Here is a 56,232-nt window from a genome sequence, read left to right on the forward strand (position 1 = left end):
AGTATGCCATCGCTTTCTAACCTGCCAAGCGGCTGCGCGTTTCACCCACGCTGCGATTTTATCAATCGCGTCGATGGTCAGCCCCGCCCCGCCTGCACCCAGCAAGTGCCCGAATTTGTCGAGTCCGGCAATTGCCGCGTGGCGTGCCATATGGTGGCTGAAATGCTTGAAGATCGCCGTTTGAAGGAGGAAACCTCATGAATGCGCACGCTGAGGCCATGACGGAAAACCCTATGCCCACTCCTCGTCAGAACGAAGAGAGTGCTGATTCGTTGCTGCAGATCCGCGATTTGAAAAAGCGCTTCTCCCTCTCGGGTGATTTCCTTGATCAACTGCGCTTCAAGGGCGGCAAGCTGGTACGGCATCAAGAGTATGTCCATGCTATTAACGGCGTGAATCTGGATATCAAACGCGGTGAAGCACTGTGTGTGGTGGGCGAATCCGGCTGCGGTAAGTCCACCGTGGCGCGTACGGTGATGGGGCTTTTGACACCCTCTGAAGGCGAGATTCGCTACGATGGCCAACGTATCGATAATTTAAGCTCGCGTCAGTTGCTGCCGTATCGCAAGCGTATGCAGATGATTTTCCAGAACCCTTATGCATCGCTTAACCCGCGCATGACTATTCAGCAAACCTTGGAAGAGCCGCTGCGCCTGCACCACCCTGACTGGAAGCGGCCAAAAATTCTCGAAAAAGTTGAAGAAGTGATGCACTCAGTGGGTATTGATCCCGACTGGGGCAAGCGTTTTGGCCACGAGTTCTCGGGTGGTCAACGTCAGCGTATCGCGATTGCCCGTGCCCTGGCCGTGGACCCTGAATTCATCGTCGCCGATGAGCCTATTTCTGCCCTCGACGTTTCGATTCAAGCCCAGGTGCTCAACCTGCTGATGGAAGCCCAGCAAGAGCGCAACCTGACCTATCTGTTCATCACTCACGATTTAGCCGTGGTCGAGCATTTTGGCACCCGTGTGGCGGTGATGTACTTGGGTACAGTGTGTGAAATTGCCACGACGGCCACGCTGTTTGAAAAGCCGCGCCACCCTTACACCCAGGCGCTGCTCTCGGCGATCCCGCGCTTAAAGGATGACCGCCCTCAGCATATTCGCTTATCCGGTGAAGTGCCGACCCCGGTTAATTTGCCCAGCGGCTGCGTGTTTCATGGTCGCTGCCCGCATGCAAATGCACGCTGTAAGCAAGAGATCCCCCTTTTGCAAACACAGGATGACGGAACCCGTGTCGCATGCCACGCTGTTGAAGAGGGGCGCCTATGAGTAGGCTCCCCGTTAATATACAGCGAGCCAAGGCGCTGAGAGGTAGAGCATGGAAATTCGCTGGCTAGAAGATTTTATTGCCCTGGCCAGAACGCGGCACTTCTCCCGCGCAGCAGATGATCAACACGTTACCCAGCCCACCTTCTCCCGGCGGATTAAGTTGCTTGAAGAGGAGATGGGCGTAACGCTGATTAATCGTCAAACGCTACCCCTCTCGCTCACGCCCGCTGGTGAGGAGTTTTTAACCCTGTGTGAACAGGTGACCGAACGAGTGCGGCTTACGCGAGACCGGGTGCGTGAAATCAATGCTGGCCAGCAGCGGCGTATTATGGTGGCGGCGCCGCAGAGCCTATTACCGCATTTTTTGCCTGAATGGCTTGCCTCTACAGGCTGGCAAGACCGCGTACAGCCCTATTTGCGGGCTACCGGCTGGGTAGCTAACGACTATTTTCAAGCGTTAGCGCGGGCCGAGTGCGACCTTGCCATCTGCTACTGGCCAATTGGGCGCTGCGATCTGGATATTGATACCAGTGCCTGCACCTACCGGGTAATCGGTCATGAAAGGCTGATTCCGGTGACTGGGTTAAATGCAGAGGGAGAGCCTTGTGCGTTGCTACCAGGGTCGCGCCATCAACCTGCACCTTGGCTTGCTTACCCAAAGCGCGGCTTGCTTGGCTCAGCGGTTAAAGCCCATTTGGCTAGGTTGCCACAGAGCACTTACTTAACGGCGCAGAGTGAAAATCTCTACGCGGCGGGCATTAAAGAGCTGGTGCTGCTTGGCTACGGCATGAGCTGGTTGCCTGAGCGCAACGTGGCCGCAGAGCTTGCTCAAGGTACGCTGGTAAGAGCAGGCGATAGCCGTTGGGATGTGCCGATGGAGCTACGGCTCTATCGCCATCAAAGCCACCACCACGCTGAACTCGACGGTTTCTGGAGTGAACTCGTCACTCCACGCACTTGAAGCCGTCTTTGAGAAAGCTTAATTGAGAAAGGACACGGTTTGCATGTCGAGCACTCTTTTTAACTTGCAACTCGATCACATAGCCCACCTTCAGCGCGCCTATGCGTCGATGTTGACCGAACATGGATTTGATAGCCTAGCGATTTACAGTGGTCATGCCAGCATGCATTTTGCTGATGATCATACGCCCCCCTTTCAGACTTACGGCCATTTCATGCACTGGGTGGGCTTAGCCGATGTACAGCATAGCTGGCTGATTATTCAGCCAGAAAAGCGCCCACAGCTATACTTGTATGCGCCCGCCGATTTTTGGCATTTACCCACTCATCTTCCCGAAGAACCTTGGGTGGCCGCCTTCGATGTTCACTTTTGCAACGACAAAATCACGCCACCCTTGATCGGTAATGCTGCCATTATCGGCGATACTGACCAACTCGAAGCCAGTCATCAGCAGACGATGCAAGCCGAACGTCAGCCTGAGCAGCTGGTGAATTCACTGGATGAATTACGGCTATTTAAAACGCCCTATGAGATCGCCTGTATCCGTGAAGCCAACCGCCTAGCGATAGCGGGCCATCAAGCAGCGCAAGCAGCGTTTATTGGCGCCTCCGGTGAATTGGATATTCAATTGGCTTACTTAGGTGCCAGTCGTCAGCGCGAATCGAACGTACCTTACCAAAATATCATCGGTTTGAATGAGCACGCGGGTGTATTGCACTACCAGCATTACGACCTGAACGCGCCTAAACGGCGTTACAGCCTGCTAGTAGATGCTGGTCGACGGTTTCGTGGTTACTGCGCTGATATTACTCGCGCCTACGCTGGCCCCGATGCCCCCGTTGCGTTTGGCGAACTGATCACAGCCATGCATGATTTAAAAGATGAGCTTGTGAAAGGCGTTGCACCAGGCGTTAGCTTTATTGCCCTACATGAGCAAATGCATCAACAGCTAGCTGAGATATTGGTGGCCCACGGTTTATTCAAAGGCACCGCAGAGCAAGCGGTTGCTGAAGGCGTAACACGAGCCTTCTGCCCTCATGGGTTAGGTCATTCGCTGGGGCTACAAGTACACGATGTAGCTGGATTGCGTCACCCAGACGGCACGCCAGCACCAGCCCCAGAAAAGCACCCAGCGCTGCGGCTAACGCGTACGCTGCGTCCAGGTATGGTCGTGACCATAGAGCCAGGTCTCTATTTTATCACTATGCTGCTTGCCCCTCTGCGTAGCACATCACTGCCCATCAACTGGCTACTAATTGATCAGCTCTCACCCTGTGGCGGCATCCGCATTGAAGATAACATCGCGGTCACAGAAAGCGGTTTTGATAATCTAACGTAATGCGTTATTTTTCCGCTCCCTAAACGAACAACACCCGGCACAAGGCCGGGCGTTGGATAACCACAAAATGTTTCAGCACTCGATTAGAAGCGGTAAGTAACACCGCCGCCAATGGTGACGGGTTCCATATCAACTTCACCACCGCCGCTAATATCAGCGCTCACGTCAGCGTAGCTTGCGTAACCATTGAGCATGACATTTTCAGTCACGGCCAGATCAACACCCACTTGACCAATTGCACCGTAGCTTTCATCAATGTCTAGGCCGCTCGGTTCACCGGAGAAACGCGTGTAGTTAAGACCAGCGCCGACATAAGGCTGTACGCGAGAGTCCAGTCCGCCCATCGGGTAATAGTTCACTAACAGATTAACCGGGAGACGGTCGACGCTGCCCACATCGCCTCTGCTAGCGGTGCTAATGCCGTGCTCAAACTTTTCTGAACTGTTGAGCTCAACACCAACCTTGTCGGTAAACAGGTAGCCAGCGCCAAAGGTGAATCCGCGCGCTTCATCAATACTTAATGAGTCACCGTCTACATTGCCGTTATCTGACCCTGTATCCGTCTGGGCAACGCCGCCACGGACAAATACATCGCCAGCGTTATAAGCGAGAGCCGCAGAGCTTGCCAGTGCGAAACCAGCAGTGATTACAGCGGCAGAAATCAGTTTCATATTACTCATCAGGGTCATCCTCTTTATGCAGCGCGCCGTTCCTTGCGCTTAGGGATTGCGATTCTTGCTATCCAACATCCTATACAGTATATAGTATAAAAACAGTGTTTCCAAACATCTTGTGAAATATTAATATAAGTAAATTAGTCCTGATGGTTTTTCAGGCATAAAAAAAGTCCCCCGAAGGGGACCCAGGTGGAGCACGCCAGCTCACTCGATGTATCGCGCGGCTAAACCGCAACGATGTAGCAAAGAAGGGAAAGCACCCGCGAAATCATTGGTCGCTCTATTCATTTGCTGCTTACTCTTTATATTGCGAACGGCGTGCCACTATATTTTTAAATTATAAAAAACAATAACTTATAAAACAAAAAGGCAATTTAATATCTAAATAGCACTTTCGCACACTGCAAAACGCACCAACAGTGCGCATTTTGCTGACTGATTGCTTCAAAACGAGTCAGGGTTACTGGCACACTTGGTTCCGACCACCACGTTTAGCGCGGTAAAGTGCTTCGTCTGCAATCACAAGCAGCCTCTCTCGCTCCTCTACTAGCACATCGACACTACATACCATCCCCGCTGAAAGCGTACAGGCAAACTCAATGTCGCCTTGTCTAAAGCGCAAACGTGAAAAATATTCCCGTATATTTTCCAGTTTTTTCCACCCATCCTCTGCTTCACAATATGGAAGAACGACCAAAAATTCCTCGCCCCCATAGCGACCTATGATGTCCGTTTGACGCAAACGCTGGCGCAGGAGTGTGGCAACAGAAGCAATTACGACATCGCCTACCGCATGACCGTACGTATCGTTAACTTTTTTGAAATGGTCAATATCTATCATCGCTACCACTACTGGGTACTGCTGCCGGTAGGCACGAGCAATTTCGTTGATGGTGGCGCTTTTAATACTGGCGTGCTTAAGCAATCCCGTCAGACTGTCCTTATTGAGTAACGCTGACAAGGTACGCGCCCGCGCTACGCGTGTACGCACAGAAGCGACTAACTGGGCGGCGAGAATAGGTTTAGTCAAAAAGTCGTCTGCACCATGACTAAGCGCATCAACCTGTTTGCTTAACTCTTTTTCGGCGGAAAGAAATACAATCGGCAGGCTGCTCCATTCATCATACTGCCTGACCACTGAGGCTAAATCTGGGCCGTCACATTCCGGCATGTGTACGTCCATCAGCAACAGTTCCGGCCTAAACGATCCTAATTGCTCAATGATATGTCGAGGAGTATCCAGTATACGTGCTTCCATGCCCGCCGCTTCCAGCACCAACTGGTAATACGCGGCGAGCTGATGATCGTCATCGACCACTAAAATTCGCGCAGGCTGCGCATGACGCTCCTGCAGTAATTGTTCAAGACGATTGATCAATTGAGGGATGTTGAGGGGCTTTAAAAAATAACTGTAAGCATTTAGCTGAGCCGCACGCAGTCGGTCATCAAAGGTATCGTAATCGCTGATAAACAACAGTGGGCAAGAAAGGGCCTGCAGTGGCGACTGGTGAGGAAAACCCGACATAGCATCGACAATCAAGACGTCCGGCGTTTCCATGCCGATTTCCTGACATGCTTCTGGCACTGAGGAGAATAGCCTAACGTCATAACTAAAATTCGTTAACTGCTCCAGAATACGCTTACCAAGTTCAGCATCCTCTTCAATAAGCCATACCCTGGCGGTAAAAACGCAGCCATCCGGTTTTGCTTCAGCCTTGCGCGCTTGTGGTTGCTGGCTAGGAAGCAGCTCCGCTTGCATAGCCTGAAGCTGGCTGTTGATCACGGCTATTAGTTGTAAATCTATGCCTCGATCGCTCTCTTCCAACCAACCCTTAAGGCTCGCTTCCAACGAGTGTGCCTGGTTGCCAATGGCGTCAAATCCAAAGGTACCTGCCGAGCCTGCCAATTTGTGAAGGCGCCTGTAAACATCCTCCAATACGTCCACCGGAGAAGACCCTAGCAACCCGTGATCGCTATCAGCCGGTGTTGTTAATAGATCACTAACATGCTGTTGCAAGGTGGCTAATACGTGGCATAAAGACGTCAGCTCCACCTGTAAATTCTGCTGATAGTTCTGCTTTAATAGCGCCAGCTTATGCTCAAGCGACGACTGTTCACTGTTTACCACACGCTTGCTCCCAAATACGGCGGACTTGATTTGCCAACGTCATCGGGTCAAACGGCTTGGCAATTACGCTTTCGGCACCTAGTGCAATTAATTGATCAACCTCGTGCGGCTGGACTTTAGCGGTCATAAACACTGCTGGTACCGTCTTAAGGCTTGGTAGATTACGCAATGCTGCTAATGTTGTTGGCCCATCCATACTAGGCATCATGACATCAAGCAGTAGTATATCGGGGGAAAATGCCTCTGCCTCTTTTAGCGCCTGCTCTCCAGAAGAGCACACCTTTACTTTGAGCCCGCCCACCACCTCAAGTGCAAGTGTTGCCACCGTTTGAATATCAGGATCGTCTTCGACATACAAAATGCGTTCTAAACTACTCATTCGTTATCCACCATCTGTACGCGTTCAGTTCGTTGTTGAATAGCCGTTAATAGTTGCGCCGGGCTAATACGTGACTTAAGGAACACCGCTTCAACGCGATGTTGATCGGTTTGGCTAACTGACTGTTCAGAAAGAATAATAAGGCGAGCGTTAGGCTGACTGCTTCGAATTTGCGCTAACAACTCCCAGCCTTCTCCATCCGGTAACCCTATATCTAAAATAATAGCATCGTACTGCTGCTGTGATAGCAAACGACGCGCCATGGCCACGCTTAGAGCCTGCTCGCAGTTAGCTTGCTCGCTTAACATCATGCGAATGACCGCATGCAAATCTTGGTCATCTTCAATGTGTAATAGCGTCAAGCGGTCTTGATTCGCTTTCATTTGCTGACTTAACAGCGCAAGCAATTGCTGGGTTTGAATCGGCTTAGCTAGCCAAGGGACATCTTCTAAATATCCTTCTAATGCTACTTGGGCGCCATCAACATTGCCGCTAACCACCAGCACTGGAGTATGTTTAATAGCTGGCTGTTCGCGAAACGAATGAATAACATCAAAACCACTCATATCGGGCAAGCCAATATCTACCGTAATGGCATCGTAATGGTGGCGGGCTAGCTTCTCTAGCGCCATCGCGCCATTGACAGCCGTGTCTACTCGGTAACCTGCCTGAATAAGCGTTTCCTGCAAAACACGTACAACCCCAGGGTCGTCTTCTATGATGAGCACATGGCCTTTACTCCATTGATGATCAACAAGTGCGTTAACCACTTCTGAAGGATGGACAGGCAATGCAAACCAGAAACAGCTTCCCAGCCCCTCTTCGGAGATGAACCCCATCTCGCCGCCCATATGCTCCACCAGCTCTTTGGTAATCGCCAACCCTAGGCCTGTCCCTCCCCTAGCACGGGAGTCAGAGGCGTCTACCTGCGCAAACTTGTTGAAAATATGAGATTTAAACGTATCAGGAATGCCTGGCCCATCGTCTTTTATATTAACGATAATTTTGTGCGCCTGCTTTTCGACTACGATATCAACATTGCCGCCTTCAGGCGAAAACTTCACTGCGTTGGATAATAAATTGGCCATTACCTGCTGAAGGCGTTGACCATCGATCCTGACTTGGCTTTCTGGAAAAGGGTTATGAAGCTTAAGACTGACACGACGCTCATGCTGGTAGTGACGATTTTCTTCAATTGAGCTTTCAAGCAAGCGCTGCAATGGCTGCCACTGCATATCAAAAGCTAATTTCCCTGCAGCTATTTTCTCAATATCCAGTAGGTCATTGATCAAATGCGTTAAGCGCTGACTATTTTTATGGGCGATGCTTACCATCTGCATAACTTTATCAGGCACGCTGCCCAGCGCTCCCGCAGACACCATTCCCAATGCTCCTGAAATGGAGGTTAAGGGCGTACGTAACTCATGACTTACCGTGGCGATAAATTCATTCTTCATCTGCTCGATGCGCTTGGATTCTGAAATATCTTCAGCAACGCCCAGGTAACCGGTGATGTTTCCTTGCTGATCCTGGATCGTAGTGATAACAAGCTTTATGGGTAGACGTTTTCCTGAACGTGTGACATATACCCACTCCTTTGCTTCGCGCTTATCCATCAAAGCTAAATGCTTGAAGAGCTCAAACGGTGAGGATGAGCGACCTGCGCCAAGGTTTAATTCATTCAGACGCTGCTCAATTTCATCTGCATCGTGAAAGAGCATCGGTGTATGTTGGCCAACCACATCCTTCGCCGCGAAACCCAGCATATTCTCAGCGCCTTTATTGAACAGCATCACTGTTCCCTGGGTATCGGTCGCAATAATGGCAAAATCTTCTGCGGCATTGAGTACTGAGCTAAGCAAATCGTTGCTACTGGCAAGCGCTCTCGTGCGCTGTTCCACTTCTTGTTCTAGGTTGCTTTGGGTATGGCGCAGGCGCTTAAACGCCCCAGCCAACTCAACGGACATATCCCCAAGTAAATCAGAAAGCTGCTGAAACTCAACGATACGACTACGGGGTAACTGGGGCGTTTCGCCGTTTCCAATCGTATGGCTTAAGGTTTGACCGCTTTTGCCAAGGCGTGTCAGGGGCTTGGTAATCATACGGCTTAACAGCTCCGCCACTAAAATCCCCAAGCCTATAACCCCAGATAACATCAAGAACAGTACCGTGCGGTACGCCTCCATCGCTCGTACGGTCGGCAATGCAGAGGTTTCCAATATAATTTGGTCGACACCGTCAACCCCTTGTGCGGGCATGCGCAAAGTGTACTGGCCTTGCGCAAAACGAACCGCCGGGTTTTCCAAGCCGCCGGGTAGCCACATCATGATTCGCTGGTTAACCGGCAGTAACTCATCGCCAGGCTCAAGTGTTAAAGAGTTAAGGTTACCTACTTGGCTAATTAGCTCATCACTCGCACTTAATAAGCCAATACTGACGTCACTCCCACCTCGAACCCGGCCAATGTGATACATATAGCGTTGTTCGGCACCTGGTTCAGTTAAGCGCTCAATCAGCTCATTACCAAGTGCAACCATGGTTTGATCGACAAAACTCTCCTGGCCCTGCCGCATAGAATGGCCTTCGTAGAGAATCAGCGGAGTGCCTGTCATTAGCGTGACGGAAAGCAGTGCACAGAAGAGTAGATGACGTAGCTTCACCAATGCACCGGCAGTAGGCAGCCAAGTCCACTTTGATAAACCACAGGCAATAATAATCGCACTGGCGATTACGGCATTTAGCACGCCATTCACCGCCTGCTTTAAAAACACCAGTAGCGTTAGTTCTTGACTCCACCCCAGCAAGTACGGAAAAAAAATAAAATCGATTGGCGCCGCAATTGCTATCCAAAAAATAAGGCTAGCGATAATAAGGTTTTTAATTTTGTAGTGATAAAGCCAAGAGACGACGACGGCCTCAAGCACGAACACCGCCACAGTGACTGGGTTTTCCCAAAAAACATAAGTGTAAACCCCAGATACCAACGCTACTAAAATCGCGGGGCCGGAGCCTAACCAAGCTATAGCCAGCATCACCGCCACTGACCCAAACAAGAAATAAACATTAAACAAAACGGACAGTTGCAGCATATTACCAACCACGCCCAGTACTAAAAGCGCTGCTAGCAACCACATACCCGCAGAAAAACTAGAACCACCAGGCCAGACTAGCGAGTTAAAATATTTCACGATTTTCTTCCTTCACCCAAGGAAACGTGACATGAAATGTACTGCCTTCACCTTCACGAGAAGTAAAACCAATGTCACCGCCCATTTTTTCAGTTAATGCTTTACTGATCGAAAGACCCAAACCTGTTCCCCCTTTAACTCGGCAATCACTAGCATCTGCTTGAGAGAATTTTTGAAATATGCGGCTTCTAAACTCATTGGGAACACCACAGCCAACGTCTTTCACATTAATGCGGGTACTTTCATCACACACATCACAGTAAATAACGATCTCGTCTCCCGGCATGGAAAATTTTGCTGCATTTGAAAGTAAGTTAGTCATGATTTGCTGAAAACGTAGCGCATCAATCTTGATTAACCGATCCGCCGGTAGTGGTAGCAATTTGAGGGAGACCCCGTACTGAATCGCGTAAGGCTGATTCTCCTGAAGTGAGGTAGTTAATAACGCACTCAATAAATGCGGTTGAAAAACAAACGAAAACTGGCCAGCAAGCAGCTTTTCCATATCAAGCAGATCATTAATGAGCATACCCAGCCGCTCACTACTCTTGAGTGCCATAGCAAGCATCTGTTGGGTTTTATCTGTTAACTCACCAGTCGCACCGCCGAGCACTAGCTTAATCCCACCGGAAACGGCAGTGAGTGGCGTACGCAGCTCATGGCTGATGGTAGATACAAACTCATTTTTTAACGTATCAACGCGCTGACGCTCTAATGAGGCACCTATCCACCGACTAAGCAGTTTTAAAAATAGCTTGTCGGTTTCTGCAAAAGCAGCCCCACGCGGGATTAATGAAGAGAAACTAACGGTACCGAACAGCTGTTGATCCACATAAACAACATTACCGATATAGGCTTCTAATCCAAACGTGGTATAGCAAGGATGATGTTGTGCAGGCTCTTGGCCTGCATTGTGTATGGCCAAAAAGCCGCCAGCGGTTAGCGCCATATCACAATAGGTATTGGCCAAAGGTAAACACTGGCCAGCATTTAGCGTTACATCCTGTGGCGCCAGGATTGAAACAACCTTAAACAGGTCATTCTCGATACGGCTGACAATACCGATTTGCATTTGTAAATATCGACACCCTAGGGCCAACAATGCTTGTAGCTGCTCGGCAAAGCTTAAATCACTTGAGGTACTAATCTCGTTCAGCGAAGAGAGTGCAGCCACCAATAAGCGCTGGTGTTTTTCATCCTCCGCTAAGCGACTGCGTGTTTCACGCATTCTCGAAAGCTCACTTTCGAGCCCGCTTCGATTCATCTCTTCTTCGGCACAAGCAGCAAGATCGATCAGCGCTTGGCGCTGTGCGTCATCCAGCCGTCGGGGGCTGGTATCAATAATACACAGTGTCCCCACCCTAAAACCTGATGAAGTGTTCAAGGGTACACCGGCGTAAAACCGGATGCCTCGGCTGACCGTCACAAGCGGGTTGTCGGTGAAACGAGAGTCTTTGCTGGCATCCTCTATTTCAAAAATACCTTCCCCTTGAATAGCATGGGCACAAAATGACTCCTGACGGCAGGTCTGGGTTAACGCAAGGCCTTGGCGAGATTTGAACCACTGGCGCTGTTCGTCCACCAACGAGACCAGTGCGATATCAACCCCAAACAGGTACGTTGCGAGCCGGGTAATCCGATCAAAACGCTCTTCTGGCGGGGTGTCCAAAATGGCTAGGCTGTGCAGCGCCTCTAGCCGAGCCTGTTCACTTTCCACTATTTTCAAACCTCGCGGGTTAGATAACAGCATATCTAATAATCCATCGGGAATTGTGCAGCTAAGCTGATTTAATTAGTCTAAATGTATGCATTAATTCATCGGCTGTCGCTAGTTGTATCAATATTTCACATTCATACGGCTGCCACTTGTAGCCGCTCCCCCCACTATGGAAAACAGTGATGACCACACCTCAAACCATCTATATCACTGGCGGTGCCCAGGGAATTGGCCTCGGTATCGCCCACACGCTGCTCACCGGCGGCTACCGCGTTGCCATTACCGATATTGATGAAGAAGCCCTAAGTGCGGCCGCTGAGCGGCTGCCCCGCCGTGAGAACCTGCTAACACTTATGGCGGATGCCAGCAATGAGGCGCAGGTAGCTAGCAGCCTCGAAAAAGCCACCAGCCATTTTGGCCAGTTAAACGGCATCGTGCATAACGCAGGCATCGCAGACCCCTTCCATGGCCCGGTAGAGCAGCTTTCACTGAATACGTGGCAAGCCTACTTAAACACCAACCTCACCGGCGCCTTTTTGTGTGCAAAACATGGGGCGCAGTATTTACGCCCTCACGGCGGCAGCATCGTGCTGATGGCTTCTTCACGAGCGATTCAATCCGAGCCGGATACCGAAGCCTACGCCGCCAGCAAAGGCGGTATCGTCGCCCTTACTCACGCCTTGGCAGTCAGCCTCGGCCCTGATATTCGCGTCAACGCCATCAGCCCAGGCTGGATTGAAGTTGGCGACTGGCAAAAGCCCAGCCACCAGCAACCGGTGGAGCACCGTGCCGTTGACCACGAGCAGCACCCGGTGGGGCGCGTTGGCACCCCCAAGGATATTGCCGCACTTACCCGTTTTCTGCTCGCCAAAGAGGCAGGCTTTATCACCGGCCAAAATTTTGTGGCCGATGGCGGTATGACGCGCAAAATGATCTATGCCGAGTAGCGACAAAGCCGCATCAAAAAAGGCCATCCGAAGATGGCCTTACGCTATGCCGGAAGGTAACCCTAGGGAGTGACGATAATTTTCACCTGGGCCTTATCGTTTAGCAGCGCCTCGAAGCCCTCCTCCACAATGTCTGCCAATGGAATACGTTGGGTAACCATATCCTCAGCGCGAAAGTAGCCCCGCTGCATCAGTGCCATCACCGCCGGATACACATGGCGATAGGCAATAATGCCCTTCATGGTGCGCTCCTTAATCACCAAGTCGTTGGGGTGAAAGCTGGCCTCGCCTTCCCAAATACTCACTACCACTACTTCGCCACCTTCGTGGGTGCTGTGCAGCGCTTGGTTGAGCACGGCAGGAATGCCGGTGACTTCAAACGCCACGTCCACCCCGCCACCGCTCAAAGCTTGCAGTTTCTCCACCACATCGTCCTGCTGCGGGTCAACCACAATGGCCCCTAACGCTTCGGCTTTGGCTTTCCGTGAAGGCGCCACTTCTACCGCATAAATCTGCGCAGCCCCTGCTGCTTTTAGCGCTTCGATGGTCATCAAGCCAATCGGCCCGGCACCAAACACCGCCGCACTATCACCAGCTTTCAGGCAGCTTTGGCGCACCGCATGCAGCGCCACAGCAGCTGGCTCTACCAGCGCACCCTGCTCGAAGCTGAGATCATCCGGCAGCTTGTGCACCATATGCTCGCCCATCACGGTGAGCTCGGAAAAGCCGCCGCCACCGCCCGAGAGGCCGTGAAAGCCCAGCAAGGGCGTGAGGTTGTAGCGCTCCATCTGGTAAGCGCCATCCTTATTGGGGGAGAGAATCGGCTCAATCGCCACGCGGTCGCCTACCTTCACCCGCGTTACTTTCTCGCCAATTTCTACCACTTCCCCAGCGAACTCATGGCCCATGATGATCGGCGCCTGTTCGCCGCTAATAGGGTGCGGCTTGCCCACCGGGATAAAAATCGGCCCGGCGGCATACTCATGCAAGTCGCTGCCACAAATACCACAAGCAGCCACTTTCACCTTCACTTCATGGGGGTCGCTGATAGTGGGAACCGAGACTTGCTCAACGCGTAAATCTTTGGCGGCATACCAAACCGCTGCCTGCATGCTTGTCTGACTCATGGCTTACGCTTCCTGTTACGACGTATGGTGAACTGGCTGCAGTCCATAGACGGGCGTTTCCAGCCCCTCCATACGAGCCTTTAACTGCAGTGCCAAATAGTGCGAGTAATGCCGGGACTGGTGCAGATTGCCGCCATGAAACCAAAGCGCTTCCTGCTGGGTGGGCTTCCACATATTGCGTAGCTCGCCTTCCCAGGGGCCGGGGTCTTTGGTGGTGTCGGAGCCCAGGCCCCAGCACTTGCCCACTTTATCCGCCACTTCCTGAGAGATAAGCCGCGCCGCCCAGCCATTCATGGAACCGTAGCCGGTGGCATAAACGATTAAATCTGCCTCTAACTCACTGCCATCGGTCAGCGTGATGGAGTGTGGGTTGATTCGTTCGATCCCTACGCCGCTGCGCAGCTTGATATCTCCATTAGCCACCAAGTCACAGGCGCCGACATCGATGTAGTAACCCGAACCACGGCGCAGGTACTTCAAAAACAGGCCGGATTCATCGTCGCCAAAATCGAGCATAAAGCCCGCGTCTTCCAGCTTTTGATAGAACTCAGCGTCGCGCTGTTTAATGGCATCAAACGCTGGGCGCTGGAAGTCCGGTAGTACTTTGTAAGGAATCGAGGCAAAAATCAGATCGGCTTTGTCATGGGTCAGTCCACTGGCCACCGCCTCCTCCGAGTAGAGTGGCCCCAGCACTTCTTCCATCAATGAATCCGACTTGACGATATGGGTCGAGGAACGCTGCAGCATGGTCACATCGGCATCGTGCTCCCATAGTGCCGCGGCAATATCGTGGGCAGAATTATTCGAGCCTACGATCACGCACTTTTTACCCGCGTAAGCATCCGGCCCTGGGTGCTGACTGGAGTGCTGCTGCTCGCCTTTAAAGCTTTCGGCTCCTGGAAATTTGGGCAAGTTAGGCACCCCGGACATACCGGTGGCCATCACCAGCTGTTTCGGGCGTAGCGTGATCTCCTCGCCGTTACGCTTCACGTTCACGATCCACTCGCCTGCGGCTTCATCGAAGCGTGCATTCTGACACTCGGTGGCACCCCAATAATTGAGTTCCATCACGTTTGTGTACATTTCCAGCCAATCGCCCACCTTGTCTTTCGGGGCAAACACCGGCCAGTTCTCGGGGAAGGGGATATAGGGCAGGTGGTCGTACCACACTGGATCGTGCAGGCAGAGCGATTTATAGCGGTTGCGCCAGGAGTCCCCCGCGCGCTCGTTGCGCTCGATGATAATGGTCGGCACGCCCATCTGTTTCAGCCGCGCCCCAAGGCCAATCCCGCCCTGGCCACCGCCGATAATTACGCAGTAGGGTTGCTGTGTGTAGCCCAGTTCGGCTTCCTCGCGCTTCCGCGCCTCCAGCCAGGTTTCCCGCTGTTTGTTGGCACCGTGCTCTGCCCCTTTGGGGCGGTGATGATTGCGCGGCTCTGGAAAATCATCCAGCGCCTGCATGGTGGTGAGCAGTGTCCAGCACTTGCCGTTCTTCAGGCGCAAGTAACCCTTGCCGCTAGCCACGGCTGTTTTAAAGGTGAACCACGCCTCAACGATATCGCCGTTTTCGCTGGCCTCGCCCTCAATCTGCCACTGCGTGGGTAGGGTATTGGCTAGCGTGGCGTTCAGCATCGCCTGGATATCATCTTTGCTTTCGCAGGTTTTTAAATTCCAGGTAAAGGTAAGAAAGTCGCGCCAATAGCACTCGTCGTTAAATAGCGATAGCACACGCTGAATATCCTGCGCTTGCAGCGCCTCATCAAAGTCATGCAGCCATGCGTTGACGGTGCTGGTAGCGTTTTGCGGTGTGCGTACTTGTGTGTCAGTCATCGCGGGTACTCCAGGGTCGTTGTTATTGTTGAACTGTCGATAAGACACCCAACCCCAAGCACCCGCCGTGCCAAATACACCAAACCATCAATAAGCGATTGAAAAATAAATACAATGTAATTTAATCTGCTTTCGCTAAGGCGTTGCAAAACACGTACACCTGTCACGCCGTTTACAGTCAAACGTTACAGGTGTAACGCACGACTAACGACGTAATACACTCACGTTGACACCGCCCCCAGAGCGCATAGGCTTGAAGAACAACAACAAGCCCCAGAGCGTAAAACGCCATGCCAACTCAGTCGCCACCTGCACGGCTTCAATCCGTTCAGCGCCAGCATATCGAGCATATTTTCCAGCTCGGCGAAGGCTTGGAAATACCACAACTACCGGCTCAACCCATGATTCGGCGATCTTGGCTGCGCTGCCTGAACGAGTACCAGCTCGACCCCACGAAGCCACGTCCTGCCCGCGTGGTGCCTCAGCAAACACTCATAGAACATCGTGAATCTGTCGATGAACTGCTGCACGTTGCCCGCGCCGGGGTCGAGCAGCTTTACGGGCAAATCGCCCAACTGGGCTATGTGCTGCTGCTTACCGACCATCGCGGCATTACCGTCGAGTTTCGCGGCAACCCAAACCAAGACCAGCAGCTGCGCAAAGCGGGCCTCTATTTAGGTGCGGATTGGGACGAGCGTTTCGCGGGCACCTGCGCCGTAGGTACCTGCCTGCACGACCGCCAAGCCATTATTTGCCACCGCCAGGAACACTTCGACGCCACGCATATTTCGCTCACCTGCACCGCTGCCCCCATCGCCGACCCGCAAGGCAACGTGATGGCCGTGTTGGATATCTCGGCGCTGCAATCGCCTGCCCAGCATGAAAGCCAGAATTTCAGCCTATCGCTGGTCACGCTTTACGCCCGCATGATCGAAGACGCCTACTTTCTACAGCGTTACCGCGACTGTTTGATGGTGCGGCTGGATACCTCCCGAGAGTTTGTCCATGTGAACGGGCGTGGTCTCATCGCCATTGAGGAGAACGGCCAAGTGATCGCCGCCAATGCCGTCGGTCGCGAACTGATCGCCGACCACCAGCGCCGCTGGCCACCGTGGTCCGCTCAGCACGCGCCGATGCTCAGCGAGTTGTTTGAATGCGAGATTGCCGATGTGCTAAGCATTAACAGCGCCACCGATGACCAGCTTCGCGCGTTCCGTGCCCGTGCGAGCAACGCCATTTATTTTATTAGCCTGCTGGAACCGCGTAGGCCGCGCACTGCGCCACTGAATAAGACAACTTCCACGCTGCCCAAGCCGCTAGCACGGCTGGGTGCTGACGACCCCGCCATACGTAAGCTGCAAAAACTGGCAGAAAGGCTGCGTAACGAAGCCAGTGTCAACGTGCTGATCAGCGGTGAAACCGGTACCGGCAAAGAGGTCGTCGCCCGTGCCCTGCACGACAGCGGCAACCGCGCAAAAGGGCCTTTTATTGCGGTGAATTGTGCCGCCATTCCCGAAGCGCTGATCGAAAGTGAGCTGTTTGGTTACGAGCCCGGCGCGTTTACCGGCGGGCGGGCAAAAGGCATGCGCGGGCTCATCCCCCAGGCCCATGGCGGCACGCTGTTTTTAGATGAGATTGGCGATATGCCGCTGGCCCTGCAAACCCGCCTGCTGCGTGTACTCGCCGAGCGTGAAGTGATGCCGCTGGGGGCGAACAAACCCGTCAAGGTCGACCTCCGCGTGATCACCGCCACCCACCGCCATATCGACAAGTTGATTGAGGAGGGAGCCTTCCGCGAAGACCTCTACTACCGCTTAAACGGCGCCCAGCTGCGCCTGCCTCCGCTGCGTGAACGCGCCGACAAGCTCTACGTGATTCGTCAGGTGTTTAACGATGTGGTGAGCGAGCGCGGCGGCAGCCAATCGACCCGTCTACGGGCCGATGCCATCAGCGCCCTGCTCGCCTACGCCTGGCCCGGCAATATTCGTCAGCTTAAAAACGCCCTGGCGTTTGCCTTAGTGACTGCCGAGAGCGATGAAATCACCGTTTACGACTTGCCCGAACAGTGCCTGAGCCAACGCATTACCCACGCGCCTTCGCTAACCACCCCTGCAAGGGAAACCGCCGATAGTCACCTCGTCACACGACTTCAGCAACATCAGTGGAATATCAGCGCCGTTGCCCGTGAACTGGGCGTTTCAAGGCCAACGGTGTATCGGCAAATGCAGCGCCAGGGCATCGTGCCACCGAATAAGGCCTGACGGCTGACGGCCCTACCGCTTGGCCTGGGAGGCCAGCCTCACGTACACTTGTTTGAATCCGTTTATCCTTTTATAAACCCGCTTTCGGCAAGCTGAGGCTCTCACATGGCGTTTGATTCCACTTCTTCCTATATCGCAACCGATGCGCTCAAGCAGGCGGTAAATGCCGCCGTAGTACTTGAGCGGCCGCTTCTCATCAAAGGCGAGCCAGGCACCGGCAAAACACTGCTGGCTGAAGAGTTGGCTGAATCTCTCGATACTCAGTTGATCACCTGGCACATCAAATCCAGCACCAAGGCGGCCCAGGGGCTGTACGAGTACGATGCGGTAAGCCGCCTGCGGGATTCACAGCTGGGCGTGGAAGGTGTCGAGAACGTCGGTAACTACATCAAGCCTGGCAAACTGTGGGAAGCCTTTACCGCTGGCGAGCGCGTGGTGCTGCTGATCGATGAAATCGATAAAGCCGATATCGAATTTCCCAACGACCTGCTCCAGGAACTGGATCGTATGGAATTCCACGTTTACGAAACCGGCGAAACCATCCGTGCCGAGCAGCGCCCGATCATTGTTATCACCTCCAACAACGAAAAAGAGCTGCCGGATGCCTTTCTGCGCCGCTGCTTTTTTCACTACATCGAATTCCCCGACCGCGAGACCATGCAGGCGATTGTCGATGTTCACTTTCCAGATATCGCCCCTAAGCTGGTCAGCGAAGCGTTAGAAGTGTTTTTCGAGCTTCGCAAGGCGCCCGGACTCAAGAAAAAACCCTCCACCTCCGAGCTGGTCGACTGGCTCAAACTGCTGATGGCCGACGAGCTGGCGCAAGAAGCACTCTATAACCGCGACCCAGCAAAGGCCTTGCCGCCCATGGCTGGCGCCTTGGTCAAGAATGAGCAGGACACCCAGTTGCTCGAGCGCTTGGCATTCATGATGCGTCGCCAGAAGAACACAGGGCGCTAAGCCATGTTTATTGGCCTATTTGAAACGTTAAAGCGCGCGGGCGTGCCCGTCTCACTGCGCGAGCTTTTAGACCTTCATGCCGTAGTGGAGCGCGGCGTGGTGTTCGCCGATATGGAGGCGTTTTATCAGGTAGCGCGCACGGTGATGGTCAAAGATGAGCGCCACTTCGACCGTTTTGATCGCGCCTTCGCCGCCTGGTTTAAAGGCCTTGAGGACATGGACGCCGCCATTGAGTCGCTGATCCCCGATGACTGGCTGCGCCGCGAGTTTGAAAAACAGCTCACCGATGAAGAAAAAGCCAAGATCGAATCCCTGGGCGGCCTCGAAGAGCTCATTGAGACATTTAAAAAACGCCTGGAAGAGCAGAAAGAGCGCCACGCAGGCGGCAACAAGTGGATCGGTACCGGCGGCACTAGCCCGTTTGGCGCCTATGGCTACAACCCGGAAGGCATCCGGATCGGCCAGGATGGCTCGCGCCACCGCCGCGCCACCAAGGTGTGGGATGAGCGACGCTTTCGGGATTACGATGACTCGCTGGAGCTAGGCACCCGCAATATCAAGATGGCGCTGCGGCGGCTGCGCAAGTTTGCCCGCCAGGGCGCGCAGGACGAGTTCGATGTGGATAGCACCATCCGCGAAACCGCCAAAGATGCCGGGCTACTTAATGTGCAGATGCGCCCCGAGCGCCACAACGCCGTTAAAGTGCTGCTGTTTTTGGACGTGGGCGGATCGATGGATGACCATATTCGCGTATGTGAAGAGCTATTCTCGGCGGCCCGCTCCGAGTTTAAACACCTGGAGCACTACTACTTTCATAACTGCCTATATGAAGGTGTCTGGAAAAATAACCTGCGCCGTGGCAATGAGCGCATTCCAACGATGGATGTGCTGCATACTTACGGTGCAGATTACCAAGTGGTGATCGTAGGCGACGCCGCGATGTCACCCTACGAAGTTTCCCATCCAGGTGGCAGCGTTGAGCACTTTAACGACGAACCGGGCGGCGTTTGGCTGAAGCGCCTATGTGACACGTTTCCGCGTTTGGCATGGCTTAACCCTTTGCCGCCTCGCGCCTGGGAGTACACCTATTCGACAAAGCTCATTCGCGAGATTATCGAAGACCGTATGTATCCCATGACGCTTGAAGGGTTAGAAACCGCCATGCGCGAACTGGCGAAAAAGTAAAAAGTAGCCAGCTTTTACGCAACACAGCGCCCTATAAGGCGGTAGGAAAGTTGTCAAGACCGGTTAAAAATGCCTGCTTCGCCTGCTCAAATGCTTTTGGGTCGTGTTTAAAACGACGCAGAATCAGCGCTTCATCCAAGCTAAGGGTAGGTGCCAGCTCATTGACGCTTTTAGCGGGGTGGCGCGCGCCTAAACCAATGCGTTTACCCCCTGCCCCGCCGAACCAACGCTTGATACCACTCTTCTGGTAGAACGCTTCCTGCTCGGCGCTATCCACATCGACGCGCAAAGGGGCTTTCAAGGTAAGTTCACTAATCAAGCGCTGCTGGGCGTCTGCTTGGTCAAGCGAGCAGGCGTGGGTAACCGTCATGCCCACGCCTTCTTCGTCCAGCACTAGTAGTGCCAACGCTTGAGGCTTACCCTGGGCATCAACGGCAGCAAATAATCGTGCAGCTTCTTGAGGAAAGAGCACACTGCAAGTGCCGGTAAACACGACAAGCGGCGTTAGACCGGCATCTTGTCCGTAAACTTCAGCGCATAAACGCGCCAGAAAGGCATTGCGCTGGGCCTCTGCGTTAACGTGTACGACCTTCATTGGAATCAACCTCGCCGACTGAAAAGCCGCAAGCCTAGAGCAATCACCGCCGTTTGGACAGTGCCTTGTGCCACGCGATAGACCATTCATTTATACTGATACTGAACACGACTGCCAACAGGCTGTCGTCAGTCACTGTAAATGTGAACATTGACTTAGAAGGAGCTAACATGACCACCTTTACGAATGACCCCACCATGCCCACCCCGAGTTTCCCCGGCAGCCACATGGTCATAGATGATCACTATGTGTTTATTTCAGGGCTAACCGTCGCCGACCTCTCCAACGGCCACGCCGCACGGGGAAATATTAAAGAAGAGACGCGCCTTGTGATGCGCGCACTTTTGCGCATGCTTGAAATGGAAGGTGGTAGCTTTGCCGATGTAGTGCGCGTGGATATCCATATTACTGACTTACACGCTATTCAAGACATGGATGGTGTTTACGCCGAGTATTTTGAACCCGGCCGCTACCCGGCGCGCACCTGTACCGAATCCCCCCATATATGCGGCGGTAGCAATGTTGAAATCACCGTGATGGCGAAGCGCCAGCATCAATCAGAGCAATAACCGCCTCAATATCGACCTGGGCTTCCAGCATATCGGCCAAGCGATCAAGCTCACGCTCTCGGTGGGCTTGATAATCGCTTTGTTCACCGTTAACCAAACCTAACTGTTTCAGCAGTGCCTGGCAGCCGTCGGGATGGTCAAACAAGCCATGCAGGTAGGTTCCTAGAATCTGTCCATCACCGCTAACGGCACCTTCCGGGCGACCATCCACAGTAAATAAGGGGGAATTCAAGGCAGCCCCTTCGCTCACGCCATTATGGATTTCATAGCCGGTGACTGTCGCGCCTTCAGTAACCGTTATGCCGCTCACATTTCGCAGCTGTTTGCCCGCCATCATACGCGTTGTTAGCGGCAGCAGTCCCAATCCTGCTTCTTTCCCCGGCTGGCCCTCCAGCCCATCAGGGTCATCCACCCACTCGCCCAGCATTTGAAAGCCACCGCAAATACCTAACACCTTACCGCCGTAACGCAGGTGGCGCAGAATGGCTTTATCCCAGCCCTGGCGCCGTAACCAGGCAAGATCGCTCGCAGTGCTTTTACTACCAGGCAGGATAATCACGTCAGCAGCAGGAATCGGCTGCTCGGGCCCCACAAAGGTCAGCGCCACCTGAGGGTGCAAGCGCAGCGGGTCGAAATCAGTGTGGTTACTGATGCGTGGAAGCGCTGGCACGACGATAGTAAGAACCTTGCTCTGCTTCTCGACCTGGGTCACCCCAATGCTATCTTCAGAATCGAGCACCAGCCCTTGCAGATAGGGCAGCGTGCCCAGTACCGGTTTACCCGTACGCGCTTCCAACCAATCAAGCCCCGGTTCCAGCAGCGCAATATCTCCTCGAAAGCGGTTAATAATAAAACCTTTGGTGCGCGCCTGCTCGCTCTCACTTAGCAGCGCCAGCGTGCCCACCAACTGGGCAAATACACCGCCGCGGTCAATATCGCCCACCAGCAGCACTGGGCAGTCGGCGGCTTCGGCAAAACCCATATTGGCAATATCGCCTTCGCGAAGATTAATTTCTGCAGGGCTACCCGCGCCTTCGGCAATAATCACATCGAAGCGGCTTTCCAGTGCCTGCCAAGCCGCCATTACGCTCGCCTTTGCAGTGCGTTTATAGGCATGGTAATCCAGCGCATCCATATGGCCATGCACCTTGCCGCGCAAAATCACCTGGGCGCCACGATCCGTTTCCGGCTTTAGCAGTACCGGGTTCATATCGCTATGAGGGGCCAAATAGCATGCCTGGGCCTGCAGCGCCGTGGAGCGGCCAATCTCGCCGCCATCGCTGGTCACTGCGCTATTCAGCGCCATGTTCTGGGGTTTGAACGGCGCCACTGATATACCACGCCTTGCCAGTGCACGGCAGAGCGCAGCCACCACAGTGCTTTTACCTGCATCCGAGGTGGTGCCTTGAATCATTAGTGTGGCCATCACGTTATCCCGCCCAGGTGAACAAGAGCGAGACTGTAGCGACCTGGGAGCATCAGCGCAATTGTGACCAAGCTCATCGACCAGTGCCCTCTTCATCACACTCCCTCTTTAATGACACTCAAAACCGTACTTCAAAAATACTTCTTACCGCCATCAATTTGTCACACGCCAACTTTAGGCTGATCAACAACAAATGAGATCGATCTCATTTTTCATTTATAGAGACTCTCTATGTCCGATTTAGTCAGTGTGGCCAAACTAGCCGGGGTTTCCCGGGCAACCGCGGCGCGGGCTTTTTCAAGCCCCGATCTAGTTCGCCCAGCGACCCGCGAAAAAATTTTTAGCGCTGCTCAACAGCTGTCATTCAGGCCCAACAAGGTCGCTCAACAGCTACGCTCGCAAGCCACGCAGATGATTGGCGTCATGGTACCGAGTCTCGATAACCCGGTGTTTGCGGAGCAACTACAAGCCATGGAAGTGGCAGCCAGAGCGGCTGGTTACTCACTGATCGTTACCACCAGCGAATACTCGCCCAGCCGGGAGGGTGACATTGTTGAGGAGATGCTGCGTCAGCGCGTGGATGGCTTGGTGCTTACCGTGGCTGAAGCCGATAACAGTGCCGTGCTGGACAAGCTCAGTCTCGAAACCACCCCGTGCTTACTAGTCTACAACCCACCTGGGAACAGCGGTTTCCCCTCCATCGGCGTCGATAACCGCGCCGCCAGCGCTGATGCCACCCGCCATTTAATTACTTTGGGCCATGAGCGCATTGGCATGGTCGCTGGCCCGCTGCTGCAATCAGACCGCGCCCGGCAGCGCTTTGACGGTTACTGCCACGCTATGCGCGAGGCAGGCCTGATCGCACGTCCGTTGGTTGAGATGGCCCGCCATACCCAAGCTGACCTGAAAAGCCTAACACCTGCACTGCAAGGGCCAGACGCTCTCAGCGCATTGGTTTGTACCAATGACCTGCTCGCCATCAGCCTGATGGGCGAATTGCAACGCGCTGGTTTTAACGTGCCTGGCGACCTTTCTGTGATGGGCTTTGATGGCATTGCCTTAGGCAAGCACCTCTACCCATCGCTATGCACCATTGAGCAGCCTCGCGCCGACATTGGGCGAGCCGCGGTGCACACCTTGTTAGCCATGATTCGGGGAGAAAGCTGCACACCTGCTCCCCTGCCCCACGCATTGCGTAAGGGCGAAAGTGTCGGAAACCCGACATCCCGCAAGTCCACGTTAGGCACTTTATAGAGGAGCACGGTATGAATCTTAAACGTCTTTATCAGGCAGTATTGGCCACGGCGATTATCAGCTCGTCGGGAAGCATTTTTGCGCAATCAAATGATAATGCAATTTGCTACAACTGCCCGCCGGAATGGGCCGACTGGGGCACACAGCTACGCTTGATTGAACAGGAAACCGGCATTCGCGTACCGCAAGACAACAAGAACTCCGGCCAGTCTTTAGCTCAGCTGGTAGCCGAAGCGGCAAGTCCGGTAGCGGATGTCGTCTACTACGGTGTGACCTTTGGCATTCAAGCCATGGAAGAGGATGTAGTAGCGCCTTACCAGCCCGAGCACTGGGATGAGATTCCTGAAGGCCTGAAAGATCCTGAGGGCAACTGGTTCGCCATTCATTCCGGCACGCTCGGTTTTATGGTTAATGTCGATGCCTTGGATGGTGCGCCGGTGCCCACCTCTTGGGAAGACTTACTGAAACCTGAGTACCAAGGTATGGTGGGCTACCTTGACCCCGCCAGCGCTTTTGTCGGCTATGTAGGCGCCGTTGCGGTCAACTTGGCAATGGGTGGCGATCTTAACGATTTCACCCCCGCCATCGACTACTTCAATGAGCTCGCCGAAAACGACCCCATTGTGCCTAAGCAGACTAGCTATGCGCGGGTGCTTTCTGGCGAAATACCGATTCTCCTCGATTACGACTTCAACGCTTACCGTGCCCGCCACAGCGACGGTGCTAACGTTGAGTTTGTGATTCCCGAAGAAGGTAGCGTGGTCGTTCCTTATGTGATGAGCCTGGTAAAAGAGGGTCCGAATCCTGAGAACGGCCAGCAGGTGCTTGACTTCGTGCTGTCTGACCAAGGTCAAGCGGTATGGGCAGACGCCTATTTACGCCCCGTACGTGAAAGCGCCATCTCCGCTGAAGCACGGGAAGTCTTCTTACCGGATAGCGATTATGCCCGCGCAGAAGCTGTCGATTACACCGCCATGGCGGCTGCCCAACGCAGCTTCTCTGAGCGGTATCTGTCGGAGGTTCGTTAATCATGACCGCGGCATCCAAGCAGCCCTCTGGGGCTGCTTCTTACTTTAGTCGCCAGTCAGCTAGCGTAGGCCCAGCGAGGCGTAAAAGCCTTATTGCTTTGTTAGCGTTGATGCCTGCGCTGGTCATCTTCTGCGCTTTCTGGTTGCTGCCTTTTTCACGCTTGATAGTGATGGGTGCCGAGGCTGACCGAAGTAGTGGCATCAGCGCCTATCTCACCATTCTCACCCATCGCCAGTACTTGATCAGCCTCGTGACCACCGTGGGCATCTCGCTTGTTGTATCGATCACGGCGGTGGCCATAGCGGGCACGGTTGGCTTTTTCCTGGCTCGACACCGTTTTTTCGGTAAGGCGGCCTTGGTGGCGATCCTCACTTTTCCACTGGCCTTTCCAGGCGTAGTGGTGGGATTTCTGGTGATTATGCTGGGTGGTCGCCAAGGAGCGCTGGCGCAGACCAGCCTATGGCTGTTTGGCGAGCGCTGGATGTTCGCCTACTCGCTGGCCGGTTTATTTATTGGCTACCTCTACTTTTCGATTCCTCGCGTGATCACCACGGTGATAGCGGCCTGCGACAACCTGGACAAAAGTCTCGAAGAAGCCGCCCGCTCGTTAGGCGCTAATACTTGGCAGGTCACCAAAGACGTCATCATACCCGGCATTGCACCTGCTCTGCTTTCTACTGGGGCTATCTGTTTTGCTACCAGCATGGGCGCGTTTGGCACGGCGTTTACCCTTGGTACGCGATTGAGCATTCTTCCCCTCAACATCTACGGTGAATTCACCAACTACGCCAATTTCGCCATGGCAGCCGCGCTTTCAGTGGTATTGGGGGTCATCACCTGGATGGCATTGAGCCTTGCCCGTAGGCTGGCAGGCGGCAACTTAGGGGCTTCGGTATGAAATCTCGCCTTCGCTTCACGCTGCAATTGGGCTTCACCCTGCTGGTGTGCTTGTTCATGATTGTGCCCGTCGCCATGTCAGTCATGGCGGGGCTGACTGAGAACTACTTTGTAGGCCTGGAGAGTGGGCTGACGCTGCGCTGGGTGAATGAGGTGTGGCAGCTCTATGCCGATACCATCTGGCTCTCCATTAAACTGGCACTCGCTTGCTTATTGATCACTATTTTGGTTGGCGTGCCTGCTGCCTATGGTCTGCTACGCAGTCGTCGCCGCTGGGCCAACGCGATTGAAGAGCTCCTGCTGCTACCGGTTGCCGTGCCGGGGCTGGCCACCGCGCTTGCCTTGTTACTCGCCTACGGCAGCTATCGTGAGTTTCGCGGTAGCTGGCTGTTTATTCTTGTTGGCCATGTGCTGTTTACCCTGCCCTTTATGGTGCGCGCGGTGCTATCCGTGATGCAAACCGCCAAACTTCCCCAACTGGAAGAAGCCGCTGCCAGCTTAGGTGCCAGTTTCAGGCAACGCTTTTTCGGAGTGGTCATCCCCAACAGTATGAGCGGCATTCTGGCGGGCGCGTTGATGGTGGTCACCCTATCCATTGGTGAGTTCAACATTACCTGGATGCTGCACACACCCTTGACCAAGACACTCCCGGTCGGCTTGGCCGATAGCTACGCCTCCATGCGCCTCGAAGTTGGCTCGGCTTACACGTTGATATTTCTAGTCATGGTGGTGCCGCTGCTGGTGGCGATTCAGTGGGCAGGAAAACTCACCCAGCAGCGACACTGAGCAATCGAGTCGTCACCCACCTTTACAGTCATCTGATTGCTTTATTCGAGAAACTTATATGAGTTCATCTGTCAGCATTACGCTTACCCAATGCAGCCGCACCTTCGCTGGCGGCAACACCGCCCTGCAGCCGCTGGATCTGCACGTCAACGCGGGCGAAACGTTAGTGCTGTTAGGGCCTTCTGGCTGTGGCAAAACAACGACACTACGCATTATTAGCGGCCTGGAAAGCCCCGACAAAGGCGGGCAAGTGCTGTTTGGAGAGCGTGATGTCACCGCTCTGCCGATTGAGAAGCGCGATGTGGGAATGGTGTTTCAAAACTATGCCCTCTTTCCCAATATGAGCGTTGCCGACAATATTGCCTACGGCTTGAAAATACAGCGTTTGCCACGTAGCGAGATCGCCCATCGGCTTGACGAAGTCATGCGTATGGTCGACTTGCAAGGCTTTGGTGGACGGCGCATTGACGCCCTCTCCGGCGGGCAAAAGCAGCGTGTTGCGCTCGCTCGCGCCATCGCCGTTCGCCCAAAGGTGCTGCTGTTTGACGAACCCTTGGCTGCCCTCGACGCCAAACTGCGTGATCGGCTGAGAATTGAAATTGGCCAGTTGCTTCGAGAGCTAGGCACTACAGCGGTTTATGTTACCCATGATCAAGACGAGGCAATGGCGTTAGGCGACCGCATCGCAGTGATGCAATCAGGCCGCATTGCCCAACTGGGCACGCCCCAGGAGATTTATCACCGACCGGCCAATGCTTTTGTAGCGGACTTTATTGGTGCGGTTAACTGCCTGGAAGTTATCGGTATGCAAGCCGATGGAGGGTTAATCGTACATGGGGGAGAACTTGTCGCCACCCATTTGCAGGGAGCACCCATGGTTTACTGTCGACCTGAAGATATTCAGGTGGTTTCCGTTGACCAAGCCGATGTAAAAGGCAGGGTGGTACAGAGCATTTTCCTGGGCCAGACCCAGCGCCTCATGGTGGACACGGGCGGCACTTCGACACTCCAGATTGAGGCCCCCTCCCGCGAGCGCTGGCCAAACGGTACCGCGATTGGTTTGGCACTCCCCTCCAGCGTGCTTTTTCATCCAGATAAGCCCACTGCCCCTGTTAATGCCAAGGAGATGGCCAATGGCTGATCAAGGTTTAAACATTAAGAAAGACCCTTATGCCCAGCAGTGCCTTATCGCCCAAATCAGCGATCCGCATATCAAGGCGGGCGGTAAACTCTCTTACCGCCATGTAGATACCGCCAGTGCTCTGCGCCATGCAATCAGCACGCTCAATCAGCTAGCCCCGCGGCCCGACCTGGTGCTAATTAGCGGTGACTTGGTTGATTTTGGCCACCCTGACGAGTACACCACCTTTAAGCAGATCCTGGCTGAATTAACGCTGCCTGTGTACTTGATCCCTGGCAATCATGATGATCGCCAGCATCTACGTGCCGCATTTCCCGACCACCGCTACCTATTCCAGCATCACGACTATTTGCAGTGGGCCGTTGAGGACTATCCGGTTCGCTTGGTGGGGCTTGACTCATCGGTACCGGGAAAACCCCACGGCGAGCTAAGTAATGAAAGCCTGCAGTGGCTAGACACCACCCTGGCAAAAAACCCTGAAAAACCGACTCTTGTCATGGTGCATCACCACCCTTTTGTTAGTGGCATCGACCATATGGATCGCCAGCCGCTGAAGCGACCAGACGCGCTAGCCGACGTCATTGGCAAACATGCCCAGGTCGAGCGCGTGCTCTGCGGGCATCTGCACCGTTCGATCCAAGCGCGCTTTGCTAACACTTTGGCGATTAGCTGCCCTGGGGTTTCCCACCAGGTGAGTTTGGATCTCAGCCCAGACGGCCCCTCCAGCTTTCAGCTAGAGCCACCCGGTTACCTGCTACACCAATGGTCGGCCACTAACGGCATGGTGACACACCAAGGGTTTATCGAGCGCTACCCTGGTCCTTTCCCGTTTTTTGATGCTAATGGGCTGATTGATTAGGTCGTTAAACTGGGGGCGAGCGCTGTGTTGTCGGTGTGAGCCAGCGCCAGCTCCCAGGCTTGCACCATCCGCTTTTTCTCAACACCCCACCGGTAGCCGCCAAGCGCACCGCTTTGCTGAATCACCCGGTGGCAGGGAATCCACAGCGCGATCGGGTTAGCGCCCACGGCATTACCTACTGCACGGGATGATTTTGGCGTGCCTAATGCCCTAGCGATATGCGAGTAACTGGCCAGCTGGCCTTCGGGAATAGTGAGTAGTGCCCGCCACACGGCAACTTGAAAATTGGTGCCCGTCACGTGCAATGACAAAGCAGCCGGCGCCTCTTCTGACTTGGCAAAAATCGCCTCCACCGCATAGCGCGTGGCAACTCGGTTAGGGTGGAAGGTGCTGCGCGGCCACTCCATGGCTAGCTTTGTTAGCAGTTCTTCTTCACTGGTGGTATCAATAAAGCCCATGCGACAAATACCACGGGGCGTCATTGCCACAAACATGCTGCCAAGAGGCGTTTCATGAACCCCATAAGTAATCTCAACGCCCTCACCCTGGCGCTTATACTCCCCAGGCGTAACGGCCTCTAGCTGAACAAAGTGATCATAAAGCCGTGAGCCGCCGCTAAGCCCCAGAGTATGAGCAATATCCAGCAACGAAGTAGAGGAGTGCATCAATTGCTTACCCCGCTCCAGCGTTAGCGCCTGTAAAAACCGTTTAGGGCTAATCCCCACGTAACGACAAAACAGCCGCTGGAAATGGAAGGCGCTAATATGAACGTGAGCGGCCACTGTTTCCAAATCAGGCTGCTCAGTAGCATTGGCAACCATGTAGGTCATGGCTTTTTCGATACGCGCATAATCGTTCATGTTTATCTCTCTAGCCGTTTCGTTTCAGGCTACTTATGGGCTTATCATGGCAGCCTAAGCGCTCAAGGCCCCGTTGCCGACCCGTATCTTGCTCAATGCGTTGTGGGCAAACACCCACTGTTTTAGCGTTATTGTTTCGGTGATGCAAAAAAGACAATTCTCCTGTTTTCCGCTAGGGTGAGGCCCCGCCTCCATTGACAGTGCACACTAAGCCCATGCAAGACTTAATTGATGACATTGCCGCAGCCATGGCGAAAGCAGAGGAACGTGGCAAGGTCGCAGACTATATTCCCGAACTTGGTCATGTAGACCCACAACAATTTGCCATTTCGCTCGCCACCGTCGATGGCCAGGTATATTCGGCGGGCTGCGCGACCACCCCCTTCTCAATCCAAAGCATTTCCAAAGTTTTTACGCTGACGATTGCGCTAGGCCAGATGGGCGACTCACTCTGGACAAAAGTGGGCCGTGAACCCTCGGGCGACCCCTTCAACTCTATCGTGCAGCTTGAACACGAAAGCGGCAAACCGCGTAACCCGTTTATTAACGCCGGTGCCATTGCGGTAGTCGATGCGATCATGATGGGCCATGAACCCAAAGAGACGCTGGGTGAGATTCTAAGCTTTGTGCGTTATATCGCCGATGACGACAGCATTTGCTTTGACCATGCGGTAGCTGCATCAGAGATGGCGCACCGCGACCGCAATGCTTCATTGGCGCACTTTATGAAAGCGTTTGGTCATCTTCGCCACGATGTCGATAAGGTGCTAGGCACCTACTTTCATCAGTGTGCTATTGCGATGAGCTGTGAGCAGCTCGCTCATGCCGGCCTGTTCCTGGCTTCGGATGGCGTCAATAAACCCAGCGATATTCGGGTCGTCGCCCCTCAGCGGGCACGGCGTATCAATTCACTGATGATGATGTGTGGGCACTACGACGCCTCAGGGGAATTCGCTTTTCGGGTGGGCCTGCCCGGCAAAAGTGGCGTGGGCGGCGGCATACTGGCCATCGCCCCAGGCCACGGCGCCATTGCCGTTTGGTCACCGGGGTTAGACGCCTACGGCAACAGCTTGCTAGGCACCCAGGCGCTTGAAATGTTTGTACAGCGCACAGGCTGGTCGGTGTTTGGGCATTAAAAGCAAAGAGTTAAAGGCAATGGTTTAATCAGTCACCTCAATTTTGTTCAATACCGCCAACAAGAACCATTACAAACTCCTTGCACTAACAAGGAGAATGACAATGAGCGCTACACTACTGCTGCCTACACTTCTGCCCATGACTGCATTTGCTCTTGCTGCGTCTATTTCGCCGGGGCCGGTCAACATCGTTTGTTTGAGTAGCGGTACGCATTACCCTATCGCTAAAGGGCTTGTTTTTGTAACCGGCGCCACGCTGGGTTTTGTCGCACTGTTTTTAGCCATCGGCGCTGGCCTTTACTCCCTGCTGAGTGTGGTGCCACTGCTGGAAACGTTTTTACGCTGGGCAGGCATTCTGTTTTTACTCTATCTCAGCTATCAACTTTTACAGCACGATGGGCGCTTGCAGGAGCGAGCCGGCGTCAAAGCCCCAGGGTTTATGACAGGCGCCATGATGCAGTGGCTCAACCCCAAGGCGTGGCTGGCATCTGCCGCTGGCATTGGTGCCTACACCAGTGCTGATGCCCCCTATCAGCTATGGCTGTTTGCCGGTCTCTATTTGCCTATTTGCTGGATATCGCTAGCCAGTTGGGTATATGCAGGCGCTTTTCTGAAACGCTATGTTCATCGTCCTATCATCTTACTAACGGTTAACCGCGCACTCGCTATCTGCCTGGCGGCTAGCGCTATTGCCTTACTGATTGAGTAATGGGTAGCGGTACTGGTTTGGTGTCGCTGCTACCAGCCGCTTAAAGGTTCTTTGAAAGTGGGGCTGGTCATTAAATCCAGCGTTCAAAGCCGCCTCAACAATGGGCTGCCCGTGCTTAAGCGCTTTCTGTCCCATCTGGATGCGCTGATTAATCAGGTAGGCATGAGGCGTTAGTCCGAAGTGCTGTTTGAAGGCGCGAATTAGGTGCCCAGCGCTATAGCCCGACTGCTGACATAGCCGCTCAAGCGATATATCGGAAGCATAATTGGCACGTAAATAAGCCGCGACATTCTCTAGCCTACTGGGCGCTTGAGGCAATGCGGCGGAGGATTCCTGAGCCAGCACTTGCAGCATGGCAGACAAGTACTCGACTAACGTCGTTTGCTTATCGCCAATGTCGCGTTGTTCATTCAGCAAACAAGCGACCATATCGCAGTACCCGGCATAAAGCGCTGGCTGAGTAATGACGGCGGTAGCGATATCTTGCCAGTACGGCGTATTCAACAGGCCCAGTTGGTAACGCAATTCACTCAGCCACTCGGTATCGACGTAGAGCATCATGTACGCCCAGGGCTGGTTCTCGAGGGGATTGCAGGCATGCACCCAATGGGGATTCATCATAACGATATCTCCCGCACTAATCTGATGTGTCGCATCGCGATAGCAAAAGGTGCTTTGACCAGAGGTAACCGCCCCCAGCGACCAATGCGTATGGCTATGAGGTGCATAGCAAACTTGTCGCGCGTCGCTGATCTTGCGCAGTTCCACATATGGCATCCGTATATCGCGCCAAAAGACAGGTGTCGATGTATTAGATGTGGTAGCTGACGACTTGTTAATTGACAAAGGTGCACTCATGGTTTGCTCGCATTAATAAAAATAGCGACTCGTCTTTTTTGAAGAAACTACACTGGACAATAGCACAGCACACGCACAGTATGGGCCGCCAAAAAGCTTGAGATGAACTAGTTTGCATAGGAATTCGCAACGCCATATCAAGTCAGGAGGACACCATGGCTAATAGTATGAAAAACCCCGATCACCGTGATGCGATTACTCTTTTCGCCCGCATGGGCTACGCCTCCCGCGGCATCGTTTATGTGTTAGTAGGTGGTCTTGCCGCGCTGGCAGCCTTTGGGCAAGGTGGCCAAACAGAAGGCAGCCGCGGTGCATTGGAAAGAGTCCTCATCGCCCCTTTTGGAAAAGTACTGTTAGGTGTCATCGCCGTGGGTTTGGTCGGCTACGCCATGTGGCGCACCATTCAAGCGGTCAAAGACGCGGACCATCACGGCAACGGCGCTAAAGGCTTAGCTATTCGTGCGGGCTTATTAGCGAGTGCGATTACCCATACGTTATTGGCCTTTTTTGCCGCCACACTCATCTTCCAGTTTACGGGCTCTTCCGGGGGTTCAGGCGGAGGCTCGCAGGGCGTGGCAGGCTGGTTGATGCAGCAGCCTTTTGGCCGCTGGCTGGTAGGGGCCGTTGGCTTGGTCATGATTGGGGTAGGGATCGCCCATGCGCTTAAAGGCTACAAGGCCAAGTTCGACAAGCACTTCGCTATGCCACCACAAACTCAACAATGGGCCTATCCTATCTGCCGTTTTGGCTTAGTCATTCGCGGGATTGTATTTGTTATCGTGGGTAGTTTCTTTCTGATTGCCGCTTATCAGTTTAATCCCGACCAGGCAGGCGGTACGGCTGAAGTATTTAGTACACTGCGCAGCCAAGCATACGGTCAATGGTTACTGGCCGTTGTCGCTATAGGACTCTTCGCGTTTGGCCTATACAGCCTATTAGCGGCTATCTATCGCCGCATTAATCCAGAGATGTAGCGACTGACTCCCTAATGGCCAACACAACAAAGCGAACCAAGCAGTGGTTTGAGCGTATTAATGGCTCGAAGAACATGCTGTGGTTACTCGGCACCCTCTCCTTTTTGGAAACGATTATTCTGCCCATTCCGCTTGAGCTGGTGCTGATCCCGCTGATGGCAGCCAATAAACAACGTATCTGGCTTTTAGCGACGGTCACTACCGCAGGTTGCTTAATTGCATCGCTGGTCGGCTATGGCGTTGGCATGCTGCTTTTTCAGTCGATAGGTACTTGGTTTATTGAGTTTATGGGCATGGAACAGAGCTATCAGTCGTTCCAAACCTTCTTCGATCAGTATGGTTTTGCCGCGATTTTAGCCATTGGCATTCTGCCCATTCCTTTTCAGGTCGCGATGATTACCGCAGGCCTTTCCGGCTACCCGGTTCTTCTCTTCGCGCTAGCGGCGTTAATTGCCCGCGGCCTGCGTTACTTCGGCCTCGCCTGGCTCGTCCACCGCTTTGGCAGCCGAGTACTGATGTTATGGAAACAACAAGCCCTAGTAACCAGCTTGGTGGCGGGTGTAGTGGTGCTGGTGGTGGCGCTGGGAATGCAGGCTTTGGCGGGGCTGATTGCTTAACCGGCGGTTGAAATATCCAGCCCCACCTTAGCAATGCGCGTTTGGCATTGGCTTACATATCATCCTGCGTCTTACCAGACGTTGCTGCCGTATGCTTGGCTTTCATATCTTTGAAGGCCTCCATGATGTCCATGGGTAGTGGAAACACAATCGTCGAGGCGTTTTTGTTGCTCATGTCACTCATGGTTTGCAGGTAGCGAAGCTGTAGCGCGGCGGAATTCTCCTGCATCACGTTGGCGGCTTCCACCAGCTTTTTGGACGCCTGAAGCTCCCCTTCGGCGTGTATCACCTTGGCGCGACGCTCGCGCTCCGCTTCGGCTTGGCGGGCAATGGCGCGGATCATGCTCTCATCCAGATCCACATGCTTGATTTCAACATTGGCCACTTTGATGCCCCAGGCTTCGGTTTGGGTATCAATGATTTCCTGGATATCGTCGTTGAGTTTATCCCGCTCGGAAAGCATCTCATCCAGGTCATGTTTACCCAGCACGGAACGCAGCGTGGTCTGCGCCAACTGGCTGGTCGCCTGGGTGAAATTCTCAACTTGAATGATCGCCTTTTCAGGGTCGACAACGCGGAAGTAAAGCACCGCGTTGACCTTAACGGTGACGTTATCCCGGGAAATGACATCCTGCTCAGGTACGTCCATGGTGATCACACGTAAATCCACCACCTCCATCTTCTGAATGGCAGGAATCACAATGACCAACCCTGGCCCCTTCACTTTCTGGTAACGGCCCAGAAAGAACACCACGCCGCGCTTGTATTCCGGCAATATACGAATGGAGGCAGCGATCAACATCACCACCAGCACCACAGGGACTAAATACGAAATAATCATTGGGCACCTCGTTTTGCAGATGGTTAGTTATGGGGGAAAGCACGTCACAATAGCGAGAATCACCGGGGCGTCACATGTACCGTCAAGCCCTCAAGGCGCACTACTTCAAGCTCATCACCCTGTTTAACGGACGCATCGCTCACCGCGTTCCAGCGTTCGCCATGCAGACGCACATGGCCGTTGGTTTCAAAATCCTCCAGCGCCACTGCCGTTGCACCAATCAGTTGCTCCGCACCGCTGTGCACCGGACGCCGCCGCAGCGTTGCAAAGCGCGTTAACGTCCATAGCATCAAGCCGCCAAAAATCAGGGCTACACCGCCAATCAGCGGTAACGAAATGGCCAAGTGTTCGGCATCCATCAGCATCACCGACCCCAACACAAAGGCGATAATGCCGCCCGCCCCCATCACCCCGAAACTAGGCATGAACGCCTCGCCTACCATCAGCGCCATTCCCACCACCATCAGTGCCAGGCCCGCATAGTTAATGGGCAGAACCTGAAAAGCGAACAGCGCCAGCAGCAGGGAGATAACCCCAATGGTGCCGGGAAAGAGGCTGCCGGGGCTAGAAAGCTCAAAAATCAGCCCGTAAAAGCCGATGATCATCAGGAAATAGGCAACGTTGGGATTGGTGATCAGCGAGAGCAGTTGAGTACGCCAGTCCGGGGAGTAACGTTCAATGGCAAGTTCCGCCGTCGCCAATGACTCCTCGCCGCGCTCCATCACCACTGTCCTACCGTCAAGCTGAGCGAGCAGGTCATTCATATCCCGCGCCACCACATCAATGACATTTTGCTCCAGGGCCTCACTCTCGGTGAGGTTTACTGCATCTCGCACTGCCTCTTCCGCCCAGTCGGCATTGCGGCCGTGGCGCTCCGCCAGGCTGCGGATAAAACTCACCGCGTCTTCAATCACCTTGCGCTCCATCGCGCTGCCATCTTGCTCGCCTTCAGACCCCTCGCCCGCCTCATCACCACCAGTCAGCCCGCCGCCGCCCATTTGCACCGGTGTCGCAGAGCCCAAATGGGTAGAAGGCGCCATGGCCGCTACGTGGCTGCCGTAAAGCAGATAGGTGCCTGCGCTGGCTGCGCGCGCACCACTGGGGGAGACGTACATCACTACCGGCAGGTCTGAATTGAGCATTTCCCGAATCATATCGCGGGTGGTATCAACTAACCCGCCAGGGGTATCCAGCTCAACAATCACCATTTCGCTGCCCTGCTCTCGGGCTTTACGAAGACCACGCTCAAAATAATCCTTGGTCGCAGGGCCGATAGCGCCTTCAATATTGAGGATTAAAGCGCTGGGCGAAGTTTGTGCCCTGGCCTGCCACGTGAGTGACAGCGCCGCCATCAGTAATCCCGCCACCAATAGCCACAGCCAGTGCGATTTGTGAGAAAGGGAGTGCATATCCGCTCCAGCAGCTACCAATACGCTCAAGGGTATCTACTCAACGTAGCACCCACGGTGAGCTTCGTCATGAACAACGTGATAGCGGGCGGTTAAGCGTAATAACGCCTAACCGCAGAAGGTTATGCTAAGCAACAGCGATGGCTGGAAGGACGTTCGAGGAGGTTGGCTGGGAGTTGGTTAGTTGACGTAATAGCCGCTTACCTTCCAATCGCCTCCTTCTAGGTGAGGCGTGATAGTTTCGGTAATCTGAGGCTTATTTTCAAAACGGGTTTGGAACGTAAACACCGCATAATCACCAACAGGCGCGCCGGGCATAGACGTTTCGCGGATAACACGTATTCGCCGCCTGGACTCAACTGCCCCAAAATCACGTCGGGCTGCATTGATGGTACGGGCCAGCATATTGGAAGAGAGCGGCACCTGCAGCAGCGTTGAGGATGCCTCCCACGCTTGTTCATACTCACCGCTGTCGATGGCTTCAAGCCACGCCAGTGCTGCCGCTTCAGCCGCATCGGTGTGCGAATGCGCGTTCGTGGTGAGCAAGAGAAGCAAGGTAGCAATGATAAAAGTCACTGTTTTGGACATAGCAAACTCTTGTGGCAGCCAGGGTTAATCGTGCGTCTTAAGTCATTATCGGAAGCTGGGGAAATTTCTTTAGCGTTAATCCCGCCTAGCGGAAACTAATGATAGAAAGGGATTCACCTGTCTTGGTCCGCGCTTCTCAAACCCCACCTGCTCGTTTACTATGCGCCACCCAACCTATCCAGCCCTCACCTTTAGGCGACCATGTCCGTCAACGCACTCTATACCGACCTTTCCGGCTACTACGATTTGATGTGCGTAGATATCGACTACCAAGCGCAAAGCAACGCCATTCGACGGCTGCATCAGCTTTTCGGTAACGACGGCACCGCCCATCTGGATTTAGCCTGCGGCACCGGCCCCCACGTGCGCCATTTTATTGATTTTGGTTACACCAGTGGCGGGCTGGATATCAATCAGCCGATGCTGGATATCGCCGCCTCACGCTGCCCAGAAGCCCACTTTTCGTTGCAGGATATGAGTAGCTTTGACGTCAGCGAGCCGCTGGATTTAATCACCTGTTTTTTATACTCGATTCATTACAGCGACGGGATCGAGAAGCTAGATGGATGTATTTCAAGCGCGCATCGCGCGCTCAAGTCTGGCGGAATTTTCTGTTTTAAGGCGGAATTTTCTGTTTTAACGCAGTCGATAAAGACAAAATCGATAACGGCTTATCGGTAAAACACAGCGCCAAACAAGCAGACGATTTATTCACGTTCCGCTCAGGCTGGCACTACAGTGGGCAGGGTGAAAAGCAGTCGCTTAGGCTAAGCATCGAGAAAACCAACGCAGAAGAGAAGCAGGTTTGGAATGACGAGCACCCTATGGTGGCAGTGAGTTTTAATGAGCTCATCGCCCTGCTGACGCCTTACTTCGAGGTGCACGTGTTTGAGCATAACTACGAGACGATTACCCCGTGGGATAACGTCTCGGGCAATGCGCTTTTTGTGTGCGTGAAGCGTTAAACGACTAACGGGATGGCGCCGCCAAGCTATGGCCCTTTTCGGTTTAGTCTTCTGAAGTGGAATCGCTTGCGCCCGGGCGAAGTTGGCGCTGAATGCCGAGTAAAAAGTTTCGCAGCACCTGATCTTTGCACTCGCGATAATTCTTATGGCTGGGCTTGCGGAAAAAAGCGCTTAATTCATGATTGCTTATACGGAAGCCTGCCAGCTCAAAAATAGCCAGAATATCGTCAGCCTTCAGATTTAGTGCAATGCGCAGTTTCTGAAACACCATGTTGTTGTTCAACTGCGTCTCTGGCGCGGGCTGCGGGCCTTCGCGCTTGCCACGCTTGAAGCTGATAAAGCCGTTCAGAAACGCCGCCAGCTCTCTATTTTTCATAGTCACAAAGGCGTCGTCTTCATCCTTTTTCAGCCAGGCAGTCACCTGCTCTTGAGCCACGCTGACCTCTGCCAAGGCGAAGATATCCACGATGGTGCTGTCTTTTAAATCAAAGGTGTAACGTATGCGGCGGAAAATATCGTTATTGGTCAAAATAGTGTCCCTAGTCTTAGGCAAACCCAGCACAATCAGGCGTTATGTGCATCTACGTCTATCATCAATACCACTAACATCAGCAGCTTAACAACTAACCTGATGTCAGCTTTCCAAGCAGCTCATCAATTTCGTCTTTAAGCTCGCCATCTTCAATCTTGTTGGCAGTGACTTGGGCCTTTTTAAGATTGTTGATCGCCGCATCAGTTTGACCAAGCTCAACCTGCAGCTTCGCCATGGAGAACGCGATGGATGACATGTGGTCTTTCGAGTTAACTGCAACGGCCTTTTCAAAGGCTTTTTCATAGACTGCAAGCGCCTCATCCAGTTCTTCCGTGAAATCAGCCAACGTTTCCCACTGCTCAGGGTGATCCTTATCGGTGTTTTCGTTCTCGGTGCAGATCGCTTCCAACTGCGCATAAAGCGCGTCAAACGCCTCTCTATCCTCTTTATCAGCAGCCTTCATGAGCTTTTCAGCGAGTTCGTAAACCGCTTTGTATATTTTGGTGTTAATCATGAACGACTACCTTTTCTCTATTAAAAACAGTAACAAGCTAAAAACCTGCTCAAAACAACGTTGTGGAACCGCCAACTCACCGTGGCCGGTGACATTATACCCTTTGAGGATAGCGCTACGGGCGCTCATTTTTTGGTTTTTGTAGCAAGTCCATACCGTTGACCGCTATTAACAGTAATGCTCCATGATGAACTCAGGTTGCCCCGTTTGCTCATCAATCTGCTCACCTAATGAAATAAAGCCATGTTGCTTATAAAAATTGATACTGGGCGCATTCTGACTGTAAACACTGAGCTGCAAACACGACCTTCTGCTCTTGGCATCATCAATTAATGCTGACCCTATCCCTTGGCCCTGAAGGCTGGGTGACACAAAAACCGCTGCCAACGTACTTCCATAGAGGCAGTAAAACCCTGCTATCTGATCATCCGCTTCATAGACAAAGGTCTCCGATGCAGGGATGTATACATCACGCATTTCGCTAACTTTGGACTGCCAATATTCTGACCCAGCAAAGGAGTGAGCTTTAATCGATGCTGAAAGCCAGATATCCAAAATGTACTCAATATCCGCCTTCCGGTATTCACGAATCATCTAGACGTTCCTAATGAGGGTCATCGGCGCCAAAAGCGTTACTGAAAAGCTGCCGAGCCCTGGAATAGGTTTGCACCGGTACCAGATCTAGGCAGCTTCATAAAATAAGGCGGAAATGCTTTGCCTTCCTTAAGGTAAATCTGATTCTTCCAGAAGATGAAGTATCTTCCTTCAATTTCTACCGAAAGCAAAAAGAGATTTTACCAGATTATTCAAAAATATTTTTAGGCGCGGAAAATCTCAATTGTTCACAAGCCAGCACCCTGGAGAGCGCTGACCTGCTTATTACTGGGCATCTTGGTTTAAATTTCGTTCAGCTGGGAGGTCGCTTAGATACTCGACAAACTCCACTTCAAAACCGGCGGGGTCGACAAAATAGACATTTTTGCGAAACGGCTCAGTCGCGCCGGGTTTGGCAATGGGATAACCCGCGTTATTCAACCTAGCCACAACGGCATCCAGGTTATCGGTCACATAGGCAAAATGGGCCAGCCCTACGCTGTGGCCTTTCAGATCGCGGTTCTCCCCTTCACCGTGATCGCTTAACGCCAGGTAATGTTCGTCGTCACCAAAGTGCACCCATTTACGTGGTTTGCCATACCACTCGCCATGGCCTTGATCGCGCACCCGCCAATGTGGGAATACGGCGCGGTAAAAATCCAGCATGGCATCCATATCATCAACGACCAGATTCACGTGTTCTAAGTACATAAGAGTCTCCTTGCGTTAAGTGAAATGGCAGGATAAAACCTCAACTTCACTTGAGGTAAAGCAGTTTTTGCGAAAAAATAGCAAAAAAGATTAAGGCATGGGATAGGTGATGGCAGAAACAATCTGGAGTGTCGGTAAGGTCGCTAAGCGTTGCGGTATTAAGGTCAGTACCCTGCACTTTTACGAGCAACAAGGTTTGATCCAAAGCTGGCGCAATGCGGGCAACCAGCGCCGCTATAAACCGGAAGTACTAAGGCGGATTTCGGTGATCAAAGCCGCACAGAAAGTTGGTGTTAGCCTGGAAGAGATCAAGCGGGCCTTTGAATCACTGCCCAATAACCGCACACCGACGGTGGAAGACTGGCAGCATCTTTCAAAAAACTGGCAGCAAATGCTTGATGGCCGTATAGCTTACCTGCAAAAGCTGCGTGATAACCTGGCAGGCTGTATCGGCTGTGGTTGCCTAAGCATGACCAATTGCCCGCTCTATAACCCGGATGACAAACTGGCTGAGCTCGGTAGCGGGCCAGTGCTTTTAGATCAGGCTGAGCAGCGGGCTGGGTTGGATTGTTAGACCAGTTAACGTACACAAACCGCCTGATGATGGTTGATGTTAGAATTGTGACGCCAAGTATTGGCTTCTAGCGCCTCAATCAGCCTCCGCTTCAGAGGTTTTACCTTATACTGCCTCATCTTTTATTTTCGACACACCTTACGACAATCTGTCAGGGCGCCTTATGCCATTTGCAAAACTAGGATTATCCCCTCCTCTTGTTCAAGCGATTTCCGAACTAGGTTACCAAACGCCAACGCCCATCCAGGAACAAGCGATTCCTGCCATTCTTTCGGGTAAGGACTTAATCGCCACCGCACAAACGGGCACAGGTAAAACCGCTGCCTTTGTTCTTCCTCTGCTAGAGCGATTCAGTAACGCGGGCACGTTACGTGGCAAGCGGATACGTGCGCTGATTCTCGTGCCGACCCGTGAGTTAGCGGTTCAGGTCGAAGCCAATGTGGCTCAATACGCTAAACACACACACTTAACCTCTATGGCGATGTATGGCGGTGTGGATACGGAAGCTCAAAAAGCGCGCCTAATCGAAGGCGTCGATATTCTGGTCGCCACGCCCGGCAGATTGCTTGATTTGGCGCATCAGCGTGCGCTGCATTTTGACGAACTTAAAGTCTTGGTGCTGGACGAAGCGGACCGAATGGTCGACATGGGGTTTGCCGACGATATCCATAAGATCATAGAGCGCCTACCTGCAAACCGTCAGAACCTACTGTTTTCGGCCACCATCACAGACGACGTTCGGGCGCTGGCCTACGATTTTTCAGATCGCCAGATGACCGATCTAGCGGCTGAAATATCCATTTCTCCCAACGTCCGCGCCGCCGCTAATGTCAAACAGTGGCTAATCACCGTCGACAAAGACACTAAGTCCGCCTTGTTGAGCTACTTGATCAACGAGCAACAGTGGGATCAGGCGCTCATTTTTACCGAGAAAAAACACAATGCGGCCAAGCTTGTTGCTCAACTGGAAAAACGCGGCATCACAGCGGACTCCATTCATGGCGATAGAAGCCAAGCAATGCGCGAAAAGATTTTGGCTCAGTTCAAATCTGGCGAGCTAAAGTACTTGGTCGCCACGGGGGTTGCCGCGCGCGGTTTGGATATTGATGAACTGAGTCGTGTGGTGAATTACGATTTACCTTTTCAGCCAGAAGAATACATCCACCGCATTGGCCGAACCGGCCGCGCGGGCGCCTCCGGTGAAGCCATCTCTTTAGTCGACATGAGTGACTTTAAAAATCTTTGCGCTATTGAAAGACGCTTAAAAAGCATTATTGAGCGCAAAGAGATTGCAGGGTTCCCGGTTCGAAAAGCAGTACCTGAATCAAACTTGAATTACAGAAAATAAAGTAATCGTTAAAACTTACCCAAGAAGCTCACCTTTTAAAAGGGTGGGCTTCTTTATTATCGATATTTCACGAATCCGGTAAAAATGCATCTAACAGTTCGGCATTAGTGGGATATTTATCCAATAACGCAAGCAGCCTCTGCGCGCCTTCTACTGGCTTAAGCGCTGTCAAACCTCTACGTAATGTCCTTACCTTTTCAATATCTTTTGCATCAATCAAAAGCTCCTCTCGACGGGTACTGCTTTTAGCAATATCTATCGCCGGAAAAATCCGTTGATTGGCCACATCCCGGGATAACACCAGTTCCATATTGCCCGTGCCCTTGAACTCCTCGAAAATCACCTGATCCATACGGCTTCCCGTATCCACCAGCACGGTGGCCAGAATGGTGAGCGATCCGCCGTTTTCGATCTTTCGCGCAGCGCCAAACAGTTTGCGCGGTATTTCCATCGCTCGGGAATCCAGCCCACCCGACATAGTGCGACCATTGCCTCGCTGCTCGGCATTATGAACGCGCGAGAGTCTGGTAAGAGAATCGATCACAATCATCACATTATGACCTTCACCTGCTTGCTTACGCGCCGTCTCAAGGAGCTTATTAGCCATATGCACATGGTGTGTGTAGCTTTCGTCTGAAGACGATGCATGTACTTCTGCCGACACACTGCGCTTAAAATCGGTCACTTCTTCCGGGCGCTCATCAATCAGCAAAGCATACAGCTTTATGTCAGGATGCGCTTTTGCCACGGCCTGACAGATATTTTTCAACATCGTCGTTTTGCCAGAGCCTGGTGGCGCCACAATCAACCCTCGTTGCCCCATCCCAATGGGCGTAATCAAATCCATCGCTCGCACAGTACGCTCTTGAGAGCCAGGCTCTAAATAAATGCGTGGGGAAGGATGAACAGCGACGCCATTTAAAAACCGTTTTTCGGGATCATTAGGGAATTGATCTTCAACGTCGTCGGCGGGCTTGGCGTCTGTCTGTTTTTTCGTCTTCAGACTTAGTGTTTTTCTCGTCATGATATTGATGGATCGCTTTTAAAAACTTGAATTTGTAGAATAGCTGTATCGTAGGCCAGACGACTGATCGCACTGTTGCGGCATTCGGTATGGAAAACGGATAAGTCTAGCTAGTGCTCAAAGATATTGGATTGGAGCTGTTCTTAGTGGTTAGTAACCACCATAACATTTTGATCGTGTTTGTAGCGCTTGAAGCGCGGTATGCTGGCCGCTTCTCGTCTGCTTTATCGATCTTACCAAAGCTTAGGCGTCAGTGTTGTTATTATTCTACACCCTCAACGCTAAGTTCAGTTGCCGAATACTGGCGCGATATTTTGAGAACAAAAATTCGTGACAGTATGAGGTCAATTGGAACACCTTGTTATGTACGTGCCAGCCGGTTCCAAAATTTTTCAGCACTTGCTCTGGCACTTTTTTCTGATTCGGAGATTGGATAACTAATACGTTGAAGTAACTTGTTTAAGCTAACCAAGATTGCTTTCATGTGTGATAAAAGACTAAATACGTCTTGAATTGTATGCCCATTACCAGCTACATCATAATCACCATCTTTGTGCACAAGCAAGCTATCCCTCAATAACTTAACTCTATCAACTAAGCCAGAGGAAAGTAATGCATTAATACATGTTACACAGACACTAAAGCTTTCATTAAACTCAAGTTTTCGGTCTTCAATGTATTTTTCGTGCCAAACACTACTTTGCCCACTAAGAACAATGGTTTTTGGTGGTTGTACGTATTCCGCTAGCAAGTACTTTGGTTGGAAATTTCTATCAACTAACAAATTTAACAATTGATGTAGGCTAAAATTTGATGATTTATTTGATTTATCAAATAACCAAGCATGAGTTTCAACAATCAAAGAGGTATACATTGTATCTTGTATAACAAGAATACTCCTTTGAACCTGTGGCTCCAAACTTTTAAGAGATTCATGTAAATCAATTGATGTTGACAACAACTATTTTCGTTCGAGCAAATTGAGATAGCCGATCATCGCAGCATTGACTTGCTTTTTAAACTTAGGAAGTTGTTCGTTCCGCATTTTTCCCTCGAAGTACATAACGCCCGCAGCACGCGCGGCTTTGTAGTGGAGGCGAAGCCGAAACGAAAAAGGCGTCGCCGTGACTACGATTGTTAGCTTTGGTTTCCAAGCGCATAAACATCAATGCGTGCTCCTGATATAACAGACTGAGCCAGTTCGCTCGTTTGCGATAGAGCTTCTTTTAAATCGTTGATAGAACCCACAGCGGCTGATATTGCTTGTTCACCCGAATACGAAGAATTTATGGAGAGAAACCGCTCTTCCATCGAATCCATGGAAGCATCAACGACCCTCAACCTTTCATGAATGATATGAAGACAGTCTCTTTCCCAGTCTTTTAAAATCTCCGGTGCCTCGATGATTACTCTTGAATATATCTCCCGTGGGAAATGGGTTGACTGAGTCGGCATGACACGCTCGGCCTTGAAATGGCTCTCAGCTTGACTCAAAACATCCAACTTACTTGGCACCATACGCGTGATTGATTGCAATTCAGCCACAAGTGACTTCCGAAGCCTGAATCTCAATTTAAGCCGTTTCAACCATTGAGCGCTTTCGGCCAAAACAAACCCCAATACAACCCCAAGGAGTGACCATATTGCTTCCGTCATTCGACGACTCTCCGATGAAAGCTAACGTCTAAGCTAAGCGGCGCGGCTTTAGCCGCGTCCGGTGGAGCGCGAAGCGCGGAACGAACTTGAGCGACTTGTTGTACGTCATAGCCTCGCTAGTCTCCGCAGGCCTTCTATTGCTAAACTCGTGAGTAGCGCAAGGGTTAGGTCACCGAATAATAATACAGCAAAGCTGGTAACAAAGTTAAAGACGACGCCTGCGACGACGTAAACCCGCCTAAAAGAAATAAATCGATGCAAGCTATCGTGTGAAACTGCAAAGCGCGATCCACTAGCATCGACTTCATTATCACTCTCGTCTGGTTTGGCTTCCGCCCGTAAGAAGTCGTACTGCTTGTGATACTTGTAATAGAAGATTTGCAGGATTTTTTGACGAAATAAATTGGTGACCAACCCGTAGGGAACTAGATCATTCAGATGCAGCAGATGCCCGGAATTTGCTGCCGTTGGCTCGTTGTAAGCTGCTGTGATGATAAGTTGTTCAATCAGCTCTTCGCCTAAAATCAATTCAATTAACGTCAACCACACCCAGGATAAGAGGCAGATCTCAGACGTGCGTTTGCTCCTACAGAAGACCAAACGGAAGTAGGAACTAGGCTGTCTTGGATCATCGTCTTTGATTCGCTTCATGACTTCACATTGACGTATAACGCCCGTATTTGCGGCTGGTTTGAAGCGCAGCGGAAAACCAGTCCGACAACATGCGCTTGTTAGATTTTAACCCCACGGATCTACCCGAATAAAGAGAAAGCTCAGGCCAGTCTCGACGGCTCGCCATGAGAAATCGTAGGTGCCTTTCAGTGTGATGGGAGGACCATAGGGATTCGAGGTTCTATACAGGAGCTCTGTTCCAGCGCTATAACTTCGTCCCTCTCGGAAATCAAAGTCGCCGGTGTCCGGCGAAAAGTTGTCTTGATTGATGTAGTGAGGATGGTCCGTAGCCACCAATAGATACCCGGCGTTTACAAAACCGCCATAACGCTCCAGGTTATGGAGGTCCTTGAAGACGTCGTATCGATTGTTCGGTTCACGATGATTAGTTTTCTTGAAGTACTTTAGCTCGATCGCGCAAGAATGCTTCTCCGCGTTTTTCACATTCTCCAAAGAGAACCAGATGTCAATTTTCGCTTTTTCGGTTTTACTCTTCACAAACGTTCCGCTGCCCAGCGTGACATTTTTTTCGAGTTCGATAATGAAACGCTCATCTGGTGTCTCTTCGTATAGTTCCCCAAGCGTCTTTAATATCGAGGCAAGTTGTAGCTGCAAAGAAGCTTCGTTAGATACCTCGATGCGCTGCCCAGTGATCTTTCCGCACAGGCGATCGTAGGCTATTTCAACAATCTGCTTGATCCGCTCCTCGTGATTCATGCGATTCGCTTCCAGTGAAATCTAACAGTAATTATGTAGCCCGCCATATAACACTGATGAACGCGCCTACGCGTCTATTGACGTTTTCTGGCGTACCAAAACGACCATATCTCATTGATTTATATAAAATTAGCTTGGCTGCTTGGCAATATATCCAAAATTCGCGTGCCCGCTCGTTATGCTCTGTTCAATCATACTTTATTCATAAATTTGGCTTAGGTCACGCCCCGGCAGGAAAATTTCTAATCGCACCTTAGCACCGGGCATATGCCGGTATACGTCTTTGGTGGGTAATGATGATGTTTAGAGACGGGTTAGACGCTGATCGCCCAATGAATTGGGCTCTTATAACACCCCATGCAGCAGTGGCGAGATGGATGCTGATAGCGCAACAAGTTGTGCTCCTACAAACCCCATACACCGGCCATGAAGGCACGATGGGTTGTCGTTGCCCAATAAAATAGGCCCGCTGCAACCCATTGCAACGGGCCGAGATAAGCGCTGATCGTGTCGCACGTTGCCCTATCCCCTCTCAAGCATGACAGCAATGGTAGTGAGATGGATCAGGCACGTTTTCGATTCTTTACGCTTTCAGAACGTAGCGCAGTGTCTCGACTACCTGATCCGTCGTGGTGCACCAGGCGTTCGCGCCAGCGTCGACTTCTTTCAGCGGGTGGACGATGTCTTCGCTGTGCAGTGTGATGTAGGGCTTGGCGAGGGCGGCGCAGTAGCCTGCATCAAAGGCGGCGTTCCACTGTTTGTACTGGTCGCCGAAACGTACAACGACCAGATCCGCCTGCTCAATCATGGTGCGGGTGCGGATGGCGTTGACCTTGGAGGACTGGTGGTCGCGCCAAAAGCCATTTTCCGGCTTGACCAGGTGGTCGCCGGCGGCGTCAGAGGCGGCGTGGTCGGTGACCGGTGCGGTAAACACGATATCCAGGCCCGCGGCCTCGGCGCCGCGTTGGATTTCTTCGCGCCAATCGGTGTGGATCTCGCCGGATAGGTAAACGTAAAAGCTCATGGCCATTCCTCAAAGGTTAGTTGGTCAGTAGCACTATTTTATGGAAAATCATTCCATATTAATACCGGCGTTATAGCAAGGGCTGCCTAGCCAGCAGATAAATATCCATTATCCAGCCGTGGGTGTCGCGCAACTCCGCCCGGCGCTGGATAATCTGGTCGCCGACGTCGCTTAGCCAGCCTTTGATCAGGCACTGTTTATCCATTCCCAGGTAGGCGCCCCACCAGATGTAGGTATCGTCTTGTGGCAGCTTGGTAAACGCCCCACCACTATCCAGCATCACGGCTACCGTGGCTGCATCGTTTGGCCAGCCGCGCTCGCGCAGGCGGCGGCCGGTGGTGATTTGGATCGGCTCGGCGAGGGCGTTGAGAGGGATTTTGTGTTCGGCGGTGAGCACTTGCAGGCTGGTGATGCCTGGCACTACCTCTACATCAACCTGCTTACTCGCAGCGCTTAGGCGCTGGGTAATGCGCAGGCTGCTGTCGTAAAGCGAGGGGTCGCCCCACACCAGCATCCCTACCCGCCCGCCGTTGGGTTGATGTTCATCGATTAGCTGCGCCCAGACGCCGGCGATGGCAGCGTGCCAGTCGTCCACCGCGCCCAGGTAGTCATTGCGGCCATCACGGCTGGGCAGATCGAACTCGACGATCTGTGTGGTCACCGGTTCTTCCAACAGTCGTTCGCAGAGCAAGCGGCGCAGGTCGATCAAATCCGACTTGACCTCACCTTTACGGGGCAGCAGGATCAGGTCGGCGTTATTGAGGGTGCGCACGGCGGCCAGGGTGACGTGGTCGAGGTTGCCGGTGCCGATGCCTATTAGCGACAGCGTGATCATGACTCGCTCTCTTGGTCTTGGCTTGCCGTGGCAAAAGGCGAATCCGCCGACTGGGGGCGAAAGCGGCGGTCGTAGCCAACGGCATAGAGGCTGCTCTCCTGGAAGTCTTCGCTTTCGAGCACCGGGCCCACCAGAATTAGCGCGGTGCGCTGCATGGTGACGTCGATCAACGCTTCTATACTGGCTAGCCGCCCGCGAACCACACGCTCATCGGGCCAGCTTGCCCGCCACACAATCGCCACCGGGCACTGCTCGCCGTAGTAAGGCGTCAGGCTCTCGACGACCTGGGAAAGATTATGGATGGAGAGGTGAATGGCCAGCGTGGCGCCGGTGCGGGCGAAATTGGCCAGCGTCTCGTCGCTGGGCATAGCGCTGGCACGGCCCGGCGTGCGGGTGAGCACTACCGACTGGGCCACACCGGGTAGCGTCAGCTCCTGGCTCAAAGTTGCCGAAGCAGCCGCAAAGGCTGGTACGCCGGGGGTAATGCTGTAGGGGATATCCATCCCGCGCAGGCGGCGCAGCTGCTCGCCCATGGCCGACCACACCGATAGATCCCCCGAATGCAGCCGGGCGACATCCTGGCCTTCGCCGTGGGCGCGGCTGATCTCCTGCATGATGTCATCCAGCGAGAGCGGCGCGGTATTGATCACCCTTGCTCCTGCCGGGCAGTGTTCGAGGATTTCCTCCGGCACTAGTGAACCCGCGTACAGGCACACCGGGCAGGCGGCGATAAGGTCGCGCCCGCGTAGGGTAAGCAGATCCGGTGCGCCGGGGCCTGCGCCAATGAAGTGTACGGTCATTATCTATTTCCTTCTGCTAACGCCAACGCGGCGGTGGCCTGTCGATCCACTGAGATGATTCTTGGCCCCACTAACTTAGCATTAGGGCCCGCCGCTAACAGCGCTACGGCCTCGGCCACGCTGCCCGTGCCTCGGGCCTGCAAACTTTGTTCTGAATGAGTAAGCGTTGTCACTGTCGGTAGCTCGGCGTCGGCTAGGGCGATGACCTCAATGCCTCGCAGTCGGCCCAGTTCTTCGACTAACGGCAGCATGGAGCAAGCCGCCGCCAGCTTATCGACATCACCGTATTGGTCGATCAGCTGATCCAGCGCCTGGCCGAGGGATTCAATCGTGGCCTCGCGACGAAAGCCAAATCCGGCGACGTGCAACGCCTGCCCCTTCATCGAACGCCCCGCCACTGAACAATCGGGTAGCTGGCCTTCCAGCCTCGCCGGGTGCCGATAGGGGCGGCGTTGGCAAGTTCCAGGCGTATCAGTTCGCCACCGACTTTGTACTGCCAGTGGGCCAGAAGCGCTTCGGATTCCAGGGTGACGGCATTGGCGACGACGCGCACACCCTCGGGCAGGCGCTGCCATAAGTCGTTCAAAAGCGCTTGAGATAACCCGCCGCCGATAAATACCGCATCCGGCAGCGGCGTATCGTTCAGTACGTCCGGCGCGCTGCCCTCTTTTACCTCAAGCCAGTCAACGCCCAGGTTGTCTGCATTGCTGCGCGCTCGCGCTGCCCGTTCTGCGTTTTGCTCGAAGCCTACCGCCTGATTATCCGGATGAGCGAGCAACCACTCAATGGCGATAGAGCCTGAACCGGTGCCGATATCCCACAACCGCTCGCCGGGCATGGGGGCCAGCGCCGCCAGGGTGATGGCGCGAATGGTCTGTTTGGTGATCTGGCCGTCGTGGTCAAAAAAATGATCCGGCAGGCCGGGCGTCAGCGGTAAGGCGGGGCCGCTACCGGCTACTTCCAGCCCTACCGCCACCGGGTGGGCGATGTCCTGGGGCAAGTTGGCGTCGACACGGCTGTGGCGAATTCGCTCGTTATCGCCGCCCAGGGCTTCCAGCACCGTTAGCTGGGAAGCCGCAAAGCCAAACCGGCTGACCAGAGAGGCGAGTTCGGCCACCGCTTCGCCGTCCCTTACCAGTACCAGCAAACGCCTACCGACATGCAGGTAAGGCCGAATGCGGGTCAGTGGTTTGGCGTGCAGGCCCAGGCAGGCGCAGCGCTCTAGCGGCCAGCCTAAGCGTGCAGCCGCCAGGCTGAAGGTGGAAGGTGCTGGCAATGCCAGCCACTCGTCAGCGCCGAGATGCTGCGCCAGGGTGGTACCCGCCCCAAACCAGAATGGGTCGTTTGAGACCAGCATGACCACCCGGAGGCCGCGCTGATCTAATAGCGCGGGAATGCCATCGGCAAAGGGCACCGGCCACTCAATCACCTCGGCATTTAGGGGCGGCAAAAGACGCAGGTGACGGCGCGCGCCGAACACCACCTCGGCACTTTCCAGTGCGGCGCGGCTTGCCGCCGTTAGCGCCTGTGTGCCACCCTCCCCCCAGCCTAAAAGGGTCAGCCAGGGAGCCTGACCCACTGGAGCGTGAGAAATTTCAACCATGATCAAGATCCTAATTCTCGGGGGAACCTCGGAGGCCAGCGCCCTGGCCAGTGCGGTTGCCAAGCGCGGGCTTCCCGCCATTTTCAGCTATGCAGGTCGTGTTGCCACGCCTAAACCCCAGCCGCTGCCGTCCCGCATTGGCGGTTTTGGCGGCGTTAGCGGCCTTGCCGCCTTTGTGGCCCGGGAGCGCATCACCCATATTGTCGATGCCACCCATCCTTTTGCCGCGCAGATGAGCACGAACGTAGTCGCCGCGGCGGCACAGTGCGGCGTAAAGGCCGTCGCTCTTACCCGGCCTGCCTGGCAACTTGTTGAGGGCGACCAGTGGCAAAGCGTGGCAAGTATCGATGAAGCCGTCAGCACCCTGGCGGGCCCGCCCCAGCGAGTGCTGCTCGCCATTGGCCGCATGCACCTTGCGGCCTTTGCCGCCCAGCCCCAGCACCATTACGTGCTGCGTTTGGTTGACCGGCCTAGCAGCCCGTTGCCACTGGCGGATGTCAGCACCGTGATTGATCGAGGCCCGTTTACGCTGGAAGGCGATCTCGCCCTGCTGGAAAATCAGCGCATCCAGCGCATCGTGTGTAAAAATTCCGGCGGCGAAGGGGCCGCGTCCAAACTCACCGCGGCAAGAACCCTCGGCCTGCCCATTGTGATGATCGAACGGCCAGCGCTGCCACCCCGCCACGAACTTCATCGTATTGATGACGTGATTAGCTGGCTTGATAGCCCCTCTTAATATTCAGTACGCTTAATCAGCAGAACGCGGCGTATAAACCAGCGGCGATCCACTGCGCTCTATCAATCGCGTCTGCTGAGAACCGACTATCACCAGGGTGCGCATATCGGCCATGTCCGGCTTCGCCTCGCCTAGGGTGGTGACGCGAATTGACTCTTCCGGGGTTGAAACCGCGCGGGCGAAGATAATCAATCGATCCGGCCCGCAGGCTTCCCGCAGTACGTCTAGCGTGCGCTCGAAACCCACTGGGCGCGCCTTGGAGCGCGGGTTGTAGAACGCCATGGCGAAGTCGGCCTCGGCAGCCAGGCGCAGGCGCTTTTCAATCAGCGCCCAGGGCTTCAAATTATCGGATAAATTAATGCAGCAGAAGTCATGCCCCAGCGGTGCGCCGACGCTTGCGCTGGCGGCTAGCATGGCGGAAATGCCTGGCAGCACCTGAATATCCAGCTTGCGCGACTGGGCATCGCCCGCTTCCAGGGCCTCGAACACCGCGGCGGCCATGGCAAACACGCCAGGGTCGCCGGAAGACACCACCACTACCCGGTGGCCCTCAAGCGCCAGCTGTAGCGCCTGCTCCGCCCGGCGGATCTCTTCGCGGTTGTCGGAACCGTGGCGGACTAATCCAGCACGCGGTGCGACCCGATTAACGTAGGGCACGTAACCCACTACATCGGTGGCATCCAGCAGCGCAGCCGTTACCTCGGGGGTAATCATGGCTTCTGAGCCCGGCCCCAGGCCGACGATTTTTAGCCAGCCGCTCATGGCCGCCTCCCGTGGCCATGGATCAGCACAATCGAGAAGTACGGCACGCTTTCGCCAACCTCACTTAATGGAAGCACTCTTTGTTGCGTCATGGCGGCGTACTCGATCAGCCATGCCTCGCCTTCACGACCAGCGTGAACCAGGGCCCGGCGTAGCTTGGCCAGGTTGCGGCCAATCTTCATCACCACCAGCGCATCGGTCTGGGCGATGCGTTCGGCCAACGCGTCTTCGGGTAGCGTGGCCATGAGGACGGTCAGGATGTCATCGCCCCAGGTAATTGGCTGCCCGGTGGCCGTCCACGCCGCCGACATCCCGGTAATCCCCGGCACCACCGAGACGGGCACGCGGTTTAGCAGCCGCGTATAGAGGTGCATAAAGGAGCCGTAGAAGAACGGGTCGCCTTCACACAGGACTACCACATCGCACCCGGCTTCTGCCATCTCGATCAGTTGGGCCACGCTGCGTTCGTAAAAGGTCGATAACAACTCGTTGTAACGTGGGTCGTCAAAGGGAATTTCCGTGGTGACCGGGTACTCCATGGGCAGCTCGATTGCGCCGGGCGGGATCATGCCCTCCACGATGGTGCGCGCATGGCCGCAGCGGCCCTTTTTACGGAAATACGCCACGTGGGTCGCCCCGCGTATTAGGCGGTCGGCGCGCACGCTCATCAAGTCTTGGCTGCCTGGCCCCAGGCCAACGCCAACTACCGTCCCCTGGGTCATTCGATGCGATCCGCCATGGCGTTGATGGCCGCCACCGTCACGGCGCTGCCGCCTAGACGACCGCGGACGATACAGCTGGGCAGTGCCGGGTTAGCCAACAGCGCCTCCTTGGATTCGGCCGCGCCGACAAAGCCTACCGGGCAGCCGATAATCGCCGCCGGACGCGGGCACGCCGGGTCTTCGAGCATATTGAGCAAGTGAAACAGCGCGGTAGGCGCGTTGCCAATGGCTACCACGGCGCCTTCCAGGTGCGGCCGCCACAGTTCCAGCGCCGCCGCCGAGCGGGTGTTGGCCATTTCCTGGGCGAGGCCGGGCGTGCGCTCATCGTTGAGGGTGCAGATAACCTCGTTGTCAGCGGGCAGCCGCTTGCGGGTAATGCCCTCGGAAACCATCCGTGCGTCGCAAAGAATCGGTGCGCCCTGCTCTAACGCGGCGCGGGCCTTATTGACCACGTCGTTTTGAAAATGAATATGCGCGGCCAATTCCACCAGCCCGGCGGCGTGAATCATGCGCACCGCCACGGTCTCTTCTTCCACTGAAAAGCGGCCAAGCTCGGCTTCACTGCGAATAATCGCAAACGATTCCCGGTAAATCGCCGGGCCACTGGTTTCGTACTTATAGGGCACCCAAACTCTCCAAATAACGTATAACTTCAGATTCACTTAGCCCGGTGGCCTGCGGTGCGCTATCGGCGCGGCCATTGATTATCACGTCAAAGCGACCATCGCGGCCGGTAAGACACAGCGCTGCCGTTCGTTGACGGGCACAGCCTTTAGCGCAGCCGGATATATGCACGGTTCCTTCCACCCAGCCGCTTAGCTTCTCGGCAAGCGGCTGGGTGGCGACACTCGCCTGTTCGCAAAAGGGCGCGCCGGGGCAGGCGTCCATCGCTAGCCGCGGGTCGCTATTATGCCGGATCAAGCCATCCACCGCGGGTAGTGTATCGCAATCCTTCAACAACAGGCGCCGCCAGGGGGTGACCTGCACAGCACTGATACTTGTTTGCGAGCCACTTGCCGGAAAGACCGCCTCGCGCAGCGTATCAGCCGCCACCCTGCCAAAGGGAAGCCCCACCACCATGCCCTCGCCATGTTCGCCCAGCGCCAGCTTCTCGCCGGGGGATGCGGGGGCGGTATCAGCGGGCGCCCAATCGGGCAGCGTTGCTGTATGCCGCCGCATGCGGCCTGACTCCCAGCCGCCGGTGTCCACGAACCAGTGGGTCAGGCGTATCAGCTGCTCGACGGCGGCATCAATATCGCTCACCACCGTGCCTAGCGCGTAACCATCGGCGCGTACCAGCAGGCCGCCTTCCGTTGAGCGCTCGATGCGAAAATCAGCGGCGTTATCGCCCAGTACCGGCGCTTCTCCCGCGTCAATGGCGATGCCGACCTTGCCGGGCATGGATGCCAATTCACTGCCCCGCGCCTGCAACAAGCGGGCAATGGTATGGGTGTCATCGCCCTTTTGCCAGGCGGGCGCCAGCATCAGCTGTGGCAGGCGTTCTGCTTCCGGGTCATCGCTCACCAACTGATGCTCGACCAGAAACGCCATCAGTAGCGGCCAGCTTTCGTCGGTCACCCCACGCAGCTGCAGGTTGGCCCGGCTGGTTAGCTCGATTAAACCGCTGCCGAAGGTCTCGGCGGCGTTGCACAGTGCCACTACCTGTTCCTGTGAAAGCTCACCCAGCGGCGGACGCACGCGTACAAGCCAACCATCGCCGGTGGCCATGGGTCGCCACGCGCCGGGGCACCAGCCTTTAATGCGCGGGCTGGGCGTCATGACCATTGGTCTCTTTGGCTTCGTCCATTTCCAGCAGCAAATCCTGAAGCGCCTCGCCATGCTCGCCGGGGGCTTGCCACATACCACGCTGGGCGGCTTCGAGTAATCGCTCGGCCATCTCTTCCAGGGCGGCCGGGTTGTGCTCGCGCAGAAACTGCTGATTGGCTTTGTCGAGCACCAGGGCGTCGCTCACCTGGGCGTACTGGTAGTCGGCAATCAGATCAGTGGTGGCGTCATAAGCGAAAAGGTAATCCACCGTGGCGGCCATTTCGAAGGCGCCTTTATAGCCGTGCTCACGCATGGCGTTTATCCATTTGGGGTTCAACACCCGCGAGCGAATCACCTTCGCCAGTTCTTCTTTCAGAGTGCGAATCTTGGGCATCGCGGGGTTGGCGTGGTCGGCGTGGTAAATCTCCGGTGCCTTCCCGCTTAGCGAGCGGGTGGCGTTGGCCATGCCGCCCTGAAAAGCGTAATAGCTGTTGGAATCGAGAATATCGTGCTCGCGGTTATCCTGATTTTGCATCACCGCATCCAGGCCCTGGAGCTGTTGCTCGAACGCCGCCCGCGCGGCTGTACCGGAGGCCTTGAACTGACCGTAGGCGTACGCGCCTGTCGCCATGTAGGCCTCGGCTAAATCGTCGGCGCTGTCCCAAGAACGGTTTTCAATCAGCCGGTTGAGGCCCGCGCCGTATTCGCCGGGCTTGCTGCCAAATATTCGGTAGCTCGCCTCCTGGGCGGCCATCTCCGGGCTTAGCCCCTGGTCTTCCAGTTCCTGCTGGCGGGAAATCACCGCCTCGCGGATGGTGTTGCAGTTGCCCGGCTCTTCATAGCGCGCCACCGCCTGCACGGCGGCGTCAAACAGCCGAATCACGTTGGGAAAGGCATCGCGGAAGAATCCTGAGACCCGCAACGTGACATCGACCCGTGGGCGATTGAGCAACATCGAGGGAATGACTTCAAAGTCGCTCACCCGCTGAGAACCCAGCGACCAGATGGGCCGCACGCCCATTAGCGCAAAGGCCTGGGCGATGTCATCGCCGCCGGTACGCATGGTGGCGGTGCCCCAGATGGATAGCCCCAACCGGCGCGGGTAGTCGCCGTGATCCTGCAGGTAGCGCTCGACAAACGCCTGGGCGGATTTTTCGCCCAGCGTCCAGGCAGCGGGCGATGGAATCGAGCGGTTATCCACGCTGAAAAAGTTGCGCCCGGTGGGCAGCGTATCCAGCCGCCCCCGGCTGGGGGCGCCGCTGGGCCCGGCGGGCACGAAGATGCCTTCAAGGCCATCGAGCAGCGACTGAATCTCCATCTTCACGCCACGCTGCATGGTGACCCATAGCTGGTCGCGGGCGTAGCGCAGTTGCTCTGCCGTAGCGGGGTAATCCTGGGCCAGGCCGTCCAGGCAGCCGTTTGCCAATACGTAGTCGGCCACCCAGCGCTCGGCCAGCAGTTCCAGGCGCTCGCGGGTATCCGCCCCGGTGCGCCAGGGAGCATCGAGCTGCTGGCTTAAAATAGGCGGCTCGGGCCCCTGCCAGGGCTCGTTGCCCGCGGCTAGCGGATCAAAATCCAAGCCTAGATCGCTTGCCAGGTTGTGCAGCAGGCCGCGGCTTGCCACCGCTTCGCCCCGGGGTAGTCGCAACAGCGCCACCAAGGTACCCGCCCGCTTCTCTTCCGGCGGCAGCGTGCCGAGTATGTGCAGGCCGTGACGAATCTGCGATTCCTTGATGTCGCACAGAAAGGTATCCAGCTCGTTGAGAAGTTCGGTATCGTCGCTGCTGTGAGCAAGCTCTTGGTCAATACCGGTTTGGCGCAGGTGGGCTAAAATCTGGTCACGTATCAGCGCTTCCCGGCGAGTATCCATATTCAGTGCTTGGTAATACTCATCACATAGCGCTTCAAGCTCAGCCATGGGGCCATAGAGTTCGGCCCGCGCCAGCGGCGGCATCAGGTGGTCGATAATCACCGCCTGACTGCGGCGCTTGGCCTGGGCGCCCTCGCCGGGGTCGTTGACGATGAACGGATAAAAGTGCGGCAGCGGCCCCAGGGCAATGTCCGGCCAGCAGTTGGCGCTCAAGGCAATGCTTTTGCCCGGCAGCCATTCTAAATTACCGTGCTTGCCGACATGGATGACCGCGTCCACCTGATAGTG

Annotated in this window: 56 protein-coding genes and 1 pseudogene (1 of these 57 only partly in view); 24 read left to right on the forward strand and 33 right to left on the reverse strand. The window is 54.2% G+C overall.

Translation table 11 applies throughout. From position 1 onward, the window contains the following. The 4 genes and pseudogenes from CXF87_RS00005 to pepQ all read left to right on the forward strand — a co-directional run. A pseudogene (locus CXF87_RS00005) lies at positions 1–201 on the forward strand (methionine ABC transporter ATP-binding protein); the annotation flags it as partial. Continuing rightward, positions 198–1,271 carry an ABC transporter ATP-binding protein gene (locus CXF87_RS00010; RefSeq protein ID WP_035557192.1) on the forward strand — a complete coding sequence of 358 codons (1,074 nt, stop codon included), beginning with the start codon at positions 198–200 and terminating at the stop codon, positions 1,269–1,271. The pseudogene CXF87_RS00005 and the gene CXF87_RS00010, both read left to right, overlap by 4 nt. Positions 1,272–1,320: 49 nt before the next feature. After that, entirely contained in the window at positions 1,321–2,232 is a 912-nt protein-coding gene (locus tag CXF87_RS00015) for a LysR family transcriptional regulator (RefSeq protein WP_035557189.1), read from the forward strand. 43 nt (positions 2,233–2,275) lie between these two features. After that, entirely contained in the window at positions 2,276–3,571 is a 1,296-nt protein-coding gene (gene pepQ, locus CXF87_RS00020) for a Xaa-Pro dipeptidase (protein ID WP_101144953.1), read from the forward strand. 83 nt (positions 3,572–3,654) lie between these two features. On the opposite strand, the gene CXF87_RS00025 is transcribed toward pepQ, so the two are convergent. The 5 genes from CXF87_RS00025 to CXF87_RS00045 all read right to left on the reverse strand — a co-directional run bounded on the left by CXF87_RS00025 (position 3,655) and on the right by CXF87_RS00045 (position 11,693). Beyond that, positions 3,655–4,251 carry an OmpW/AlkL family protein gene (locus tag CXF87_RS00025; protein ID WP_198555964.1) on the reverse strand — a complete coding sequence of 199 codons (597 nt, stop codon included), beginning with the start codon at positions 4,249–4,251 and terminating at the stop codon, positions 3,655–3,657. 457 nt (positions 4,252–4,708) lie between these two features. After that, positions 4,709–6,376, reverse strand: a complete 1,668-nt coding sequence (locus CXF87_RS00030; protein WP_101144955.1) for a GGDEF domain-containing response regulator — start codon at positions 6,374–6,376, stop codon at positions 4,709–4,711. Beyond that, on the reverse strand, positions 6,363–6,755 hold the full coding sequence (locus CXF87_RS00035; RefSeq protein WP_101144956.1) for a response regulator: 393 nt from the start codon (positions 6,753–6,755) through the stop codon (positions 6,363–6,365). Before CXF87_RS00035 ends, CXF87_RS00030 begins: the two co-directional genes overlap by 14 nt. Then, a complete protein-coding gene (locus CXF87_RS00040; protein ID WP_101144957.1) occupies positions 6,752–9,943 on the reverse strand; it encodes a response regulator in 3,192 nt (1,063 codons plus the stop codon). Before CXF87_RS00040 ends, CXF87_RS00035 begins: the two co-directional genes overlap by 4 nt. Beyond that, positions 9,930–11,693 carry a GAF domain-containing sensor histidine kinase gene (locus CXF87_RS00045; protein WP_198555965.1) on the reverse strand — a complete coding sequence of 588 codons (1,764 nt, stop codon included), beginning with the start codon at positions 11,691–11,693 and terminating at the stop codon, positions 9,930–9,932. Before CXF87_RS00045 ends, CXF87_RS00040 begins: the two co-directional genes overlap by 14 nt. Positions 11,694–11,842: 149 nt before the next feature. Here CXF87_RS00045 and CXF87_RS00050 point away from each other — a divergent pair, with 149 nt between their 5' ends. Continuing rightward, positions 11,843–12,607, forward strand: coding sequence for an SDR family oxidoreductase (locus CXF87_RS00050; protein WP_101144958.1), 765 nt, complete (start codon positions 11,843–11,845; stop codon positions 12,605–12,607). 62 nt (positions 12,608–12,669) lie between these two features. Here CXF87_RS00050 and CXF87_RS00055 read toward each other — a convergent pair whose 3' ends face one another. Then, on the reverse strand, positions 12,670–13,734 hold the full coding sequence (locus CXF87_RS00055) for a 2,3-butanediol dehydrogenase (RefSeq protein ID WP_269801086.1): 1,065 nt from the start codon (positions 13,732–13,734) through the stop codon (positions 12,670–12,672). A 15-nt stretch (positions 13,735–13,749) separates the two neighbouring features. Further along, a complete protein-coding gene (locus CXF87_RS00060; protein ID WP_101144959.1) occupies positions 13,750–15,564 on the reverse strand; it encodes an NAD(P)/FAD-dependent oxidoreductase in 1,815 nt (604 codons plus the stop codon). A 290-nt stretch (positions 15,565–15,854) separates the two neighbouring features. On the opposite strand from CXF87_RS00060, the gene CXF87_RS00065 reads away from it, so the two are divergent. From CXF87_RS00065 to CXF87_RS00075, 3 genes are all read left to right on the forward strand, one after another. Beyond that, entirely contained in the window at positions 15,855–17,825 is a 1,971-nt protein-coding gene (locus tag CXF87_RS00065; RefSeq protein WP_101144960.1) for a sigma-54-dependent Fis family transcriptional regulator, read from the forward strand. Positions 17,826–17,930: 105 nt separating this feature from the next. Then, positions 17,931–18,785, forward strand: a complete 855-nt coding sequence (locus tag CXF87_RS00070; protein WP_101144961.1) for an AAA family ATPase — start codon at positions 17,931–17,933, stop codon at positions 18,783–18,785. A 3-nt stretch (positions 18,786–18,788) separates the two neighbouring features. Then, positions 18,789–19,970: a vWA domain-containing protein gene (locus CXF87_RS00075; RefSeq protein WP_101144962.1), complete on the forward strand. Its 1,182-nt coding sequence runs from the start codon at positions 18,789–18,791 to the stop codon at positions 19,968–19,970. A 31-nt stretch (positions 19,971–20,001) separates the two neighbouring features. On the opposite strand, the gene CXF87_RS00080 is transcribed toward CXF87_RS00075, so the two are convergent. Then, complete coding sequence (locus CXF87_RS00080; protein WP_101144963.1) at positions 20,002–20,565, reverse strand: hypothetical protein; 564 nt, start codon at positions 20,563–20,565, stop codon at positions 20,002–20,004. Positions 20,566–20,735: 170 nt separating this feature from the next. Here CXF87_RS00080 and CXF87_RS00085 point away from each other — a divergent pair, with 170 nt between their 5' ends. Beyond that, on the forward strand, positions 20,736–21,134 hold the full coding sequence (locus CXF87_RS00085) for a RidA family protein (RefSeq protein WP_101144964.1): 399 nt from the start codon (positions 20,736–20,738) through the stop codon (positions 21,132–21,134). Here CXF87_RS00085 and CXF87_RS00090 read toward each other — a convergent pair. Next, on the reverse strand, positions 21,094–22,560 hold the full coding sequence (locus CXF87_RS00090; RefSeq protein ID WP_101144965.1) for a cobyric acid synthase: 1,467 nt from the start codon (positions 22,558–22,560) through the stop codon (positions 21,094–21,096). The genes CXF87_RS00085 and CXF87_RS00090 overlap by 41 nt on opposite strands. Positions 22,561–22,791: 231 nt before the next feature. Between CXF87_RS00090 and CXF87_RS00095 the strand changes: the two genes are divergently transcribed. Genes CXF87_RS00095 through CXF87_RS00120 form a run of 6 tightly spaced genes read left to right on the forward strand, consistent with a single transcriptional unit; the run spans position 22,792 to position 28,526 of the window. Then, positions 22,792–23,814, forward strand: a complete 1,023-nt coding sequence (locus CXF87_RS00095; RefSeq protein ID WP_008956398.1) for a LacI family DNA-binding transcriptional regulator — start codon at positions 22,792–22,794, stop codon at positions 23,812–23,814. 11 nt (positions 23,815–23,825) lie between these two features. Further along, complete coding sequence (locus CXF87_RS00100; RefSeq protein WP_101144966.1) at positions 23,826–24,842, forward strand: ABC transporter substrate-binding protein; 1,017 nt, start codon at positions 23,826–23,828, stop codon at positions 24,840–24,842. 2 nt (positions 24,843–24,844) lie between these two features. Beyond that, positions 24,845–25,741 carry an ABC transporter permease gene (locus CXF87_RS00105; protein ID WP_101144967.1) on the forward strand — a complete coding sequence of 299 codons (897 nt, stop codon included), beginning with the start codon at positions 24,845–24,847 and terminating at the stop codon, positions 25,739–25,741. Continuing rightward, positions 25,738–26,526 carry an ABC transporter permease gene (locus CXF87_RS00110; RefSeq protein WP_008956395.1) on the forward strand — a complete coding sequence of 263 codons (789 nt, stop codon included), beginning with the start codon at positions 25,738–25,740 and terminating at the stop codon, positions 26,524–26,526. The genes CXF87_RS00105 and CXF87_RS00110 overlap by 4 nt, the downstream gene beginning before the upstream one ends. Before the next feature lie 58 nt (positions 26,527–26,584). Continuing rightward, entirely contained in the window at positions 26,585–27,667 is a 1,083-nt protein-coding gene (locus CXF87_RS00115) for an ABC transporter ATP-binding protein (RefSeq protein WP_101144968.1), read from the forward strand. Next, a complete protein-coding gene (locus tag CXF87_RS00120) occupies positions 27,660–28,526 on the forward strand; it encodes a phosphodiesterase (RefSeq protein ID WP_101144969.1) in 867 nt (288 codons plus the stop codon). The genes CXF87_RS00115 and CXF87_RS00120 overlap by 8 nt, the downstream gene beginning before the upstream one ends. Here the strand turns inward: CXF87_RS00120 and CXF87_RS00125 are convergent. After that, positions 28,523–29,386: a bifunctional transcriptional activator/DNA repair enzyme AdaA gene (locus CXF87_RS00125; protein ID WP_101144970.1), complete on the reverse strand. Its 864-nt coding sequence runs from the start codon at positions 29,384–29,386 to the stop codon at positions 28,523–28,525. The two genes, CXF87_RS00120 and CXF87_RS00125, sit on opposite strands and share 4 nt — an antisense overlap. A gap of 215 nt (positions 29,387–29,601) precedes the next feature. Here CXF87_RS00125 and CXF87_RS00130 point away from each other — a divergent pair, with 215 nt between their 5' ends. Continuing rightward, the gene (locus CXF87_RS00130; RefSeq protein ID WP_101144971.1) at positions 29,602–30,522 is read left to right on the forward strand and encodes a glutaminase; all 921 of its coding nucleotides are present in this window, start codon (positions 29,602–29,604) and stop codon (positions 30,520–30,522) included. 103 nt (positions 30,523–30,625) lie between these two features. Further along, positions 30,626–31,231: a LysE family translocator gene (locus tag CXF87_RS00135; RefSeq protein ID WP_008956390.1), complete on the forward strand. Its 606-nt coding sequence runs from the start codon at positions 30,626–30,628 to the stop codon at positions 31,229–31,231. Here CXF87_RS00135 and CXF87_RS00140 read toward each other — a convergent pair. Beyond that, the gene (locus CXF87_RS00140; RefSeq protein WP_232774454.1) at positions 31,217–32,089 is read right to left on the reverse strand and encodes an AraC family transcriptional regulator; all 873 of its coding nucleotides are present in this window, start codon (positions 32,087–32,089) and stop codon (positions 31,217–31,219) included. The genes CXF87_RS00135 and CXF87_RS00140 overlap by 15 nt on opposite strands. Positions 32,090–32,244: 155 nt before the next feature. On the opposite strand from CXF87_RS00140, the gene CXF87_RS00145 reads away from it, so the two are divergent. Both CXF87_RS00145 and CXF87_RS00150 read left to right on the forward strand, forming a co-directional pair. After that, complete coding sequence (locus CXF87_RS00145; protein ID WP_101144973.1) at positions 32,245–33,063, forward strand: DUF1206 domain-containing protein; 819 nt, start codon at positions 32,245–32,247, stop codon at positions 33,061–33,063. Positions 33,064–33,077: 14 nt separating this feature from the next. Beyond that, positions 33,078–33,680, forward strand: a complete 603-nt coding sequence (locus tag CXF87_RS00150; protein ID WP_008956387.1) for a YqaA family protein — start codon at positions 33,078–33,080, stop codon at positions 33,678–33,680. A gap of 52 nt (positions 33,681–33,732) precedes the next feature. On the opposite strand, the gene CXF87_RS00155 is transcribed toward CXF87_RS00150, so the two are convergent. The 3 genes from CXF87_RS00155 to CXF87_RS00165 all read right to left on the reverse strand — a co-directional run bounded on the left by CXF87_RS00155 (position 33,733) and on the right by CXF87_RS00165 (position 36,518). Next, positions 33,733–34,521 (reverse strand): slipin family protein, encoded by a 789-nt coding sequence (locus CXF87_RS00155; RefSeq protein WP_101144974.1) that lies wholly within the window; start codon positions 34,519–34,521, stop codon positions 33,733–33,735. A gap of 59 nt (positions 34,522–34,580) precedes the next feature. Further along, positions 34,581–35,930 (reverse strand): NfeD family protein, encoded by a 1,350-nt coding sequence (locus tag CXF87_RS00160; RefSeq protein ID WP_101144975.1) that lies wholly within the window; start codon positions 35,928–35,930, stop codon positions 34,581–34,583. 180 nt (positions 35,931–36,110) lie between these two features. Further along, on the reverse strand, positions 36,111–36,518 hold the full coding sequence (locus CXF87_RS00165) for a DUF4019 domain-containing protein (protein WP_101144976.1): 408 nt from the start codon (positions 36,516–36,518) through the stop codon (positions 36,111–36,113). Between the two features lie 201 nt (positions 36,519–36,719). Between CXF87_RS00165 and CXF87_RS22350 the strand changes: the two genes are divergently transcribed. Continuing rightward, complete coding sequence (locus CXF87_RS22350; protein WP_431313216.1) at positions 36,720–37,199, forward strand: class I SAM-dependent DNA methyltransferase; 480 nt, start codon at positions 36,720–36,722, stop codon at positions 37,197–37,199. A gap of 143 nt (positions 37,200–37,342) precedes the next feature. After that, positions 37,343–37,483 carry a hypothetical protein gene (locus tag CXF87_RS22355; protein ID WP_431313215.1) on the forward strand — a complete coding sequence of 47 codons (141 nt, stop codon included), beginning with the start codon at positions 37,343–37,345 and terminating at the stop codon, positions 37,481–37,483. 43 nt (positions 37,484–37,526) lie between these two features. Here the strand turns inward: CXF87_RS22355 and CXF87_RS00175 are convergent, their stop codons facing one another. The 4 genes from CXF87_RS00175 to CXF87_RS00190 form a co-directional block, all read right to left on the reverse strand. After that, on the reverse strand, positions 37,527–38,012 hold the full coding sequence (locus CXF87_RS00175) for a DUF1456 family protein (RefSeq protein ID WP_101144977.1): 486 nt from the start codon (positions 38,010–38,012) through the stop codon (positions 37,527–37,529). Between the two features lie 94 nt (positions 38,013–38,106). Continuing rightward, on the reverse strand, positions 38,107–38,529 hold the full coding sequence (locus CXF87_RS00180; protein WP_101144978.1) for a Replicative DNA helicase: 423 nt from the start codon (positions 38,527–38,529) through the stop codon (positions 38,107–38,109). A gap of 168 nt (positions 38,530–38,697) precedes the next feature. Beyond that, entirely contained in the window at positions 38,698–39,123 is a 426-nt protein-coding gene (locus tag CXF87_RS00185; protein WP_008956380.1) for an N-acetyltransferase, read from the reverse strand. A gap of 285 nt (positions 39,124–39,408) precedes the next feature. Continuing rightward, positions 39,409–39,834 (reverse strand): VOC family protein, encoded by a 426-nt coding sequence (locus CXF87_RS00190; RefSeq protein WP_101144979.1) that lies wholly within the window; start codon positions 39,832–39,834, stop codon positions 39,409–39,411. A gap of 109 nt (positions 39,835–39,943) precedes the next feature. Between CXF87_RS00190 and soxR the strand changes: the two genes are divergently transcribed. After that, positions 39,944–40,408, forward strand: coding sequence for a redox-sensitive transcriptional activator SoxR (soxR, locus tag CXF87_RS00195; RefSeq protein ID WP_101144980.1), 465 nt, complete (start codon positions 39,944–39,946; stop codon positions 40,406–40,408). A gap of 163 nt (positions 40,409–40,571) precedes the next feature. Further along, complete coding sequence (locus CXF87_RS00200) at positions 40,572–41,756, forward strand: DEAD/DEAH box helicase (RefSeq protein ID WP_101144981.1); 1,185 nt, start codon at positions 40,572–40,574, stop codon at positions 41,754–41,756. A gap of 67 nt (positions 41,757–41,823) precedes the next feature. Here the strand turns inward: CXF87_RS00200 and rho are convergent, their stop codons facing one another. From rho to cbiE, 10 genes are all read right to left on the reverse strand, one after another. Continuing rightward, complete coding sequence (gene rho, locus CXF87_RS00205) at positions 41,824–42,780, reverse strand: transcription termination factor Rho (RefSeq protein WP_101144982.1); 957 nt, start codon at positions 42,778–42,780, stop codon at positions 41,824–41,826. A gap of 361 nt (positions 42,781–43,141) precedes the next feature. Continuing rightward, entirely contained in the window at positions 43,142–43,738 is a 597-nt protein-coding gene (locus tag CXF87_RS00210) for an AbiU2 domain-containing protein (protein WP_157826445.1), read from the reverse strand. A 179-nt stretch (positions 43,739–43,917) separates the two neighbouring features. Next, a complete protein-coding gene (locus CXF87_RS00215; RefSeq protein WP_101144984.1) occupies positions 43,918–44,436 on the reverse strand; it encodes a hypothetical protein in 519 nt (172 codons plus the stop codon). A 105-nt stretch (positions 44,437–44,541) separates the two neighbouring features. Beyond that, positions 44,542–45,087 (reverse strand): hypothetical protein, encoded by a 546-nt coding sequence (locus tag CXF87_RS00220; protein ID WP_157826446.1) that lies wholly within the window; start codon positions 45,085–45,087, stop codon positions 44,542–44,544. Positions 45,088–45,174: 87 nt separating this feature from the next. Continuing rightward, entirely contained in the window at positions 45,175–45,825 is a 651-nt protein-coding gene (locus CXF87_RS00225; protein WP_101144986.1) for a hypothetical protein, read from the reverse strand. A gap of 583 nt (positions 45,826–46,408) precedes the next feature. Beyond that, positions 46,409–46,849 (reverse strand): YtoQ family protein, encoded by a 441-nt coding sequence (locus CXF87_RS00230; RefSeq protein ID WP_101144987.1) that lies wholly within the window; start codon positions 46,847–46,849, stop codon positions 46,409–46,411. A gap of 70 nt (positions 46,850–46,919) precedes the next feature. Continuing rightward, a complete protein-coding gene (cobF, locus tag CXF87_RS00235; protein WP_101144988.1) occupies positions 46,920–47,684 on the reverse strand; it encodes a precorrin-6A synthase (deacetylating) in 765 nt (254 codons plus the stop codon). Further along, positions 47,681–48,484, reverse strand: coding sequence for a precorrin-4 C(11)-methyltransferase (cobM, locus tag CXF87_RS00240; protein WP_101144989.1), 804 nt, complete (start codon positions 48,482–48,484; stop codon positions 47,681–47,683). The genes cobF and cobM overlap by 4 nt, the downstream gene beginning before the upstream one ends. Beyond that, positions 48,484–48,867, reverse strand: a complete 384-nt coding sequence (locus tag CXF87_RS00245) for a cobalamin biosynthesis protein (RefSeq protein WP_101144990.1) — start codon at positions 48,865–48,867, stop codon at positions 48,484–48,486. The genes cobM and CXF87_RS00245 overlap by 1 nt, the downstream gene beginning before the upstream one ends. After that, a complete protein-coding gene (cbiE, locus tag CXF87_RS00250; protein WP_101144991.1) occupies positions 48,864–50,087 on the reverse strand; it encodes a precorrin-6y C5,15-methyltransferase (decarboxylating) subunit CbiE in 1,224 nt (407 codons plus the stop codon). The genes CXF87_RS00245 and cbiE overlap by 4 nt, the downstream gene beginning before the upstream one ends. Between cbiE and CXF87_RS00255 the strand changes: the two genes are divergently transcribed. Continuing rightward, the gene (locus CXF87_RS00255) at positions 50,086–50,823 is read left to right on the forward strand and encodes a cobalt-precorrin-6A reductase (RefSeq protein WP_101144992.1); all 738 of its coding nucleotides are present in this window, start codon (positions 50,086–50,088) and stop codon (positions 50,821–50,823) included. The two genes, cbiE and CXF87_RS00255, sit on opposite strands and share 2 nt — an antisense overlap. 12 nt (positions 50,824–50,835) lie before the next feature. Here CXF87_RS00255 and cobJ read toward each other — a convergent pair whose 3' ends face one another. The 5 genes in view from cobJ to cobN are tightly spaced (each overlapping or abutting the next) and all read right to left on the reverse strand, a layout consistent with a single transcriptional unit that may run on beyond the window. Continuing rightward, positions 50,836–51,585, reverse strand: coding sequence for a precorrin-3B C(17)-methyltransferase (gene cobJ / locus CXF87_RS00260; protein WP_101144993.1), 750 nt, complete (start codon positions 51,583–51,585; stop codon positions 50,836–50,838). After that, positions 51,582–52,307 (reverse strand): precorrin-2 C(20)-methyltransferase, encoded by a 726-nt coding sequence (locus tag CXF87_RS00265; protein ID WP_101144994.1) that lies wholly within the window; start codon positions 52,305–52,307, stop codon positions 51,582–51,584. The genes cobJ and CXF87_RS00265 overlap by 4 nt, the downstream gene beginning before the upstream one ends. After that, positions 52,304–52,933 (reverse strand): precorrin-8X methylmutase, encoded by a 630-nt coding sequence (locus CXF87_RS00270; RefSeq protein WP_022523073.1) that lies wholly within the window; start codon positions 52,931–52,933, stop codon positions 52,304–52,306. The genes CXF87_RS00265 and CXF87_RS00270 overlap by 4 nt, the downstream gene beginning before the upstream one ends. Then, complete coding sequence (locus CXF87_RS00275) at positions 52,923–54,086, reverse strand: cobalamin biosynthesis protein CobG (protein WP_101144995.1); 1,164 nt, start codon at positions 54,084–54,086, stop codon at positions 52,923–52,925. The genes CXF87_RS00270 and CXF87_RS00275 overlap by 11 nt, the downstream gene beginning before the upstream one ends. Continuing rightward, positions 54,064–56,232, reverse strand: partial view of a cobaltochelatase subunit CobN gene (gene cobN, locus CXF87_RS00280; RefSeq protein WP_101144996.1) — the 3' portion only. 1,668 nt of this gene lie beyond the right edge of the window; the window shows 2,169 of its 3,837 coding nt (coding positions 1,669–3,837); its start codon lies beyond the right edge, outside the window — the gene reads right to left on this strand; the stop codon is at positions 54,064–54,066. The genes CXF87_RS00275 and cobN overlap by 23 nt, the downstream gene beginning before the upstream one ends.

The organism is Halomonas sp. MES3-P3E, assembly GCF_002836035.1.
Taxonomy (GTDB): domain Bacteria; phylum Pseudomonadota; class Gammaproteobacteria; order Pseudomonadales; family Halomonadaceae; genus Vreelandella; species Vreelandella arctica.

What these genes read in the sequence shown, in the direction of transcription:
- cobM (WP_101144989.1), bottom strand. Translation starts at nt 48,484, where the DNA reads ATGACCGTACACTTCATTGGCGCAGGCCCCGGCGCACCGGATCTGCTT.
- CXF87_RS22350 (WP_431313216.1), top strand. Translation starts at nt 36,720, where the DNA reads ATGTCCGTCAACGCACTCTATACCGACCTTTCCGGCTACTACGATTTG.
- CXF87_RS00130 (WP_101144971.1), top strand. Translation starts at nt 29,602, where the DNA reads ATGCAAGACTTAATTGATGACATTGCCGCAGCCATGGCGAAAGCAGAG.
- CXF87_RS00230 (WP_101144987.1), bottom strand. Translation starts at nt 46,849, where the DNA reads ATGAGCTTTTACGTTTACCTATCCGGCGAGATCCACACCGATTGGCGC.
- CXF87_RS00160 (WP_101144975.1), bottom strand. Translation starts at nt 35,930, where the DNA reads ATGCACTCCCTTTCTCACAAATCGCACTGGCTGTGGCTATTGGTGGCG.
- CXF87_RS00090 (WP_101144965.1), bottom strand. Translation starts at nt 22,560, where the DNA reads ATGGCCACACTAATGATTCAAGGCACCACCTCGGATGCAGGTAAAAGC.
- CXF87_RS00060 (WP_101144959.1), bottom strand. Translation starts at nt 15,564, where the DNA reads ATGACTGACACACAAGTACGCACACCGCAAAACGCTACCAGCACCGTC.
- CXF87_RS00155 (WP_101144974.1), bottom strand. Translation starts at nt 34,521, where the DNA reads ATGATTATTTCGTATTTAGTCCCTGTGGTGCTGGTGGTGATGTTGATC.
- CXF87_RS00105 (WP_101144967.1), top strand. Translation starts at nt 24,845, where the DNA reads ATGACCGCGGCATCCAAGCAGCCCTCTGGGGCTGCTTCTTACTTTAGT.
- CXF87_RS00180 (WP_101144978.1), bottom strand. Translation starts at nt 38,529, where the DNA reads ATGATTAACACCAAAATATACAAAGCGGTTTACGAACTCGCTGAAAAG.
- CXF87_RS00025 (WP_198555964.1), bottom strand. Translation starts at nt 4,251, where the DNA reads ATGAGTAATATGAAACTGATTTCTGCCGCTGTAATCACTGCTGGTTTC.
- cobJ (WP_101144993.1), bottom strand. Translation starts at nt 51,585, where the DNA reads ATGAGCGGCTGGCTAAAAATCGTCGGCCTGGGGCCGGGCTCAGAAGCC.
- CXF87_RS00275 (WP_101144995.1), bottom strand. Translation starts at nt 54,086, where the DNA reads ATGACGCCCAGCCCGCGCATTAAAGGCTGGTGCCCCGGCGCGTGGCGA.
- CXF87_RS00050 (WP_101144958.1), top strand. Translation starts at nt 11,843, where the DNA reads ATGACCACACCTCAAACCATCTATATCACTGGCGGTGCCCAGGGAATT.
- CXF87_RS00075 (WP_101144962.1), top strand. Translation starts at nt 18,789, where the DNA reads ATGTTTATTGGCCTATTTGAAACGTTAAAGCGCGCGGGCGTGCCCGTC.
- CXF87_RS00035 (WP_101144956.1), bottom strand. Translation starts at nt 6,755, where the DNA reads ATGAGTAGTTTAGAACGCATTTTGTATGTCGAAGACGATCCTGATATT.
- CXF87_RS00245 (WP_101144990.1), bottom strand. Translation starts at nt 48,867, where the DNA reads ATGAAGGGGCAGGCGTTGCACGTCGCCGGATTTGGCTTTCGTCGCGAG.
- CXF87_RS00085 (WP_101144964.1), top strand. Translation starts at nt 20,736, where the DNA reads ATGACCACCTTTACGAATGACCCCACCATGCCCACCCCGAGTTTCCCC.
- CXF87_RS22355 (WP_431313215.1), top strand. Translation starts at nt 37,343, where the DNA reads ATGGTGGCAGTGAGTTTTAATGAGCTCATCGCCCTGCTGACGCCTTAC.
- CXF87_RS00135 (WP_008956390.1), top strand. Translation starts at nt 30,626, where the DNA reads ATGAGCGCTACACTACTGCTGCCTACACTTCTGCCCATGACTGCATTT.
- CXF87_RS00215 (WP_101144984.1), bottom strand. Translation starts at nt 44,436, where the DNA reads ATGACGGAAGCAATATGGTCACTCCTTGGGGTTGTATTGGGGTTTGTT.
- CXF87_RS00255 (WP_101144992.1), top strand. Translation starts at nt 50,086, where the DNA reads ATGATCAAGATCCTAATTCTCGGGGGAACCTCGGAGGCCAGCGCCCTG.
- CXF87_RS00080 (WP_101144963.1), bottom strand. Translation starts at nt 20,565, where the DNA reads ATGAAGGTCGTACACGTTAACGCAGAGGCCCAGCGCAATGCCTTTCTG.
- CXF87_RS00095 (WP_008956398.1), top strand. Translation starts at nt 22,792, where the DNA reads ATGTCCGATTTAGTCAGTGTGGCCAAACTAGCCGGGGTTTCCCGGGCA.
- cobF (WP_101144988.1), bottom strand. Translation starts at nt 47,684, where the DNA reads ATGATCACGCTGTCGCTAATAGGCATCGGCACCGGCAACCTCGACCAC.
- CXF87_RS00015 (WP_035557189.1), top strand. Translation starts at nt 1,321, where the DNA reads ATGGAAATTCGCTGGCTAGAAGATTTTATTGCCCTGGCCAGAACGCGG.
- CXF87_RS00120 (WP_101144969.1), top strand. Translation starts at nt 27,660, where the DNA reads ATGGCTGATCAAGGTTTAAACATTAAGAAAGACCCTTATGCCCAGCAG.
- CXF87_RS00100 (WP_101144966.1), top strand. Translation starts at nt 23,826, where the DNA reads ATGAATCTTAAACGTCTTTATCAGGCAGTATTGGCCACGGCGATTATC.
- CXF87_RS00110 (WP_008956395.1), top strand. Translation starts at nt 25,738, where the DNA reads ATGAAATCTCGCCTTCGCTTCACGCTGCAATTGGGCTTCACCCTGCTG.
- CXF87_RS00220 (WP_157826446.1), bottom strand. Translation starts at nt 45,087, where the DNA reads ATGAAGCGAATCAAAGACGATGATCCAAGACAGCCTAGTTCCTACTTC.
- CXF87_RS00185 (WP_008956380.1), bottom strand. Translation starts at nt 39,123, where the DNA reads ATGATTCGTGAATACCGGAAGGCGGATATTGAGTACATTTTGGATATC.
- CXF87_RS00065 (WP_101144960.1), top strand. Translation starts at nt 15,855, where the DNA reads ATGCCAACTCAGTCGCCACCTGCACGGCTTCAATCCGTTCAGCGCCAG.
- CXF87_RS00145 (WP_101144973.1), top strand. Translation starts at nt 32,245, where the DNA reads ATGGCTAATAGTATGAAAAACCCCGATCACCGTGATGCGATTACTCTT.
- CXF87_RS00140 (WP_232774454.1), bottom strand. Translation starts at nt 32,089, where the DNA reads ATGAGTGCACCTTTGTCAATTAACAAGTCGTCAGCTACCACATCTAAT.
- CXF87_RS00045 (WP_198555965.1), bottom strand. Translation starts at nt 11,693, where the DNA reads ATGCTGTTATCTAACCCGCGAGGTTTGAAAATAGTGGAAAGTGAACAG.
- CXF87_RS00115 (WP_101144968.1), top strand. Translation starts at nt 26,585, where the DNA reads ATGAGTTCATCTGTCAGCATTACGCTTACCCAATGCAGCCGCACCTTC.
- CXF87_RS00070 (WP_101144961.1), top strand. Translation starts at nt 17,931, where the DNA reads ATGGCGTTTGATTCCACTTCTTCCTATATCGCAACCGATGCGCTCAAG.
- CXF87_RS00225 (WP_101144986.1), bottom strand. Translation starts at nt 45,825, where the DNA reads ATGAATCACGAGGAGCGGATCAAGCAGATTGTTGAAATAGCCTACGAT.
- CXF87_RS00150 (WP_008956387.1), top strand. Translation starts at nt 33,078, where the DNA reads ATGGCCAACACAACAAAGCGAACCAAGCAGTGGTTTGAGCGTATTAAT.
- rho (WP_101144982.1), bottom strand. Translation starts at nt 42,780, where the DNA reads ATGACGAGAAAAACACTAAGTCTGAAGACGAAAAAACAGACAGACGCC.
- CXF87_RS00055 (WP_269801086.1), bottom strand. Translation starts at nt 13,734, where the DNA reads ATGAGTCAGACAAGCATGCAGGCAGCGGTTTGGTATGCCGCCAAAGAT.
- soxR (WP_101144980.1), top strand. Translation starts at nt 39,944, where the DNA reads ATGGCAGAAACAATCTGGAGTGTCGGTAAGGTCGCTAAGCGTTGCGGT.
- pepQ (WP_101144953.1), top strand. Translation starts at nt 2,276, where the DNA reads ATGTCGAGCACTCTTTTTAACTTGCAACTCGATCACATAGCCCACCTT.
- CXF87_RS00165 (WP_101144976.1), bottom strand. Translation starts at nt 36,518, where the DNA reads ATGTCCAAAACAGTGACTTTTATCATTGCTACCTTGCTTCTCTTGCTC.
- CXF87_RS00200 (WP_101144981.1), top strand. Translation starts at nt 40,572, where the DNA reads ATGCCATTTGCAAAACTAGGATTATCCCCTCCTCTTGTTCAAGCGATT.
- CXF87_RS00190 (WP_101144979.1), bottom strand. Translation starts at nt 39,834, where the DNA reads ATGTACTTAGAACACGTGAATCTGGTCGTTGATGATATGGATGCCATG.
- cbiE (WP_101144991.1), bottom strand. Translation starts at nt 50,087, where the DNA reads ATGGTTGAAATTTCTCACGCTCCAGTGGGTCAGGCTCCCTGGCTGACC.
- CXF87_RS00010 (WP_035557192.1), top strand. Translation starts at nt 198, where the DNA reads ATGAATGCGCACGCTGAGGCCATGACGGAAAACCCTATGCCCACTCCT.
- CXF87_RS00265 (WP_101144994.1), bottom strand. Translation starts at nt 52,307, where the DNA reads ATGACCCAGGGGACGGTAGTTGGCGTTGGCCTGGGGCCAGGCAGCCAA.
- CXF87_RS00125 (WP_101144970.1), bottom strand. Translation starts at nt 29,386, where the DNA reads ATGAACGATTATGCGCGTATCGAAAAAGCCATGACCTACATGGTTGCC.